Source organism: Nitrincola alkalisediminis (genome assembly GCF_009821115.1).
GTDB classification, from domain to species: domain Bacteria; phylum Pseudomonadota; class Gammaproteobacteria; order Pseudomonadales; family Balneatricaceae; genus Nitrincola; species Nitrincola alkalisediminis.
Map to the genome: position 1 here is coordinate 230,687 of NZ_VYTY01000001.1, position 57,671 is coordinate 288,357.

The window sequence follows — 57,671 nt, forward strand, 5'->3', positions numbered from 1 at the left end:
TCCCAATAGTCTGCGCCAGCAACGGGTCGTGTTTTTTGTCTAATGTGTGCAGGAAGGGTTGCCCAAAGCAGTACAAAATCACCATGACTGGTGTGGTTTGCATAATAAAGGGTGGGCTTGGAGTGTTGTTCAAATGAAAATTCTCCGTGCGCTCGGGCACCTGTAATAAACTTCGCTAACCCGAGAATCAAACAGCGTAATAAAGTGGCAAGCATGTTTTAGCAACCTCGTTATTCTGATTTGTTAGCGTCTTCAATGCCTTTGCGGATGCGGTTGAACAGTGTGAGTAGCAACAGAAGCAGTGTTATTAATAAAACTAGATTGATAAATCCTGCGGAAAAAAAGCCCAAGGCATACCCCAATCCTAAGCAGCCGAAAACAAATGCGCGATCACTTTTGCCCATTGGGCCATCGTAGCGACGTGTTCCGCCAATCATAGGGCCGAGAACACCTGCATATTCACTGAGTAGCGCCATAAAAATGATCGCCAGTACCAGTTCAGAGTGAACGCCCAGCAATAAGGCAAAGGGTAGGTAAAGCGCTGCATCAGAGATGAGATCGGCCAGTTCATTGAGGTAGGCACCTAGATGGCTCGCTTGCTTGAATTCGCGTGCTAGCATGCCATCAATGGCATTTAAGCCCATGCGAAAGAGCATGAGCAGGGGTAGGAATGCAAAAAGCAAGGGAGTGTCGATGTTGAAAAAAAGCAGGGTGCCAAAAGCAACAGATATAAGCGCAGCCAATAGAGTGACTTGATTTGCCGTCACACCCCGCTCATACAGGAGGCTGACAGTAGGCCTCAGAAGGTCTTGGAAACGGGATTTTAACTGATAAATTGAAAATGCCATTATGCGTCCTTGTCATTTTTCGACTTAATGAATCCTACCATGGTGTAATGATTTAAGGATAGAAAAAGATTCTGGACCTGAAGGCTTTAATGGGGTTTAGAATATGGAGTGCATCTTGCGGTGAGTCTTCTTAAAAGTCGATGACTTGCACTGGCCTGAAGCCAATCTGTCGATAGGTTTAGCTTGCGGCCTTGTTCTTCAAGAGCTGCTCGCCAAGGTTGGTCATAGCCTTCCAAAAATATTTGCACCGCACCTGGGGCGCGTTCTCCTTCACCAAGGCAAAGACCGTAGAGGCGACAAGCCTCAGCTGAAAGCCAGTGTTGGTCCATTTCTAATATAAGATCCTTTTCTGTCCTCGCTTGGAAGGCGGGAGTGGGTTGTGCCTGTAACCAACAGTCTATGACGTATGCCAATAGATAGCTTTTATCCTGAAAGTGATTATAGACAGTGGGTTTGGACACACCTGATGCTTTGACCACCATATCGACAGAGGTCCCTTTGATGCCATGCTCAAGGAACAAAGGCAGGGCCGCTTGCGCTATTTGATCTTTTTTTGAGTTTTGTGCCATGGTTAGGACTTGAATTCTCTGATTAATTGATTGAAACTATACTAAACCGTTTAGTTAAAGTCTAGGTCTCTCAGACCTCTGGGCTTCTACCGAGTTGACCCGTTTGAAATTCAAGAGAGGTATCTATGATACGCAGTGAAAATGGCTATTTTGGCGAGTTTGGGGGACGTTATGTTCCTGAGATTTTGCTTCCAGCATTAACTGAGCTGGAAAACATGTTTAATGAGCTGCGTGATGATCCAACCTTTTGGCAGGAGTACGTCAGCCTCTGCCAAGAATTCAGCGGTCGTCCAACACCGCTTACGCCTCTGCGTCGCTTGTCGCAAGAGTTAGGTGGCGCTCAAATTTGGTTAAAACGCGAAGACCTAAATCACTCAGGCGCCCACAAGGTGAATAATGCGCTGGGGCAAGGGCTGTTGGTCAAGCGTATGGGTAAAAAGCGTATTATTGCAGAAACGGGCGCGGGTCAGCATGGCTTGGCGACGGCGATCGTTGCTGCACGTATGGGACTACAGGCGACCATCTACATGGGTGCCGATGACATCGAGCGGCAGTATTCCAATGTATTCTGGATGCGCCAGTTAGGTGCCGAAGTGGTTGGTGTCGAAACAGGTGCGCGCACCTTGAAAGAAGCGCTTGATGAGGCCCTGCGTGATTGGGCTGCAACCGTTGAAACGACCCATTATGTGCTGGGTACTGCTTGCGGTCCGGCGCCTTTCCCAGAGCTTGTAACCTATTTCCAAAGCGTGATTTCGCAAGAGATGCGGGAGCAGGCCTTAAAGCAGATTGGTCGATTACCAGATGAAGTCGTGGCCTGCGTTGGTGGCGGCTCAAATGCACTGGGTGCATTCTCTGCCTTTTTTGATGATAAAGACGTCGCGTTGGTGGGTGTAGAAGCGGGCGGGATAAGCTTTGAAAAGGGTGAGCATTCAATTCGCATGCTCCCTGATACAGCTGAGCCCGGTATTGCTCAGGGCTACAAAACCTTATTCCTTCAAGATGAAGATGGCCAGTTGGGGGATACACACTCTATAGCCGCAGGGCTTGATTATGTGGGTGTTTCGCCTATTCTGGCGCACCTGTCGCAAACAGGTCGTGTGATTCCTGAAAGTGCGACGGACAAAGAAGTTACAGACGCCTTTAGTCTTCTGATGAAGACCGAAGGCATCATTCCCGCTCTAGAAAGTTCACATGCATTAGCGGGTGGATTTAAGCGCGCTAAGTCGATGAGACCTGATCAACACTTGGTCATCAACCTCAGCGGTCGTGGTGATAAGGATATTTTTAATATTGCTCGAGCCTTTCCTCAGCCGGAGTGGCCGGAGTTTCTAAAACGCGAAGCTGCTCGTTGTCAGAAGCAGGTTGATGCTGCGAAGGAGAGTAACTGATGTTTCCGAAACAGAATGACAGACTTCAAGTGATGTCTCACGCTGTGGTGGGGTTCCCGACACTCGATGAAAATGAAAAAGCCATTGCTGGCTTGGTCGCCAGTGGAGTGAACCTAATCGAACTTCAGGTTCCTTTTAGTGATCCGGTGGCAGATGGGCATACACTGGTGAATGCCTGTTACCATGCGCTAAAAAACGGAGGCTCAGTGCGTGCGACCTTGGACTTATGCGCGAAGGTCTCTAAGCAGCATCCCGACGCCAGCTTTATTCTGATGAGTTATCTGAACCCGCTTTATCGTTATGGACTTGAGCGGTTATTTCGTGATGCCGCGGCGGCTGGTTTTAAAGGGATGATTATCCCTGATATGCCAGTGGAGCAGTTTGAACCACACATGCCGCTGCTTGATGAGCTGGGCTTGGCTCCGATCTTGATGGTGACGCCGAATACTCCAGACGAGCGTGTTGCTCGTATTGCTCAGAGTGCACGCGGCATGGTGTACGTGGTTTCACGCATGGGAGTGACGGGCAAGCAGACACATTGGGATGATGACTTCCGTGCCTATGTTGCGCGTATCCGTCGGTATACCGATCTGCCCTTAGCCATCGGCTTTGGTATTCGTTCAGCCGATGATTTGAAAGCTTTAACGGGGACTGCTGAAGTGGCTGCCTTCTGCTCAAAATACATCGAATGGCAGCGAGATGATGGCAGTGAGGTTGCCGCTCAAAAGATGAAAACCTTGCTGACCGAAGCTGAATTGGTGTAAATCATTTGGTTTGATCACTTACCGCAGCGCACGCCTGCGGTGAGTGGTGTGTATTCGGTTTACGCGCAGGAGTAACCGCTTACAGAGTCTTCGATGTTCATTTCTTAACGGCTGGAAACCCTCGTTGTGGCTCATAATAGGGTAACCAGTACCAATGCTCTAAATTCTCCGAAACCCAGGAATTTATGGTTTCATCAAGTTTATCAGCGATCTTCTTTGCTTTTTCTTCCTTTGACCCTTCAAACGTTGACGGTTGAATGAGTGGCTCAACAATTGCTCGGTAGTGGCCTTTGCCGTTAGGTAAAATATAGGCGGGTAAAATATCCAGCTCATGTTTGATAGCGAGCCTCGCTGCAAACCATCGATTGCCGGCATACGGAATGTTTCGTCCTAGGCTGGGTGCTGAAACATAACCGTCACGCATTTCGTCGATAAAGAGCACTGAATTGCTGCCATTACTGAGTGCTTTGCTAATTTGGCGCATGCAGGATGGAGACGTTGGAACGAGTTCAAGAGGTATTGGCCATTTATGGCGTGCTTTTAAAGCCAAATGCTCTCTAACTGGGTTATCGGGCGGTAAGTAAAGATCACAGCAAGGACGTTGAAGTAAGGCGGCAACATGACCAATAAGTTCCCAGTTTGATAAATGGCAGCTCACCACGATCACGGGTTTATCGATTGAGTCTAGGATCTCCCCTCCCGATATTTCGATTTGATTCTTTTTAATAATCTTTTGTTGCACCATGAATTCGGCATAGATACGACCTATTCGCGAAATAAATGCGATAAGGTGTCGTTCACGTTCTTCGGCATCTTGAATGTCACACAAGTGCTCTAAGTTTTTCCTTAATCGATCTATCCACAAACGTTTTGCTTTAATGGCTTTTTGGGCTTCTTTATTACCCAAGTAGGCCCCAATGTCAGATGTCCAATTCACTGGCAGAAGGGCTAGGCACTTTGCCATGAGGTATTCGGCTTTTTGCGCGGTGGTCCAGTGTCTAAATGCCTGCATGTTTATCTCCGTGTTAACTGCATAGGCAGCCCGCCCTTCGGGCGAAGCGTTAAGCGGCACTCAATCTTAACCTCGTGGTTAGGCTTTACGTGTGCTTGAAACGCTTGAGCAAGTGTTGCGATGCATAGAATGCCCTCCGTTAAGCCAAAGCGCATCCCCAAGCAGACACGGCGACCCACGCTAAAGGGAAGATAAATGAATTTATCCGGTCGAGGGTTGCCTGGTAAAAATCGCTCTGGGATGAAGTGATTGGGTGCTTCCCAAAAGTCGACATGACGATGCAGTAGCCAGGGAATAACCAGAATAATCGAGTTTTTCTCAATGGGTCGTCGCCTGATTTGGTCTTCAGCCCGTGCTTGTCGGCTTAATAAAGGAACGGGAGGATATAAACGCATGGTTTCTTCAAAAACGGCGCGTGTGTACGGTAAGTTGGGAACATCATCGAGGGTTGGAGTACGACCACCTAAAACGCTGTCTAATTCAGCATGAAGTTTTGCCGCCACCCGAGGGTTGTGATCCAGTAAATACCAAGTCCAAGCCAGTACATTGGCTGTGGTTTCATGTCCAGCCATAAACATAACAATTGCTTCATTACGAGCCGCGAGACGACTTAGCGGGCAACCTTGTACAGTGCCATCGCGCCCTTTGTGTCCATCGACAAACAGCGAAATTAAGGAGAATTTTTTAGAGGAGGTTTGGGCTTCTTGTCGGGCAATAATTGTGTCAATGACCTCATGAACACGTTTGCCTGAAGTTTTGCAGTGATAACGTTTGATTGGATTGGTAAGCTTGCGTAAAAAGGGCAGGCCAAAGGTATCGGCTAGGCCCAATTGTTCAATATTGTGTTGATACTCAGAAAAGCCTTGGACAACTTGGGCGGCTTCCTCATCGCTGGTTTCATCACCAAATACGGTTCGACCAATGATGCGTGCGGTAAGTCGCGCCATTTCATTGAGCATGTCCACTTCAGTGTTGGGCGGGAGGCTTGACCAGCGCTCAGACACTTCTTTACAACATTCGGTCATGATGTTGGCATAATAGGGGAGTAATTCATTTTCAAATGCTGGGCTGCAATAGGCGCGTCGTTCTTTCCAAAGATCACCATCGCTTACAAATAAGCCATCACCCAGTAAGGGCTCCAGCGCGCTGCGCATTTGCGGGCCTTTTTGATCATAGTTATCGTGCTGATCGAGAAATACCTGACGAACGGTGTCAGGGCTATTGCAGACAAAATAATGTTGGCGTAATAAGCGTGCCGTAAAGATTTTCATTTGATACGCGCTATCTGGCCACATGGATAAAAGATTGGTGCGGCCAGCGAGAACCATCCAGATGTAATGTCCCCAATTGCGCTGAGTGCTGACTTTTACCGGTTCAGGCTCATCAATCCATTGGGCTTTTTCAGGTAAATCAGGGAGCGTATGCATTAAGGTCATTGTGGGTACTCAATTGATTCTAGTGGACAATTCTTATGTCCGAGATCAAAGGTTTGTTAAGGGGATAACGTGGCTTCTACTGTAGCATGGCTTTGTTTTTAGCTCAAAACTAACTCGAAGTTACGCTTTATTTACTTGAGCTATCTCAATTTACTGGAGTGAGTGGAGCTGTACTTGAAGAAAGTTATAAAGAGTGTTTTTTGCCAAAATTCGATAACTCCTGCCTAGGCTTTTTTCTCACAATGGGGTCATTAAGATACTCAGTAGGCGTTAGAAACAAGACTTTGTATTTATGAGTCAAGACGTCTAGGGTTTTAGTTGTAAATAACAAAGGTAAAAATATGTATCGCTTTCGTCAGGTGGTCGGATCTAACACCTATGGTTTTAAGAGTCTTGGGGAGTTGATGGCTAAAGCAACGCCTGCACGCTCGGGCGATTACCTAGCAGGGGTCGCCGCACAATCGGCTGAAGAGCGTGCCATTGCCCAAATGACATTGGCTGATGTGCCTCTAAAAATGTTTTTAGAGGATCTGTTGATTCCATATGAAGAGGATGAAATCACACGATTAATTGTCGACAGTCATGATTTAGAGGCATTCCAGCCAATATCACACCTAACCGTAGGTGGCTTCCGTGAATGGCTCCTAAGTGATTACGCAACATCAGAACGGCTTGAGCAAGTGCGCTTAGGGATTACTCCCGAAATGGCCGCCGCTGTCAGTAAGATCATGCGCAATCAAGATTTGATACTGGTGTCTAAAAAGTGCCAAGTGAGCACTGGTTTTCGAAATACCTTGGGGCTGCCAGGGCGTTTGTCCACACGTTTACAGCCCAATCATCCAACCGATGATTTAACGGGAATTGCCGCCAGTATTTTGGATGGCCTGATGTACGGCAGTGGTGATGCGGTTATTGGGATTAACCCCGCCACCGATAATGTCGCACAAGCCTGCCGGTTGATGCGCATGATGGATGAGGTGATTCAGCACTATGAAATTCCGACCCAGTCCTGTGTTTTGACGCATGTGACCAATACGATAGAGGCAATTGAACAGGGCGCTCCGGTTGATTTGGTCTTTCAATCTATAGGAGGTACTCAAGCCACCAACGATAGTTTTGGGTTTAATCTCGCAACCTTGGCTGAAGCACAGGCCGCGGCTTTATCCTTGCAGCGAGGCAATGTTGGCAACAATGTTATGTACTTTGAGACGGGGCAAGGCAGTGCTTTGTCCGCCAATGCCCACTTTCAATTGGATCAGCAAACCTGCGAGGCAAGAGCTTATGCCGTTGCTCGATGCTTTAGCCCGCTTTTAGTCAACACGGTGGTCGGCTTTATTGGTCCAGAGTATTTGTTTGATGGTAAGCAAATTATTCGAGCGGGGTTGGAAGATCATTTTTGTGGAAAACTGTTGGGTTTGCCTATGGGGTGCGATATTTGTTACACCAACCATGCGCAAGCCGATCAAAATGATATGGATAATTTGTTAACCCTGCTGTCCGTTGCAGGCTGTACCTTTGTGATGGGGATTCCAGGGTCGGACGATATTATGCTGAATTATCAAACCACGTCTTTCCATGATGCACTGTATATCCGTCAAGTGTTGGGGCTGAAACCTGCGCCTGAATATGATGCGTGGCTTAAGCGGGTGGACATTGTCGATGCGCAAACGGGCCGTTTAAGCTCGCAGATGCCAAGTGCTTTCCGTTCTTCTCTTGGTCGATTGTTAGGACATTAACTTAATGAAACGAACTATGAATCACATGCTTGCTTCTGTTGACCAAGGTGCAGATGAACTCTTGGTGTCGAATCCTTGGCGAGATTTGCGTCGTTTTACCGACGCTAGAATCGGTCTTGGGCGTGCAGGGGTGAGTATTCCCACTCAAGAATTATTGGCTTTTCAGTTAGCGCATGCCAAAGCACAAGATGCGGTGCACACTCCATTGAATATTGGCCAGCTGATCAAGGATTTAAGCGCAATAAAGAGTGACTGTGCTCAGCCACCTCTATCGTTACGAAGCCGTGCAGAGAGTCGAAGTGTGTATTTACAGCGTCCTGATTATGGGCGTTTACTCCACCCTGACTCTGAACAGGTCTTATTGGATTATCGAAACACGACATCTCAGTCCTATGATTTAGTGGTTGTGTTGGCAGATGGATTGTCAGCTTTAGCTATTCAAGAAAATGCGACTCCTTTTCTACAGCTCTTGTTGCCGCAATTGGCGCGAGGACCTATACCTTGGCGTATTGGGCCTGTGTGTATTGTTGAGCAGGGGCGGGTGGCCGTTGGTGATCCTGTCGGTGAAATACTGCGCGCTAAGTGCGTGATGCTGTTAGTGGGCGAGCGCCCAGGTTTGAGCTCGCCAGACAGTATGGGGTTATATCTCACTTGGTCTCCAAAGGCGGGATTAACCGATGCCTACCGAAACTGTATTTCCAATATCCGAGAGGCGGGGCTGAGTTATGAAGAGGCGAATCGAAAGGCGTTGTATTTGCTCAACGAAGCGCGCAGGCAAGGTTTATCCGGCGTGCAGTTAAAAGATAGAACGGAAGATTTGGTGCTGACGAGTGATGAGGTTCGAGGAAATTTCTTAGTTTCAACAAAGGGTTAGTCGGTCTTCATTTAGGTGTGTTTTTTTAGGTTTTCTTGTCGTAATTGGTATTTATTTAAGAGTATTTTTCTATTATATAAGTGGTGCTGGACAATATCTCGTTAATTAAGAGTGTTTAAGAAAAGTAGGTGTTTCTATATATCTGTTTTTTAAGTATTAAATGTCCTTTCTATAGAAGAAAATAGTCTTATAGTCTTAAGTTTATAGCGCCTTTGTCGACTATAAAGCATCCACTATGAGGCCTATAATGGCCAACCATTCGGGGGAGCGCCCCACAACTTTTTCCTTTCCAAAAATAAACTTAAAGTGGTCTATTATGACTCAACTACGTCTTAAACAAGCGCTCATTCTTGTTATTGCTTTATGCCTAAGCGGAGGCGTTTACGCTGCTGCTGGGCCATTAGATCTTACCGCGACTCGCGCGGGTATCTTTACGTTAGTGATTTTTTTCTTGGCCTATGCCGTGGTCATGTGCGAAGAAAAAATCCACATGCGTAAATCTAAACCAGTATTAATTGCAGCCGGTATTATTTGGGCGGTGATTGGTTGGGTATATCTGAAAGAGGGCCTAGTGGGTGTTCCTGAGGATGCTTTTCGCCATACGTTATTAGAGTTTTCGGAGTTGATGCTCTTTTTATTGGTGGCGATGACCTATATTAATGCCCTTGAAGAGCGAAGAGTATTTGATGCTTTGCGTTCTTGGATGGTGCGTAAAGGGTTCAGTTTTAGAACTTTATTCTGGTTAACAGGATTTTTGTCGTTTTTTATCTCACCAATTGCGGACAACTTAACCACAGCATTGCTGATGTGTGCCGTTGTAATGAAAGTGGCGGAAGGACACAACCGATTTATTAACTTATGTTGTATCAATATCGTGGTGGCGGCCAATGCTGGTGGCGCATTTAGTCCTTTTGGCGATATTACAACCTTGATGGTATGGCAAGCAGGGCTTGTTAAGTTCAGCGAGTTTTTTGCCTTGTTCTTACCCTCTATGGTTAACTTTTTAATTCCTGCGGTCATCATGAGCTTGTTTGTTGAGAGCCAAAAGCCTACGGCGTCTGATGAAGAAGTGGAGCTTAAGCGTGGAGCAAGGCGGATACTGGCGCTATTCTTACTTACAATTGCCACGGCTGTTAGCTGTCACACATTGCTGCACCTTCCGCCAGTACTGGGGATGATGGTAGGTCTTGGTTACTTGCAATTCTTTGGCTATTTCTTGCGTATGACGCTGCCGAGTTCTTTAGCCAAAAAACGTTTGTTGGCGGAGCACGCAGGTGATAAAAAGCGTCTTGAGCGTTTAGGCAGCGTGGTGCCATTTGATGTCTTTAGTCGTGTAGCGCGAGCTGAATGGGATACCTTGTTATTCTTCTACGGCATTATTATGTGCGTTGGTGGGTTAGGTTTTATGGGGTATTTAGCGATGATGTCCGATATTCTCTACCTCCAATGGGATGCAACCTATGCCAACATTGCTTTGGGCGTCATTTCAGCCGTGATTGATAACATTCCGGTAATGTTTGCTGTTATTACTATGCAGCCAGATATGTCTCATGGACATTGGTTACTCATTACCCTAACGGCAGGTGTTGGTGGCAGTTTGCTGTCAGTCGGTTCTGCGGCAGGGGTGGCTTTAATGGGGCAGGCTCGCGGTATTTATACCTTTATGGGACATTTACGCTGGATGCCCGTCATTCTGCTGGGTTATGTGGCCAGCATACTTGTGCATCTTTGGTTAAATAAAGAACTGTTCAGCGTGTTCTAATGCATCAAGCGGAGGTCAATCTCCGCTGAAGTAAGACTTGGGTGGAGGAGCATGGTAGTATATCACCTTGATTCAGGTGACTTGCGAGAGTGTAAATCCACACAATGAGCTATCAGGTACTGGCACGCAAATGGCGGCCAAAACAATTCAAAGAAATGGTGGGGCAAGAGCATGTTCTTAAGGCATTAATCAATGCGTTGGACAATGATCGGCTCCACCATGCCTATCTTTTCACAGGGACCCGTGGGGTTGGTAAAACGTCGATTGCTCGTTTATTCGCAAAAGCGCTGAATTGTGAGCAGGGGGTGTCTTCTGAGCCATGTGGAGTGTGTACATCCTGTCGAGAAATAGCAGAAGGGCGCTTCGTCGATTTGATAGAGGTTGATGCAGCTTCACGAACGAAGGTTGAAGACACGCGCGAATTGCTGGAAAACGTACAATACGCCCCTAGTCATGGTCGCTTTAAAGTGTATCTCATCGACGAGGTGCACATGTTGTCGAATAGCTCGTTCAATGCGCTTTTAAAAACGCTTGAAGAGCCACCGGAGCATGTTAAGTTCCTGTTAGCGACGACAGACCCGCAAAAGTTACCGGTCACGGTGCTGTCGCGTTGTTTGCAATTTAATTTAAAAAACCTCAGTCCTCAACGTATTGTTGAACATCTGAACTACGTCCTAAATCAAGAGTCCATAAGCTTCGATGAAACGGCCTTGTGGTTGCTTGCGCGCAGTGCCGAAGGGTCGATGCGTGATGCTCTGAGCTTAACGGATCAGGCGATTGCATTTGGTTCTGGGGTGGTAGGCGAGGCAGATGTCAGGTCGATGCTTGGTACGATTGATCATCGCTTGGTCTATCAACTTTTAGCATTTATCGCGCAACAAGATGTGCGCCAAGTGATCGGTACTTTGCAGTCGTTGTCGCAGTTTACACCGGACTATTTCACCTTATTGGGGGACTTAGTCAGCTTGTTGCATCGAGTTGCGTTGGCACAGATGCTGCCAGATGCGATTGACAACAGTTTGGGTGATCAACAGCAAGTGCTGGAATTAGCTCAGTTGATGAGCGCAGAAGATGTTCAGCTTTTTTATCAGATCGGCTTAATGGGGCGTAAAGACATGCCCTATGCTCCAGATTTGAAAGAAGGTTTAGAAATGGTCTTGTTGCGAATGCTGGCATTCAGGCCTGCGAGTGTGGCTGCAAGACCTGTGACACTGGCTGCTCAGCCACTGGGCACGGTTGATAAGGGGCGGTCAGATGGAGTGGCGATGAATGAGGCCTCTCCGGTTTCCGCAGCCTCAAGTCCGGCGCCCCTGCCAAGTGTTCAGGCTCAGCCAGATCAGGTCGCAGTGAGCCGTGTGGTGCCTGAACTTAACAGGCCCATGCAAGAGGATGTACCGCCTTGGGAAGATGTTCCCGAGATCGCATCGTCTGAGTCCAATGCAGAGTACGAGGTTGAGTCCACTCAAAAAAAGTCTGAACCCTTAGCTCAAGATAGGCCAGCCGCGCCCCAAGAGGATGAGCGCATATTGGTGAGTCAGCCATTGGAGAGCGCCGTTCGAGCTGAGGGACGTCCTAGTGTGGAAGAGCAAGAGCAAGAGGCTGCTCCTATAGAAGAGGCTGCACCGCAGCCAATGGGGCAGACGTATACACTTGCAGAATTGCGTCCCAATGACTGGGTGCACGTGTGTGCATCCATTGGTTTGACGGGGATGACTGAAAGTATTTGCCGAAATTTATCCCTAGAGCGGGTTGAAAATGATCAGCTTTGCTTTCATTATCCGCCGGAACAGGCTGCATTGTTAAATCCAACGCAGCAAGGGCGTATTACAGATGCCCTTGCTGCGTATTTTGGAACAGGGGTGGGCGTGCAGTTTGTTCAGGCTGCGCAAACCTTAGAAACCCCTGCACAATACCGTTTACGCAAGCGCGCTGAGCGTCAAGCATTAGCCGTCAAATCATTACAAGACGACCCTATGGTCAAAACAATTTTACAGCAATTTTCGGCTTACCTAGATGAATCATCGGTGGTGCCGATCGAGCCAAACGAGTGAGGAAAAAAGCATGATGAAGAATATGGGGAACCTGATGAAGCAGGCCCAAAAAATGCAAGAAGAAATGCAGCGAGCTCAGGAAGAAATTGCAAAAGCTGAGGTCAAAGGTGAGTCAGGGGCAGGTCTTGTAAGTATTGTCATGAATGGCCGTCACGATGTTAAAAGCGTGAGCATTGATGATAGTTTGATGGAAGAAGACAAAGAAATACTGGAAGACCTGATCGCAGCGGCGGTGAATGATGCCGTCAGAAAAGTTGAACAGAGCACGCAGGAGCGTATGGCGAAAGTCACAGGTGGTATGGGAATTCCACCTGGATTTAAAATGCCGTTCTAAATATGTCGTTTAGTCCCTTATTACAGCAGTTGATCACGGCATTGCGATGCTTGCCTGGGGTTGGGCCAAAATCGGCCCAGCGCATGGCCTTGCACTTGTTAGAGCGTGAAAGAGACAGTGCGCGTCATTTGGCAAATGCATTGCATGAAGCCGTTGAAAAAATAGGTGAGTGTCAAGTCTGTCACACCCTATCTGAAACGCCTGTGTGCGATATTTGCGCGGATGATACGCGTGATAAACAAGTTATGTGCGTTCTTGAATCGCCTGTCGATTTGATTGCAATTGAGCAAACAGGTGGCTTCCGAGGCATCTACTTTGTCCTGAAAGGCCATTTGTCGCCTATTGATGGCATAGGACCTGATGACTTAGGTATTGGGCATTTGTTGGAGCGAGTGGCCAATGAAGGGGTTAAGGAATTAATCTTGGCAACCAATCCCAATGTTGAGGGAGAGGCAACGGCACACTTTATTGCTGCCCAAATACGTGATGCAAATGTCAGAGTGAGCCGTATTGCTCACGGTGTTCCTGTGGGCGGCGAGTTAGAATTTGTGGATGGCGGAACACTGGCGCATGCATTAGCAGGGCGACGTACATTACAACGAGATATTAAATGACAATAGAACCTGTCGAACAGCCGTATCCTTTGCTTGATGCTGGCGCTGCTCAGCCTATTTGGGTTACAGATCAGCGAGCATTGGTTGAGCTTTGTGAACAGTGGTCACAAGAACCTTTGTTGACAATCGATACAGAGTTTATTCGTTTTGATACGTTTTACCCTGTACCGGGCCTGATTCAATTGGCCGATCGTCAGCATTGCTATTTGATTGATCCTTTAGCAATCGACGATATGAGTGCCTTGATTGCATTGCTGGTGAATCCCGCTGTGTTGAAGGTTTTTCATGCCTGCAGCGAGGACTTAGAGCTCTTTCGCAACAGTTACGGTGTTGTTCCTGCGCCTTTATTTGATACGCAAATTGCGGCAGCATTTGCGAATTGGGGATTTAGTATGGGGCTGCAGCGTTTGGTTAAGCATGCTCTCAACATTGACTTGGGTAAAGCGCAAACAACCTCGGATTGGTTGCAGCGTCCCTTAACGCCGGAGCAGGTGCATTATGCGGCCTTAGATGTTGCTTACTTGGGCAATATTGCAGTCCGTTTAATGCATGAGTTACAGCAGTTGGGGCGTTTGGATTGGGTGCTCGAAGAGAGCGCGTTGTTAGCGGACTCTTCTCGTGATGCAGACCCATCGGGTCAGGAGTATTACCGACGCTTTACACAACTGAACGTTAACTCGGACGAAGCCTTGGCCGCTTGTCGTGATCTTGCTGCCTGGCGTGAGCAGGCTTGCCGAGCACGTAACCTTTGTCGGCCAAAAGTTCTGCGTAATGAGGTCATCTTGGACATTATCCAGCAATGGCCATCGACATTGGAGGAGTTGAGTGCAATTAAGGATATGCGCAGAAGTGCCGTGCAAGAAGATGGTCAGGCTATTTTGGCGATTTTGAAAGACGCAAAGGTTTCGGCTGAAGCAAATCCACCGAAGCCAATCCATTTGCCAGCTCATGTATATCGAAGCAAAGAGCTAAAGAAGTTGTTGAGTCTTGCGCGCGAAGTGGCAAAGCGCGAAAACATTCTGCCGGAGCTCATCGCTCGGCGTAAAGATGTAGAAAAATTAATTAATTCGCAGAGTGAAGAGGGGGCGTATCGATTGCCCCGCACTTTGGTGGGTTGGCGTAAAGCACTCGTCGGTGATTTGATGCTAAGTCGTCTGCAAAGTTTTGATAATGAGAGTGATTGAAAATGTTGATCTGTTCGATCTACCGTAGTTCGCGTAAAGATGAAATGTATTTGTATGTGGACAAGCGCGATGGTTTAAAAAAAGTACCTGAAGTGCTGCTGGATAAGTTTGGAAAAGCCCAGCATGTGATGGATATGCCGATGACAACTCAGCGTCAGCTGGCTAGGGTAGATGTTAACGATGTTTTAAGCTCGATTCAGGACAAAGGGTTTTTCTTGCAAATGCCTCCTCCTAAAGAGGATTACCTGCTGGATTTGTTTCCGGACCGCCCTGAAACAGGGGTTAGATAAGCGTGGCGCAAGAGGTATTTTGGCGCCGTAAGACGCTGGCTGAGATGAGTCCGACTGAGTGGGAATCCTTATGCGATGGGTGTGCCTTGTGCTGTTTGCATAAGGTTGAAGATGAAGACACCGATGAGGTGTTTTACACCACAGTCGTGTGCCATTTGTTGAATGATGAAACCTGTCAGTGCACCCGCTATGCTGAACGGACGCAATTGGTTCCGATTTGTGTGCAATTAAAACCAGAAGACGTTGAAGCTTTTCATTGGTTACCACCCACATGTTCATATCGTTTGATTCATGAGGGTAAGGATTTACCTCATTGGCATCCATTGTTAACGGGCTCTCCAGACAGTGTGATCGACGCACATGCTTCCGTTTTAAGTGTGTATGAAGTCAAAGATAATGAGATCGATGAGGATGATTTGGTTGATTATGTGATTGAAGAGGCCGTTTTCTTCCGCAGTCGATAAGTGCATCTGAGTCTTTATTGTATTGAGCATTAAAAACAAAAAAGGAGCCGAATGGCTCCTTTTTATTGATCCAGAGGGATCGGATGTTAAAGATTAGCTGTTTTGGTTAGCTAATTGTTGCTTGATCAAATCACCGATAGTGGTTGGACCTGCAACGTCAACTTCTTGATTGCGAACAGCGCTGATCGCAGCTTTCTCTTCAGCTTGGTCTTTCGCTTTGATTGACAAGCTGATTGCGCGGTTGCGACGATCGATGTTGATGATTTTAGCTTCAACTTTGTCGCCTTCTTTCAGAGCTGTTGTCGCATCTTCGATGCGGTCAGATGAAATTTCAGACACTTTTAGTTGAGCTTCAACGCCTTCGAGTAATTCGATAACAGCGGCTTTAGCGTCAACGCTCTTCACAACACCGTTAACAATCGCACCTTTCTCATGGCTTGCAACGAATTCAGCGAATGGATCGCTTTCTAGTTGCTTAACGCCTAAAGAAATGCGCTCTTTCTCAGCATCGATAGACAGGATAACGGCTTCAACTTCATCGCCTTTCTTGAATTGACGCAGAGCTGTTTCAGCATCGGCTTCCCAAGAAATGTCAGACATGTGAACCAGACCGTCAAGATCGTTGTCTAGACCCACGAAGATACCGAAGTCAGTGATTGTCTTGATGGTTCCACGAACCTTGTCACCTGCAGCGTACTGCTCAGAGAAGGTCACCCATGGATTTGCTGTGCACTGCTTGATACCTAAGGAGATACGGCGACGCTCTTCATCAACATCAAGGATCATCACTTCAACTTCATCACCGATCTGAACGATCTTAGATGGGTGAATGTTTTTGTTTGTCCAAGACATTTCAGACACGTGAACCAAACCTTCTACACCGTCTTCGATAGATGCGAAGCAGCCGTAATCAGTCAGATTGGTAACACGAGCAGCGGTTTTGCTGCCAGCAGGGTAACGGTTTTTGATCGCTTCCCATGGATCTTCAGACAGTTGCTTCAGACCTAAAGAGATGCGGCCAGAATCTTTGTCAAACTTGATGATGCGAACAGAGATTTCATCACCTGGGTTCAGCATTTCGCTTGGGTGAGAAATGCGCTTCCACGCCATGTCTGTGATGTGCAATAGACCGTCAACACCACCTAAGTCGATGAACGCACCGTAGTTAGTCAGGTTCTTAACAAAACCTTTAACCACTTGGCCTTCATCCAGAGTTGCAAGCAACTCATCGCGTTGAGCACTGTTAGCTTCTTGCATAACGGCACGACGAGAAACAACGATGTTGTTACGCTTTGGATCAAGCTTGATGAGTTTGAATTCAAGCTCTTTTCCTTCAAGGTGATCAACGTCGCGAACAGGGCGAACATCAACCAATGAACCTGGTAAGAAACCTTGAATGTTATTGATGCTAACCGTAAAGCCACCTTTGACTTTGCCAGAGATGTAACCTTTAACGGTTTCTTCAGCGTCAAATTTGCTCTGCAGAACTTCCCACGCCTCTGAACGCTTAGCTTTTTCACGAGAAAGACGCGTTTCACCAAAGCCATCTTCAACGGCTTCGAGTGCGACTTTAACGGTATCGCCAATTTTGATTTCCAGTTCATTGTTGTCGTTCAGGAACTGTGAACGAGGAATGATGGCTTCAGATTTTAAACCCGCGTTAACGGTAACCCAGTCGCTGTCGATATCAACGACTTCGCCCATCACCAAGGTGCCTGGAGTCATATCCAGAGAAAGTAGGGATTCTTCAAACAGATCAGCAAAGCTTTCGCTCATGAAATTGTCCTATAGTTCGCTGCAGAATTGCAGCTTCCAGCCTGTAACGCCAGTTATACAGGGTCGGTTATCGTTAATATGAACAACAGGCACCTATGCTGGCGATGATACCTGCTTTCAAAAAAGAGAACGAATTATACAGCGACTGAAGGCCGCTGAACAGTATTTGAGCAATATATCTGCCGTGAGTCTAACGTAGATTGGGGAGCTCATTTTGAAATTGTGTGCGAAGCTCTTGCTGGCAAGGTGGAAGTACGGTTTCTAAATCCTCCTGTAGCTCCTCTGGCAGGAGTGTTGTGTCGGGAGCATTAAAATAGGCGCGAATCAATTGCTCCTCACGCATGTTGTTCGCAGCAAGCTGCACCGCATCACCTACACAAAACATATAAGCAGGCAGATATTCCAATACTAAACGTGTGCGCTGAGCGGAATCCAGCATCAGATGATTGGTCTCAACAAAACGTTTGTACTCCATAAGACCCGCAGCGGCCATGGTTTCTTGTCTGAATGGACTGAAGCGGGCAACATCGGGAGACTGTTGCAAGTAAATTTGCAACATGCTGCCAACTCTCGAAAGCTCTTGGTTGAAGCTTTCAGGCGCGAAGTGCTCGTTAATTTTGAGTGATTCTTCAAGCCGAGCCACTTGTGCTTTTAGCGCTTCGATTTCTTTTTGCAAAACCTGATTTTCAGTAATCATCAAGTTTCGATCCCTAACCAACCCGTGCACAACACGCTCCCCAGGTGTTAGCTGTCCCGAGCCAAAGGTGGAGGGCAGTTGGGTTACGCCCAACGTACCGACAGAGACTTCGTCGGTCCTTGGGGCGCCTGTTAAATCAAAACCGAATTTTTCAAGATCAACGGTGTTGCGTTCGTGTTGTGACATCATTGTTAGATAAATGAAGAAACCCACGCCACCGAGCACAAGTAATAATACAACGCCTATAATTGCTGTGTTTTTAGCTGACATGCTTGTTACTGCCTAGGGTTACTAACACGACCATTGTTTTGCGCTGTGTGGCGTAAATTTAAATCAATAAAGTCAATAGTGATCTCGGCTGATTCAATTAATGCAGACTCTGATTCAGGATTTATGATCCGGCCCTGACTGTCTTTCGGTAGCAGGTCGTCAAGCTCCGACAACACTTTGATGGGTGGTTCACCTTTCGCCATGCGACGCTGATTTTCAGTCGTAATCTGCCATTGCTCAATTTCATCTCGCTGCTCTCTTACACGTGAAATGTTAAGAGGGACTTTTGTTTGATCACGCTGCTCTTTGCTGCGTTCAACATGACGACGCATGAAGATGAAATCTGGATTGAGCTCTGATCTGACAAGATGCAAATGGCTCAATTCACTGATGTAGGGTGTCAAACTGGGAAAACGACCGTATCTCACCGGGTTGACGGTGTCCCAAGGCAACGCTCCTTCAAGAGCACTTTCACCGATTTGGCTTTCGTCAAAGAGGGTAGGGAACTCAATATCTGGAACAACCCCTTTGTTTTGTGTGCTCTCGCCTGAAATTCGATAGAATTTTGCATGCGTTAACTTAAGTTGGCCGTGATCAAGCGGCAGCAGGGTTTGAACCGTGCCTTTACCAAAGGTACGACCTCCGACAATGATGCCTCGGTTGTAATCTTGAATGGCTCCGGCAAAGATTTCAGACGCAGAGGCGCTCAATCGATTCACCATGACCGTTAACGGACCACTCCATGCTACTTTAGGATCAAAGTCACCTAGAATATCCACTCGCCCATTTGCATCTCGAATTTGCACAGTGGGGCCGCGAGTTATAAACAATCCTGTTAGCTCGTTCGCCTCTCTAAGAGAGCCACCACCATTGTTGCGGAGATCGATGATTAACGCATCGATGTCGTCTTCTTGTTTAAGTTGTGCGATCAGGCGTTCAACATCACGGGTCGTACTTTTGTACTCAGGGTCACCGGCTTGCATCGCGGCAAAGTCAATGTAAAAAGCGGGTATTTCGATAACCCCGACCTTAAATGTCTGATTATTGCGATCTATTTCAAGCACTTTTTTCTGAGCGGCTTGTTCTTCGAGGCGAACCTTGTCGCGAATAATGGTGACGACTCGGCGTGCGGTACGATCGATGGAATCAGCGGGTATGATTTGCAAACGAACCGTGCTCGATTGAGGGCCACGAATAAGTTTAACAACATCGTCCAAACGCCAGCCTACAACATCCTCAATGGGGCCTTCTTCGCCTTGGCCAACCCCTACGATCAAATCAGAAGGGCGAAGTTGCCCACTCTTATCAGCAGGTCCAGCTGGCACCAAACGAACAATTTTGGTGTATTCATCTTCACCCTGTAGCACAGCACCTATGCCTTCAAGCGACAGACTCATATTGATCTGGAAATTCTCTTGATTTCTAGGCGAAAGGTACTGGCTATGTGGATCAAATTCATGGGCAATGGCGTTTGCAAAACGCTCAAACACATCTTCATGATTGGTTTGTTCAAGTCTTGCTCTTTGGCTTTCATAACGCTTGATTAGGGTTTGCTTTGCTTCACCCAATGTTTGATCAGAAAGTTTTAGACTGATCAAGGCATTTTTTAAGCGCTTATACCATAAGGCGTTCATGGCTTCGCTTGAGTTAATCCAAGGTGCTTCGCTTCGATCCGTTTCAAGTTCATGATCATTGTTAAAATCAAAAATATGCTGATCATCGGATAATAAAGACAGTAAGAAATCAATTCGGTCTAAGTTACGTTTATGAAAAACGTTGTAAATATCGAAGCCTGTTTGGCTCTTACCTTCATAAATTTCTAAACCGAGCGTGTATCGAACGGGCTCAAAGTTGGCAATGTCTTCTTCGTAGAAGTAGATTCGAGAGGGATCCAGATCTTTAAAAAAACGATCAAAGATATTGGATGACAACTCGGGATCAAGCTGTTTTCCACTGTAATGATTTTGCTGGAGTGCTGAAATTACATCCCGTAGCGCCTGCTCATGTTCAGGTTGAGGATTGAATCGAGCATGAGCAGTATTGATCAGCAACAACAGCCCAAATAAAAGGCTGAGCAGTATCGGGTGTTTCAATCTTCTGGTCATATCAAACGTATTCCTGACTTTATCGTCTTAAGCATGAGACTTGATAACCTATACGCAAGTTCCTTAAAAACAGAGCGCTAAGCATACAATTCTGCAGAATCCTATGTAGTGTTCAACAATGCTAATGTAAAATATTCTCTATGTCGTGTCTTGGAGAGAAAAGTGTCGTATAGATTGTGCTTTAGATTCGCTTTGATTGCTACCTTCATTTGCATTTGTCTGATGACTCAGGGCTGCTCTGAAGATGCAGACAGGGATGCTTTTCGTCAGACCTTAATCGATAAGGCGTTAAATGATGAAACTCGGCAACAGGGTGATGCGTTTTTAGCACAAAATCGCCAAAATGAAGGCGTTGTGGTGTTGAACAGTGGTGTTCAGTTTCGCCAGTTACAAGTCGCTGATGACCCCCAAGCGAGCCCGCCGGGAAGAAGGGATCGCGTGACGGTGCACTATGAAGGGCGTCGTATTGACGGTCATGTCTTTGACAGTAGCTATGCAAGAGGAGCGCCCTCTACCTTTCCTGTAGATGCTTTGATTCCCGGATGGTCCGAAATTCTAGTGCAAATGCGTCCAGGTGAGATTCGAGAGGTCTATATTCCTGCAGACTTAGCCTATGGGGCACGTAGCCCATCACCGGATATTCCTGCAAATTCGGCTTTGATTTTTATTGTTGAGCTGCTCCAATCGGAGTCCATCTCTCATCCCGCTTCCCACTAAGGAGTTTTCATGCAACCGTCAGTGTTTATTCATGATTTAAAACTGTTTTTGGATGCATCACCGACCCCCTTCCATGCTGTTCAGCAACTCAAACATCGTTTTGAAACTGCGGGCTTTGTCGAGCTGTCTGAGTCTGCTTCCTGGGTGTTAACGCCGGGGCAAGGGTATTTCACACTTAAAAATGGGTCCTCTATCCTAGCGTGGCGTCAACCCACTGAGTCGGTTGGCTTTGCCGCAGGGATGCGCATGACGGGAGCGCACACCGATTCGCCCTGTTTGCGTGTGAAGCCGCAACCGGAAATGCATCGGCATGGATACAGTCAGTTGGGTGTCGAGGTCTATGGTGGCGCGTTATTGAATCCTTGGTTTGATCGCGACCTTTCTCTGGCGGGGCGTGTGACCTTTCGTACATCGACAGGGGCGTTAAACAGCCAATTGATCGATTTTAAAAAACCGATTGCGGTGATTCCAAGCTTGGCGATACATTTGGATCGTGAGGCCAATGCGTCACGCAGTATCAATGCTCAGACCTATTTGCCGCCTATTCTCGGTCAAACACAAGAAAAAACGGATTTTCGTGAATTTTTAAAAACCTATATCGAGTCCAATGCATCTGTATCAATCGATAAGGTATTGGATTATGAGCTGTCGTTCTACGATGTAAATCCCGCAAATACCGTTGGATTGTCCGATGAGTTCATTACATCTGCTCGACTGGATAATCTTTTGAGTTGTTTTATTGGTATGCAGGCCTTGATTGAAGCAGCGCCCGGCCCCTGTCAGTTATTGATTTGTAATGATCATGAAGAGGTTGGAAGTGCCAGTGCTTGTGGCGCTCAAGGGCCGATGCTAAGTCAATGGTTAGAGCGCGTGCTGCCGAAAACGGACGAGCGTTGGTCTATTTTGGCTCGGTCTTTGTTTGTCTCTGCTGATAATGCACATGGCATACATCCGAACTTTGCCGACCGACACGATGAGAATCATGGGCCGAAATTAAATGCGGGTCCTGTGGTGAAAATCAATTCAAATCAACGCTATGCGACCAACAGTGAGACCAGTGCTATTTTTCGTAACTTAGCTGAATCCATTCAGGTACCTGTGCAATGCTTTGTGGTACGCAGCGATATGGCATGTGGCAGTACCATCGGACCCATCACCGCGACGGAAACAGGCATTGCCACTGTTGATGTTGGCGTGCCTCAGTTTGCCATGCACTCCATCCGCGAAATGGCTGGGGTGAAGGATGCTTTCTACCTGTATCAGATCTTACAGAGCTTCAATGCAAGGAAGGCTCTGTAAGACACCGGAAAAGAGAGTTGCGACTGAGTGAATAGATCACTTAGTCGCTTTTTTGTTTAATGCGGATGCGGGGTTTTAAATCGAGGTTTTGTCGATAAATCTCAAGCTCTTCTTCGGTCTCCAAGCCGCTGAGCAGTCGGTGGCTGTCTTCATCGTAACAATTCACCAATTCATCTTTGATGGTTCGATCCCAAACGGGGATGCCAACAAAATACCCCGCACGACCAATGGCATGAGCTGCAATTGGGGCCGTAATTAAAATGAAAATGATAACAGCAAGCCCTTTGGCAGATACCACGGCATCAAAAAAATGGAACATTGCTGCGACCATCATCAATGCGATCCCTAAAGCACCAGCCTTGGTTGTGGCGTGCATTCGAGTGAGCAGGTCGGGTAATCGAATAATGCCAATTGCCGCCAGTAAGGTAAAAATCGCGCTCGATAGCATCAGTAGTTTTATAATCCAATCAATCATTACGCGGACCTCCTCGTTCTAAAAAGCGGGCGAAGCCAATGGCCGCTAAAAATGCGGTTAAAGCGGCAACAATGGCAACATCAATGAAGCTCGACGTGTCCGTATAAATCGCATACGCCCCGATCATCCCAACAATAATAGATGCCAATAATTCCAGAGCCACCACTCGGTCAGGCAGGGTAGGTCCAATAATTAATCGAATAAACACCAATACCATCGAAATACTAAAGATGATAAATGTTAAGTAAATGACAAATTGCACAATAACCTCCTGCGCCTAGCGTAAAATTTCTAAAGCCCGACGTTCCATCTCTTTTAAGCTGGCTCTAAGCGCAGGCTCATCATCGAGAAACATGGCGTGGATAAACAAAACACGACGATCATCCGAAACGTCTAGGCTAAGAGTGCCAGGGGTTAATGAAATAAGATTGGCCACCATGGTTATCTCCATGTCTGTTTTTGCATCCAGAGGCATCGCGATAACGCCAGGTTTCATATGCCAGATAGGTGTGACGATATCAAAGCCAACTTTTAAGTTGGCCATGATCAGCTCTTTAATAAAAAAGCAGATGAATCGAAACAGTCTGGGGAGGCGGCTTGTATATCCCCTAAGAACTGGGATTTGGCGTTGCATTAATCCCAAGACTAAGTAGCCAACGATCATGCCTGCAAGCAGGTTGTAGCCACTGAGATCGCCTGTCAAAACGACCCAAATCAGAGCTAAGAGTAGATTCCACATAAATGCAATCATGGTGTTTCTCCCAAAACCGCTTCAATGTACAACGCCGGATTTAGCAGTTGTTTGGCGGATGCCTCTGCTATCTCATAGATGGGTTGACCGTTAAGACCTATAAACAAGGTGCATGCACCCAGCAAAACCACCGGAATGTAGAGAAACGCAAGGCTTGAAGGCGTAGCCGATGGGCTGCTATCGACGCTAGAGTGATTCTCTGGTAAGGGCTTCCAAAAGACCTCAGCCCAGATTTTGATCATCGAGTAGAGCGTGAGTAAGCCGACAATTAATGCAATGGCTGTGACGACCCAAGCTTCCGCTTCAATACCTGCACGTATGATAATGAACTTGGCAAAAAAGCCAGACAGAGGGGGTAGACCTGCCAGTGAGAGTGCAGGAATTAAAAATAATATACTGAGATAGGGCCTATCCTTGTATACACCGCCTAATTTCTTTAAATCATAGGTTCCCAATAATCGGTGAACGATACCGCTGATAAGGAACAGATTGGTCTTCACAATGATGTGATGCATGATGTAGAACACACCACCTACCAGAGCTAATGGCGTAAACAAGGCCAAACCTAGCAGCATATAGCCAATCTGGCTGACAATGTGAAACGACAAAATTCGCCTAAACTCAAACTGTGCGGCGGCACCTAATACGCCCGTCAGCATGGTAAAGGCTGCACCCCAAAGCAATAGTTGATGTGTAAACTCAGGGCTTTGGTTGAAGATCAAGGTAAACACTCTGAACAGTGCATACACGCCGACTTTGGTTAAAAGCCCTGCGAACAGCGCGGACACAGCGACCGGTCCTGTGTGGTAAGAGGCTGGTAGCCAAAAGAAGAGTGGGAAGGCAGCCGCTTTAATGCCAAAGGCGATCATAAACATCACCGCAATGACATCCACAAGTCCTGTGTGTTCGGTTTGCGAGAGTTTTACCGCAATGTCCGCCATGTTCAGTGTGCCGACCAAGCCGTAGAGCAAGCCAATCGCACTTAAGAAAATGGCGGAGGATAATAGGTTGAGCGTGACATACTTGATTGCTCCCTCCATTTGCGCACGTTCACCACCCAGAATTAACAAGGCAAATGAGGCAATGAGCATGACTTCAAACCAGACGTACAGGTTAAAAATATCGCCTGTTAAAAACGACCCAGCAACACCGGCCAGCAGCAAGTGCATGAGTGGGTAGTAGCCGAACTTTTCATGGCTTGGAGAGGCTGACGAGAGAGAGTAAATCGCGATAGCGACGGCCATCATCCCCGTTAAAACCACCATGATGGCACTGAGCAAGTCGGCCACCAGCGTGATGCCGTAGGGCGCCATCCAGCCACCCATATGCATAACAACATGCCCATGATCCAGAACACTGATGAGCAGCCAGATACTGCAAATCAGCAGGGTCACCGAACCAATAATGCCGAGTACGCGTTGCATTAGATTTGAACGCCACGCAATCAGCGACAAAGCTCCAAACAATAAAGGAACTAAAATGGGTAACGCAACTTCAGCTCTCACGTGTCGGTATCCTTCATTTCATCGAGGTTGTCAGTATGAATGATGTTATAGGCACGATGGATTAAAACAACCGCAAAGGCCAATACGCCAAAGGCAATGACAATCGCTGTCAAAATCAAGGCTTGAGGCAAAGGGTCGGCAATAATGCCATCGGGTTGCATTGCACCCAACGGAATAAGAGGTGGGGCTCCACGTGTCATACCGGCTGACGTGAAAATCAACAAGTTTGCGGCATTGGACAGTAGCATAAGTCCAATCACAAGCTTAACGATACTGCGCCGTAGCATCATGTAGATTGCAGACGCATACAGGCAACCCGTAACGATGGCCATAATGGGTTCCATAGAAATCTCCTTAACGCTCTTCAGTTTCAGTGAGGGCGACCAGCATGGTCATGACTGAACCCAAAACGGTTAGATACACACCAATATCAAAAAACAAAGGGGTTGAAAGCTTAATTTCCGTGCCACCTGGCAATAAAATTGGCCACCATTGCGCGGTTAAAAAGGCCTGCCCATGAAACCAGGCCGGGAAGGCCGAAAGCATCGCAATCAATAAACCCACGCCGATGAAGTTACGAGGATCAACTCGCATGAGATCTCGTGTGACAGCGGCGCCAAAGGTGAATAAATACAAGGCGAACGCACCGGATGCGACCAATCCTGCGATAAAGCCTCCACCCGGTTCGTTGTGACCTCTCAGCAAAAGAAAAACCGAAAACACCAGTTGTAAGGGCACCAAGAAACGTGCAGCAACATGTAAAATCAGTGTACCTGGCTTCATCATATTACACGTCCTCCTGTTTGTGCTTGTTCAGCTGCGCCGATGGCGAAGAGAATTGGTCTGGATCGGTTAAGGGAGTAACGTCGTCGTTCTCTGATGTAAAGGTGTTCTTTGGTGGCAGGATTAAGGTGCCTGCATAATGATTTGCACCGGGAGCGGTATCAGGACGGAATTTGATCATGGCATAAACGCCCATGGCTGCCAGCGCCAGTACAAAAATTTCACCCAGTGTATCCAGTGCTCGATAGTCCACCAAGATGACATTCACGATATTGCGTCCATAAGCCAAGGGTTGGCTATTTTCGATCATGTAGTCTGAAATGGGTGGGAAGAGTTGAATGTCAATCGTGACCATAATCAGCAATGTAATGAGTATCCCCGTTAAAATGGCGACGGCGGCATCACGCCCACGTTCGGCTGTGGTGGAAATATTGCCAAATCCGGGCAGTCTGAATAGCACCAACACCAATAGAATAACTGTTAAGGTTTCAACCAATATCTGTGTAATGGCGAGATCGGGTGCGCTGAAAAGTGTGAAGAACAGTGCAACAGCATAACCAACGACGCCCATTGCCGCTACGGCGCCCAAACGTGAGTGGGTAATGCACGCTGTGACGGCCGCCGTGACCAGCAGCAGAGCGACAATGATTTCATGCAAATACACGCTGACATCCCAGTTCCAATGTAGCTGATAGCGTTGGGTGAGGGTGTAACCCGTGAGTAGCACAAAGGTGAGAATGATGGTTCTAAGGTAACTGCGCATAGAGCCATTTTGTAAGAGGGAGGTTTGCCATTGCGCAATGTAGACAATGCCATCCATAAAGCGGAAATAGCCTGCTTCTGGGCCGCGTTGTATCAGCGGATTCAGTAAGCTGAGAATTGAACGTACCGACTCCCAACGCTTAAAGACCAAGATACCGAGTCCCAAGCTGATGAAGGAAATCAAAAGCGCCCAATTAAAACCATGCCATAAGGACAGATAGCCATCAATGGGTTGAGACCACACGCTAGCCGCCGCAGGTAGTACGAACCATTGACCCGCCAAACCGGGCATTAATCCCATGAGCAATGATAAAGACGTCAATACAACTGGCCCTGCCAAGAGTTCAAGTGGGGCTTCATGCGCTTTCTTAGGCGTGCTTTGCAAGGTTCCAAAGAAGGGTTTGATCGCAATAATCGCGGCAACGGCCACAACTAACACAGATGAGGCAATGACCAATAACAGTATCCACTTGCTAAGGCTTGATTGAACCAGCGCATCCAGCATAAGTTCCTTTGCAACAAAGCCAAATAAAGGCGGTAGGCCTGCCAGGGAAAAGGCCGCGACGAGAGTACAGATGGCGGTGATGGGCATCAGGTAGCGAAGTCCGCCGAGTTGGGTAACGTCACGTGTTCCTGTTTCGTGATCGACAATCCCAGCTAACATGAACAACGCACCCTTATACAGGGAGTGGCCCACTAAATAGGCGGCAAAGGCCATCATGGCCAGTTCGGTGCCTATGCCAAGAAGAAGGGTCAGGGTTCCCAGTGCCATGACCGTTGAATAGGCCAGCAGTTTCTTTAGATCGGTGCTGCGAATGGCTAAAAAAGCACCCGTAAACATCGTGAAGGCACCAAAACTTGTCAGTAGCGTCATCCACAATGCTGTGCCTCCAAGCTCCGGTTGAAGTCTCGCCATCAAATAAATACCCGCTTTCACCATCGTGGCTGAGTGAAGATACGCACTGACTGGCGTGGGGGCTGCCATGGCATTGGGCAACCAAAAATGGAAGGGAAATTGTGCGGACTTGGTGAACGCACCGAGCAAAAGGCAAATGAGCATGCCTGCATAAAGGGGGTGCTCTGTCAGCACTTGATTGCTGTTGAATATTTCTTGAAGCGAGTAACTGCCTGATACATAAGCCAGCATGACTAAGCCAGCCAGTAAGGCTAAGCCACCAGCAACGGTCACGATCAACCCTTGTAAGGCGGCTTTACGCACATCCGCTTGGTGGTGATTAAAACCGATTAGTAAATAGGAGGTGATGCTGGTCAGCTCCCAGAATACGAAGAGTGTAATCAAATTGTCGGAGAGCACGAGACCCAGCATAGAGCCCATAAACGACATTAAAATCACTAAGAATCGAGGTAAAGAAGGATGCCCTTTAAGGTAGTTGCCCGCATATATCAGTATGAATGTACCAATAAAGCAAATCAGCAACGCGAACATCAGCGACAGCCCATCCAGCATCATGGTGAAGGAAATGTCGAGCCCCGGAATCCAAGCATGTTCATGGATGATGGTGTTCCCAGATGCAATCTCGGGAATAAATTGTGCAAACCAAAGTGTTAACCCTGCCGGTAACAAGGCCAAGAGTTTGCTTGTGCGGTCCTTATGTTTGCCGTATAGCCAAGGCACACAGGCGGCAAGTATAAAGATGAGTAAGACGGCTAATTGCATAGTCTCTTCACTACCTTCTAGTTGATTTATAAGGGCATATCCTTCGCAACATTCAGAATAGGGACTCATTGTTTACGACAATAGTTCAATCATTTTAGTAATTTTTTCTAAAAGTTACAGGGTGGTGTTCATTTTAACAGTATGGTATGGGGGGGTAGTTTCGGTCATTCACTGAGTTGTGTTTAGGGCGTGTAATTTATTAATTTGTATTGCATTGCAAAATAAATAGCGTTTTGTGTTATTCTGTAAATGATCACAAAGAGTACTTTAATTTCATCGATTTGTCGTAATTAGATAGATATGAGTCTTTTTCTCGATAGTTCTGGTCATGGTCAGCTGTTAATTTGATGATGCAAATCAAAGTATTTTTTGTGTGTATGCTGTGGCTAGGTCAGAGTTGTGGCGATAGCTAACCATTTATTGAACTAAACACTTCAGGGAGTGTGTGCCCAGATGAGCGAACACAATAAAGTGAATGATCCCATGTCTCCAGATGGAGAGGTGAACCCAATCGATACCGACTACCAGATCGGTCAAGATAACATTGCTGTTAAAATTGGTCCTTTTGGTTTGGACATCCACAACCGCGTTTTCCTGATCTCAGGGATATCGGTCATTGCATTTGTCGTGCTAACGCTGGCATTTCAAAACCAAGTCGGCCCCATGTTTGGAAGTATGAGAGGCTGGTTAACATCAAATCTGGACTGGTTTTTTATCAGTGCCGGTAATATTTTCGTTCTCATTTGCCTTTACCTGATTTTTTCGCCCCTAGGGCGTGTACGCCTTGGCGGTACGGAAGCCAAGCCGGATTTTAGTTACATCGGTTGGTTTTCCATGCTATTTGCCGCGGGTATGGGGATTGGCTTAATGTTTTACGGTGTTTCGGAACCCTTATCGCATTTTGCCTCGTCCATGGGCGGTACATCAGGAGATGTTGGCGCTCGAACCGATTGGGCACCATTGGGTGCCGCAGCTGGGGATGCCTCTTCGGCAGAGCGCTTAGCCATGGCGGCCACTATTTATCACTGGGCCCTGCACCCCTGGGCCATTTATGCCGTGTTGGCACTGGGCTTGGCGTTATTTTCATTTAATAAGGGCTTGCCTCTGACAATTCGATCAGTTTTTTACCCGCTTTTAGGGGAGAGAATCTGGGGCTGGCCGGGTCATATTATTGATATTCTTGCGGTGTTTGCGACGCTTTTTGGATTGGCAACGTCCTTGGGGTTGGGTGCCTCACAAGCGGCGGCAGGCCTTAATTACCTATTTGGTATTCCAGATGGAACAACCACACAAGTGCTGTTGGTGTTCGGCATTACATTGATTGCGTTGGTGTCGGTAGTCGCGGGTTTAGAAGCCGGTGTGAAGCGTCTGTCTGAAATCAACATGACACTGGCTGTATTGTTAATGCTTTTTGTCATTGTTGTTGGGCCAACCTTGGCCATTATTACGGGCTTTTTCTCTAATTTAGCGGCGTATTTGCAGTATTTACCTGCCTTATCGAATCCAATAGGTCGAGAAGATACTAACTTTGCATCAGGGTGGACGGCCTTTTACTGGGCATGGTGGATTTCCTGGTCGCCATTTGTGGGGATGTTCATCGCGCGAGTTTCTAGAGGACGTACCGTGCGCGAATTTATGATCTCTGTTTTACTGATTCCGTCAGCGGCTTGCGTACTGTGGATGACAGTGTTTGGCAGTACGGCCATTCATCAATATTTGTCAGGTTATGCCGCGGCGGCCGAGGCAGCCTTACCCCTGCAGCTGTTTAGTATGTTGGATATTTTGCCTTTCGCGCAGATAACCTCGTTTATCGCTATTATTCTGGTTGTGGTGTTTTTTGTGACATCATCCGATTCGGGATCGCTCGTAATTGATACCATTGCGGCGGGAGGTAAGGTGAATGCGCCAACACCACAACGTGTGTTTTGGTGCACATTCGAGGGGTTAATCGCGGTGGCTCTGTTGCTAGGGGGCGGTCTAGTAGCCTTGCAGGCGATGGCGGTTTCAACGGGGTTTCCATTTACCTTAGTTTTATTGGCTTCGTGTATTGCCTTGTTTAAAGGTTTAGCCACTGAGCCTAAAGCGGTTTAAGTCTTAAAAAGAAGGGTTCGGGACATGAGTAGTATGCAATGAAAGCCGAGTTGATTGAGGTTCAGAATTTTTTAAAGCGTTATCCGCCGTTTAGTACCTTGCCTGATGACACCCTGCATTGGGTGGCCGACAATATTGAAGTGGGGTACTTTAAAGCAGGAACGCAGATTTTGGAGTTTGGTCAAGAGATTGACGCATTGCATGTAGTCAGAAGCGGGGCGGTGGAAGTCTTTCGCCGCAACGGTGATCTGTACAATCGAATGAGTGAGGGCGGTATTTTTGGCGAGTACGGTTTGCTGAGAAATCGGCAAATTCGTTTTCCAGCCAAAGCACTTGAAGACTCGTTAATCTACTTTATTCCCGAGCCTATCTTTGCTGAGTTGTTTGAGTCATTTGAATCCTTCGCAGACTTTGTTGAGATCGAAGACAGTGCGCGTTTGCGCAATGCGGTTTCAAGACATGAACAAGCGAATCAATTGATGGCCTCGGAGGTCAAAAATTTAATTACGCGACCACCTGTCTGCATTGAAGCGCAGGCCAGTGTTAAAGATGCCGCCATTTTAATGTCGGCCGAATCGATTTCATCCTTATTAATCATGCAGTCACCTGTGTCGGATACGGATTATGGGTTACCGAAGATGGTGGGTATTATTACTGATCGAGACCTGCGTACACGATTAGTCGCGAAGGGCTTGGATTACACAACCCCAGTTGCGGACATCATGTCGACGGATGTGATCACCATTGAGTCAAGCCAGTATGTGTTTGAAGCGATGATGACTATGTTGCGCTATAACCTGCATCATTTACCTGTTGTCTCTTATCACCGTCCTGTGGGCGTGATTGCGATCTCCGATATTATTCGCTATGAATCACGAAACAGCCTCTATTTGGTGGGCAGCATCTTCCGTCAGAACAGTGTTGAAGAGCTCAGCGCTTTATTGCCAGAGGTGAAAGCCTGCTTTATCCGAATGGTTAACGAAGATGCAAATTCGCGCATGATTGGCAGTGCGATGGCCGTTATAGGCCGTAGTTTTAAGCAACGTTTATTGGAATTGGGCGAAGCTAAATTAGGTCCCCCACCTGTTCCCTATTGTTTCTTAGCCTTGGGCTCAATGGCACGAGATGAGCAATTGATCATCACCGATCAAGACAATGCCATGATTCTGGACAATCGTTTTGACCCAGAAATACATGATGGTTATTTTAAAGCGTTGGCTGAGTTTGTCTGTGACGGTTTAGCGGCTTGTGGTTATACCCACTGTAAGGGCGATATTATGGCGACCAATTCACGTTGGCGTCAGCCGTTGGAGGTATGGGAAGGGTATTTCAAAGAGTGGATCGACAACCCAACGCCAGAGTCCTTATTGAACAGCTCGATTTTTTTCGACCTGGACGGTGTTTGGGGCGAGTTAAAGTGGGCTACGCAGTTGAACCAATTGATTGCACGACGTGCGAAGAAGAGCCCGTTATTTTTAGCCTGTATGGCACGAAACGCGTTGAATCGGACACCGCCTTTGGGTTTTTTCAAAGACTTTGTTATGGAGCAGGATGGCCGACAAAACAACACCATCAATATGAAGCGCAGAGGCACAGCTCCCTTGGCCGATTTAATTCGAGTGCATGCACTGGCCATTGGCTCACAGGCGCGTAACTCATTTGATCGGTTGCGCGATATTTTGGAGACAGACATTCTGCCGCGCGGGCGAGGACAAGATCTACGTGATGCATTAGAATTAATCGCCTTGGTGAGAATTCGTCATCAAGCCTTGGCTTTGGAAAAGGGTGAAGAACCCAACAACAATATAGCGCCTGAACATCTATCGGATTTTGAGCGAAAAAATTTAAAAGATGCCTTTCAGATTTTAAGCAATGCCCAGAAGTATTTGAAATTCTGTTATCAGTCTAACCGCTAGTCGAGTGCAGACATATGCTGTATTTAGGTAAGTCGAATACATCCTCCAGCCAACGTGAGGATACGGCCGTTGACTGGCCCCAGTTTTATGACGACTCGGCGCTATCGGCGAAAGATGTCCGTTTAAAAGCCTTTTATTCTGAGTCTTTGCCCCATGGAAAGACACCCTTAGAGCGTATCGATTTTGTGGCGCTCGACTTTGAAACAACTGGCTTTGACCCTAAACGAAACGGAATTTTGAGCATAGGGTTGGTGCCTTTTACATTGCGACGTATTCACTGTGCTAGCGCTAAGTATTGGGTGGTTCGCCCTAGGGCGCAACTGGATCATGCTTCGGTCGCAATTCACGGCATCACCCATTCCGATGTTCAATCAGCGCCTGATTTTATGCGCATTGTCGATCACCTCTTGGCTGCGTTGGCAGGGAAGGTAGTGGTCGTGCATCACCGTGGCATCGAGCGTCCTTTTTTAGATGCAGCGTTGCGTAAGCGAATTCACGAAGGAATCGCGTTTCCCGTGATCGACACTATGGAATTAGAGGCACGCCTTCACCGCGCCAAGCCTATGAATCTAATGGATAAGCTATTAAATAAAGAGCCCGCTTCTATTCGTTTGGTGGACAGCCGAGCGCGTTACAATCTCCCGTATTATCAGCAGCATCATGCCCTAACCGATGCCTTGGCCACAGCCGAGTTATTGTTGGCGCAAATAGCGCATCGATTCAGCCCAGATACGCCTATCGATGCACTTTGGCTTTAACGCAGGTGTTCAGTCTATTTCGTGCTGAGAATGCGCAAAGTTAACTCTTTATCTTGCAAACGAATCAATAAAGGCTTGGGTAGGCCCACTTTGATTTTGCCCTCGACAACTGGCGCTGTGTATTGGCAGTAACACTCGCCTTGCTTATCGAACAGAGCCCATTGTGCAACTGTCGCTGAGGCCGGGGAGACGGCAGATTCAAAAAAACCTGCTACGAGGTTACTGCCTAGATGTGGCTCATCCGCTTGGCGAGCGACAGGGAAGGGTTGTGAGCCGGGTGTGTGGAACAGTGAATCATGGTGCAGGTTTGAGCGCCTTGCGTAGGGCCAGATTTTATGGCGTAGAAACATCTGATCAGCAAAGTGCATTCGGCCTTGGTAGGTGTCTAAAAACTCAGTGATCATTGTTTTCATGTTGGGCAGTGCGCCACTTTTTACCCCCCACATACCCGCTAACATCAGCTCAGTGTGTGAACCCCAGTCTCGCATGATGTGAAAGGGTTTGTCTTCTTGAATCCAAGCCTTGACCGCTTCAGCCTCGTATTGGCTGATTAAGGAGTCAGCGTCCCGAAACACAATCCATTCTGCGTTGGGGTCATCTGCTGCCAGAAAACGCCAGAAGGTGCCATACCAATTCACTTCCGGTGCCTCAACGTCGATGACTTCAGCGCCAGCTGAAGCAAGGCGTTGTTTCACACCCTCAGGCACACTTGCGTCCACGTAAAAACGGCATTGCCAGTCGGGGAAGAATTGCGGTTGCGCCAAGGCATTTAAATAGGCTGTTTCGCAGTACTTGGGGGAGTCACCAAATAACGAGAAGGCAATGATCCGGCGTTGCCCAGAAGGGCCGACGGATATGTGCTGTTGATCTGTACCGAGTTCGGGGATCGATGCATCTCTTATTGCAATGGCTTTGGCTCCGTAGGGCGCAGCCCGCTCAAACTCATGTAAGGCTGACCAAGCGTGTGAGGCGGCGTCCAAGGCAGGGATATCATTTGGGTCGAGCGTTAAGCACTTGTCGGCATAGGCGATGGCGTCCTGCCAACGTGTCATATACACGCAACAAACCGCCGCATCCGATAGGGGTTTCGGATGCTTAGGCACCAGTTTATGCGCTGAGAGCGCCTGCCCTAGGGCTTTATTAAACTGGCCTTGGGCATAATAGCGTTTAAACTGCTCTTTAAAGTGCGTAAGCTTTTGATTGAGTCCTTTTGCTTTTGACGCCATGAACGCTTCCTACTTATTTTAAAAAGTGATTGAGCGTGATGCTTCCCGCTCAATCATCACTCTGCATGTTTTGAATGTAGCCATCACACTATTGTGTTAAATCCCTAAGAATATCGCAAATCCAAACACTCACAATCCACTCACCCGATAGACTCTCGCCTTAACCGCATTATTCAAAATATGGTTAGAGCGATCAATCAACGTGAATTGACGCTTAGCCCGCGTGATCCCTGTATAGATTAACTCTCGGGTGAGAATCGGATTGTCATAAGCGGGCAACATGAGTGCGGTATGCGTGAATTCGGACCCTTGCGACTTGTGGACCGTCATGGCAAAAACTGTTTCATGTGCTTGAAGTCGGCTTGGTAAGATCCATCGAATCTGTTGGCTACCGTCCCCGGATAAAAACGCAACTCGCAGGCCGAGACGAGCCTGCCCATCTTCTCGGTAGTGATAGGGCAAGGTCACGCCAATATCCCCATTCATGAGGTTTAAACTATAGTCATTTTGGGTAATCATAACTGGTCGACCCGCGTACCAGGTGCCTGTTTCTTTGATCAAGCCCTGTTTGAACAGCAATTGCTCAATATACGCGTTCATTGCGTCGACGCCCTGTTCGCCTTTGCGAAGCGCACATAAGAGTTGGAACTGGCTGTGCTCTTCCAAAATACCCAATGCCCAATGGTCTCGTGCGCTTGCTGTCATGGGCTCGGTCATGGGGGTTGCATGCAAAGCATTGAGATACGCACCATAGCCAGTGCATAACAATTGGTTCAACGCGGGGGTGTCGGTTGAGTTTAGCAGGATGCGTTGGATGTCAGGGAATTGATCAAATAAAGAATGGATCGGTGAACTCGTATTCGGTTGCTCTGCTTGATTGACACGACGGGCCAACTGACCGATTCCCGAGGTGTCACCAAAGCGATAACTGTGCCTTAACATGGTGATCGCTTGGTCTTTTCTAGTGCCGTTGGCGTCTAAGAATGCATCGGGCAAGGTTTGTTGAGTGACGTTGGCTAGCCAAGCTTGAGTGTCGGGTGTGTAGTGTCCAGCCTCCGCCCGATGGCATAGGTTCCCCAGAACAGCACCTGCCTCCACCGAAGCCAACTGGTCTTTATCCCCCAGTAAAATTAAGCGTGCCTCTGCGGGAAGGGCGTCTAACAGTTGTGCCATGAGTTCAACATCAATCATTGAGGCCTCATCCACGACCACCAAGTCGACGCGCAGGGGGTTGCCACGATGATGCCGAAAAAAGCGACTGTTACGTAAAGGCCCAAGCAATCGATGCAGTGTTGTAACCTCCGTTGGAATGTCTTGACGAATTTGGGCTTCGTTCGTAAAGCTGGATAAGTCCAGTCCTTTCACTTGGCTAGCAATCGAGGCGTTTAGCCGTGCTGCGGCTTTGCCCGTCGGTGCGGCCAAACGAATGCTCAGTGGTCGCCCTTGTTGCGTTAAGGATACCTGTTGCAACAAGGCCAACAACTTAACAACCGTTGTTGTTTTACCTGTTCCAGGGCCGCCTGTAATGATAGAGAAACCTTGGCGTGCAGCGAGGGCGCAGGCAATTTTCTGCCAGTCAGGGTTAACATCTGCCTGAGGGAATAATCGGTTCAAACTGTCACTGAGCAGCGATATTGGCAGATCATACTGTGTCGATAAACGTGACTCTATCGCTTGCTTGATGGACTGCTCGTGCTGCCAAAAGCGTCGTAAATAGAGTAGCGGGCGCGCTTGTGTTCCGCCCAATACCAAGGGTGAGTTGCCCGATCCTTCGCTGACAAGTCTGGGATGTTGAAGGGCCGAAAACCATTGATCTAATGAAATATGGGCAAACAGTGTTTGGGGTAGATACTGCGGTGTGCTTTGCGCGTTTTCAGGGGGAAGCAGCAAGGCACTCTCTGGAGCATCAAGCGCATGTTTAAGATCAAAGCACACATGTCCTCGGCCATTTTGATGACTGGTTAACGCAATGGCGAGTATCAACAAAGGCGAGGCATCCTCCGTCATTTCCTGAAAAAAACGTGCCACTTCAACATCCAGCCAGCGCAGCCACCCGGCCTCAGCCCAGCTTTCCAGCAGTTGAATGAGGAAGGTTGAGTCCTGCAATGCATCAATTGATTTCATGGCAAGGTCCTTGTGTTTGTCGGTTGGGCCGCGTCTCTACAAGCGCGTTTTGAAAAAAGTGCAATCAACAACATGATGGATTCCCAAAAGCTCCCTTAAACAGACCGAAATAATGCATCGAGCGCTTCAATAAACGCCAGCGGCGGTCGGTCGGCTATCAATCCGCGTGTTTCAGGATGTTGGTTGCCCCGCAGGAAAAAATACAAAGCCCCGCCAACATCGCGTGTGTATTGGTACTCAGGGATTCGCTTACGTAAATGCCGGTGGAGTGCCAGTAAGTATAAGGCGTATTGTACGTCATAGCGTTTTTCAAGCAGCGCCTTTTCTAACGCCGGTAAGGCATAATCCGCATCTTGGTCACCCAGATAATTCGATTTCCAGTCGGCAATATAATAGTGGCCCTCAAATTCAAACACCAAATCGATAAACCCTTTGAGCATGCCATTGAGTTCAATCGGTTGAAGTCTGGGTCGTGCTTGACCTGGCATCAAATAGGTTTGGCAAAGAGTGTCCAAGGCATGGGTGTCGACTCTGTGCGCGGCAAACATAAACTCCATCTCAGCTTGATAGCGTTGCAGTTGATGCAGCGCGAGAACCGATGTGTTGGGTAGTTGAAATTGTGTGCTTAAGAAACTGTGCAACCAATGATCCAAAATATCGACCCAGTCCGTCCAGCCACGAATTTGGCAGCGTTTTTCCAGCATCCCACGACGTGCATCGGTGGCTTGAAAAGCGGATTCAAAGCCCTGCTCGGCTGCCCATTCCAACAGTCCGTGTAAAAAGGTACCGGCATTGGGGCCACGTATAAATCGGTGCAACTCATGGAATTCGGCGCTCGGTAAGTGGCGCGTCGCTTGATCCATTTCTGGCACCTGTTCTTCGGATTGTGTTTCCTCAAGCGCGGAGTCGGGCGCTGCATCCAGCCAAGCCTTGTCAGTATCCTGCTGCCTATCTCCCGTTTTTAAGGCAGAGTAACTGGCAATCCACCAGTATTCCTTCGGGCTTCTCAGGGACGTTTCAGCGGCGCGGAACTGAAATGTCTGTGCCGATGTGTACTGTGAAGACTCGATAGCGGGCGCATTAAGCACACGAATGTTTTGATCGCTATTCTGTAATGCATTCAGTGATTGCGTAAGATTTCCAGGGGTTAGCGTTTCTTGATCGACTAAAAGATAGCCCAATGCACTTTTATGCATCTTAGACTGCTTAGCGGTTCCTGATTTTAACGCGGCAATACCCAACCATAATGCATGACGCGCACGTGTTAAGGCCACGTACAACAAACGCATGTCTTCAGCATGCCGTTCGGCGTCGGCCTGCTCCCAAGCCTCGGGAAAATGCTTGGAGCCTGCAATTTCAAGAGAGCGAGAGTCATCGGAGGATAGGCTGACCGAAGTTTGTAAATGATTCACCTCTTTCCAACTGCTGATAAAGGGAAGAAGTACCAGCGGGTATTCCAGTCCTTTGGACTTGTGAATGGTAATGACTCGAATTAAGTCAGCATCGCTCTCAAGACGCAAAATTTGCTCTTCACTTGGATCGTCAATTTGCTCAGCAAAGTGACGAATCAATCCCTGTTCACCTTCAAACTGCGCGCTGGCCTGTTGCAGCCACTCGGCGAGATGCAGCACGTTGGTGAGGATGCGTTCTCCTTCGTTTTGGTACAGCACGCGTTTGGCCAACTCATAGCGCTGCATGAACTCACGCAGCATAGGTAAAACGCCCTGACGACTCCATAAGCTATGAAAGTATCGGAAGTGTTCGGTTTCTTGCTCCCAGAGCAACTCATCACGATACAATGCCTCTAGGCGCGCAAGGTTAACGTTGAGTGTGGGTGTTGCAAGCGCTGCACGTATTTTGCGATCGTTGCGAGGATCGGCACAGGCCTGCAACCACATGAGCAGATCGCGTGCTTCTGACGATTGAAATACGGACTCTCTATCCGATAAGTAAACACTGCTTAAACCTCGGTTTCTCAGTTCTGTACGAATTAAATCCGCCTCGGTTCGGCTGCGCACGAGAATGGCGATGTCATTGGGTTTAAGGGGCGTCCAAGCGTCTTGAGTGAAGAAGCCAGAGGTTTCCGGCGTGCTGAGCCAGCGCACGATCTGGCTGGCACAGCCTTTTGCCATGTGTTCCCGAAATGCACCAATAGAGATAAGTGCATCAGGGGATTCGCCATCTGACTCTTCATCTGAGTTGCTATCTGAATTGCTTTCTGTGCCAGTAGAAGGAAGGCCTTTGAGATACCATATATTCATGGCAGGCGTGACTTCACCTTCAAGTTGCAACTGCTCAGGCCGTCCCTGGGCTTCAACTTTAAGGAAGGGCACGGGATTGTCATCCGACTCCTTAAAATGAAATGCTCCTTTACTCAGCCGCTCGCCTTGAGCAAATAACGTGTTCACCGCCGACACCACGTTTTGTGTGGATCGATAGTTTTTGCGTAAGTGGTAATGACGTGAATGCGTGGCGTACCGAGCTTTTAAATAGGTGTGTATGTCGGCTCCGCGGAAGGAGTAAATCGCCTGTTTTGGATCGCCAATCATAATAATCGCCGTGCTGGGCGAGTTCGCTTCGATGTCGTAAATACGATCAAAAATTCGGTACTGCAAGGGATCTGTATCTTGGAACTCATCAATCATCGCGACTGGGTATTGCGTCTTGATGGTCTGTCGCAATGCATCGCCTTGCTGGCCTTGAAGCGCTGTGTCCAGTTGCACGAGTAAATCATCAAAGCCTAACTCCGCTCGCTCTAATAAGAGTTGCTTCAACTCTGAGCGCACCCAGTAGGTTGCGTGAGCAAGCATGTGGGCTTTTAACGCGAGGGCTGAGTCATCACCGCTTTCGAGCGCTTGCCAGGTTTTAATGGCAGCAAAGGCAGGGTGCATGGGTTGTGCGGGTGCCTTTTTACCACCCGTGAGTGGGATCTCACCTTCTTGTAAATAGTGTAAGCCTTTGGGAGCTGGTTGGCCTGCTGCCCAAGCATCGGCATTCGACAAAAAAAGCAGGAGGTCTTCTTCGCTCTTAATACCGAACTTAGCCTTGTGTAAATTGGGCTGCAAGTCCCTTAAAAGAGCCGCAAGATCATCACGAGACTCGGCCCAACGCAAGCGTGCTTGATTCTCGGCTGTCTTTTTTTGAATGTTCTGTTGTGCAATGCTCGTCAAGTGTTGCCGAATCTGATGTTCAAACGCAATGGCTTGACCTTGAAAACTGATTGGAGTGTCATGCTTTGGGATTAAAAAGCGGATATCCTTGTAAAGATGCTCAGGGCTTTTCAATAAGTCTTTGACTATTTCGGCTTCGTGAGGGTCCATGCCGTAGAAATGGATGCGCCAATAATCGTTTACCAACTCATGAATCAGATGTTTTTGGTCTGAAATTAAGGTCTGATTAAAGAGGCTGCCACTGTCAAAGGCGTGCTCTTTCAGCATGCGATAGCACCAGCCGTGAATGGTCGAAATGGCCGCTTGGTCCATGGATTCAGCTGCGATCAATAAACGACGTTGGCAGAGAAGCCATGCCTCTTTAGGAATGCTGCTGCGCAATTGTATCAGGGGGTCACTGCTCACCAGGTCTGCGGCATCATCCGTGCGCCCGAAGCATTCTGCTGCTTCGACCAGGCGCTGGCGGATACGCTCTTTCAGCTCTTGAGTGGCCGCATCGGTAAAGGTCACAACCAGGATTTGCTCAGGGGTTAGTGCTTGTGAAAAAGCGGCTTCACCTCCCTGTTGTAGGATTAAGCGTGTATACAACAATGCGAGGGTAAAGGTTTTCCCAGTACCCGCACTCGCTTCAATTAATTGGCTCCCGTATAAGGGGAATGATCCTATCTCTAACTCTTGACTGCTCATGGCACGACCTTGGTGACTAGGCGCTTTCTCGCTCAATCAGCCTAAACCCCAAATCCATCACGGGTGTGGGCGTTGGCTGTCCTTTTAAGCGGTTCAGCATCATTTCTGCGGCGGTTTTGCCAATAGAATACAGGGGAATGGCTATGGATGTCAGTGATGGATTGATACAGGCGGATTGTTCTAGGTCATTAAATCCGGCAATGGCAATCTGTTGTGGAATTCTCAGGTGTCGTCGTTGACACTCATAAATAGCGCCATAAGCCAAATCGTCGTTACAGCAAAAGATGGCATCTGTATCTGGAAATTGCGCTAAGAGTTCCGAAAAAAGCGCTCCCCCTAAGTGCACAGAAGAGGGGCGGGGATCGGCGATGACTCGATCCGGTTGAGTCGGCGCATGCTCGCGAACACAGGAAAGAAATCCTTGGACACGATTGCGCGTTCGTTGGTCAAGCTGAGAGGCGATGACACCAATGCGCTGATAGCCTTTTCGAATAAAGTACTCAGCCATTTCTCGACCTGCGGCAAGATGCGAAATGCCTACGCACATATCAATGGGTTCGCGTGTGCCAGTTTCCATCATTTGCACAACTGGGATGCCGCTTTGCTCTAACCGTTGACGAGTATCATCGCTCATATCCAGGCCAGTGGTGATAAACCCATCAGGCATGTGCGTCAAAAACTTCTCAATTAAATTGCTTTCTTGTTTGAGTGAGTAGTAGGTGTTGCCAATAATCATCTCGTAATTAAGCGGCGTACACACATCATAAATGCCTTTAATCACATTGCTGAACACGGCATTTGAGACCGACGGAATAATGACCGCCAGTGTCTTGCTCGCATTGCTGGCTAAGGATCTGGCAGCTCGATTGGGTACATAGCCGGTTTCTAACACAGCCTGCTGAATACGCTCTTTTAGCGCCTCGGATACTTTATCGGGGTTGTTGAGTGCGCGCGAAACAGTGATCGCACTGACCCCAACTCTACGGGCGACATCGTCTAGCGTAATGCGACCCTTGCCTCGGTGGCCCGATTTTCCCGCAGACTTCATTGTGTAAACTCTCTTTCAATGCGTTTAGAACAGTATTTATATTTCAGTTACTTAGCAAATTCAATCCAGAGGCTTTATTTGGGTTCAATTTTCGCAGCTGACAAGTGCTCCAAAACCTGCGCCAAGAGCTGATCAGGGTGTTCTTGGATGGATAATGTCAGTGCGGCCTCATCAGCACTCGGGACTTCTAAGTCCTTTAGCTGACTTTGCAATAAACTGGAGCGCATATAATGACCTTGCCTTGCTGAAAGTCGAGCAGTGAGCAGGTCTGCTGATCCGTCTAAATAGACAAAAAACAACTCTCCCCCTTGTTCACGCAGTACGTCGCGGTAGCGTCGCTTTAAGCTTGAACAGGCCAGAACAACCGCTCCAGAATGCGCGTGTTGGCGAATTTCAGTGCCGAGGCTTACGAGCCAAGGATGTCTATCGGCATCGGTCAGTGGAATGCCTGAGCTCATTTTGGCAATATTTTCGGGGGTGTGGAAGGCATCACCCTCTAAAAACGTGCCATTCAGTTGCTCGGCAAGACGCTTAGCGAGGGTGCTTTTGCCGCAACCGCACACACCCATCACAACAATTTTGTATGGTTTCATCTATTACGTGTTCCGAAAAAAGACCCTGAAATGGAATTCAGGGCCAAACATGGTGTGAAAAAACAGAGAACAGAGCTACGGATTTGAGCGGAGTTCACTCAGCGCGGCTTGAAGCTCATCCCAGAGGTCTTGCCCAACGCCTTGTGCAATGGTTTGATTGACGTCCACCAGTCTTGAACGCATGCGCTCAACTTCTTCTAGACTAAGTTCATTGACCTTCATGCCTTTTTCTTGCAGTTCCGCAAGTGCCATTGCAGCCTCTTTGCGTGTATCTTCACGCTCAAAATCGCGAGCGGTTTTTGCGGCTTCAAGAAGAATGTCGCGTTCAGTTGCCGAGAGTCGATCCCAAAAACGCTTGCTGACCAGAACAATCCATGGGCTGTAAACATGGTTGGTTACGGTCAAATACTCTTGAACCTCGTAGAATTTGCTCGACAAAATCGTGTTGAAGGGGTTTTCTTGACCATCAACTGTTTTGGTTTCAAGCGCTGTAAACAGCTCAGAAAAAGCCATGGGCACGGCATTGGCCCCTAGATTTCTAAAACTATCCAAAAACACGTTGTTTTGCATCACGCGTAAACGTATGCCGTCTAGATCTTCCAACGATTCGACAGGGCGACGGCTGTTGGTGAGGTTACGAAAGCCATTTTCCCAATAGACTAAACCGATCAGTCCTTTTTCTTCGAGCTTATCCATCACTTTTTGGCCAACGGGGCCATCCAGAATCACATCGGCTTCTTCAGCGCTGTTGAATAAGAAAGGAGTGTCCCAAATGGCCATTTCTGACGCAATGCCGACAAGTGTTGCGGTGGAGCCGACCATCATCTCTTGAGCACCGCCTAAGAGGGCTTGTTGCATCTGAATGTCAGACCCCAGTGTTGCGCCACCAAAAGCACGAATCCGTAATTTTCCATCCGAAAGGCGTGACACTTCATCGGCAAACACTTTGGTGGCACGGCCTTGGTTTGAGTTTTCATTCAAACCATACCCAAAGCGAATCTGCCGTGTTTGGACATCGGCAACAGCATGGGAGACGATGGAGGCCCCAATCAGGCATGAGAGTAATAACGTTTTTATTTTCATTGGTCTATCCTCATTTACGATTATGTAAGGCTGGTTTAAAGCCTAGAGCAAAAACATCATGACAGCCATTTAAGAGGCCAGGTCACAATTTGTGGAAACAGAATCAACACGCCGAGTAAAAGGATGTACGCGGTAATAAAGGGCAACACACCTTTGACCACCGATTCCATCGGCATTTTTCCGACCCCCGACACTACGTTGAGAACCGTGCCAACTGGAGGCGTAATCAGCCCGATACAACCCGCCATGATGAACATTAAACCGAAGTAAACAGGGTCCACGCCCGCTGCGGCAGCCATCGGTGCCAAGACCGGTGCCAGAATCAAAATGGAGGGCGTTAAGTCCATCACCATGCCGATAATCAATAGGAAGAGAACGGCGGCCAACATGAACAGCATCGGCTTATCCAATATAGGTGCGAAGAGCTCGATTAACTGGTTGGGTAGATCAGCGAGGGTGATCATATAAGAAGACGCCATCGCAGCTCCTGCTAAAAACATCACAACCGATGTAGTTTTAGACGCTCTCACTAGCACTTGATAGAGTGCAGCTAAATTGAGCTCACGGTACACCAAGGTCGTGATGATTAAGGCGTAGACCGCCGCCACCACAGCGGCTTCGGTGGGCGTGAAGATCCCCCCACGCAAGCCACCAATAATGATGATGGGTAATAGCAAGGCCCAAATGCTGCGTCTTAGCACCTGTAAACGTGTGCCCCAAGACTCTTTTTCGGCAACAGGTAAATCCTTACCTTTTGCGACCCAACCCCAAGCGATTGCAATCGCAACGGCCATGAGAATGCCCGGTACAATACCCGCAATAAACAGCTGGCTGATGGACGTGTTGGTGGTAACGCCATAGATAATAAATGGCATAGAGGGTGGAATAATTGGACCGATAATACCGCCAGAAGCGATGAGTCCAGCACTGCTGCCATGTGGATAGCCTTGGCGTTTCATCATCGGCAGCAATAAGGTTGCTAAAGCCGCGGTATCGGCAATTGCAGAGCCACTCATCGAGGCTAGAAGAACGGATGCGCCGATGGCAACGTACCCTAAACCACCACGGACATGCCCAAAGAAGGCGCGCGCCAAGTCAACGATTCGTTGAGACAAGCCGCCGGCTGTCATCAACTCTCCTGCTAGCACGAAAAAGGGGACAGCCAATAAAGGGAAATTATCAAAGCCGGCTTGGACATTTTGTGCCAATAACTGGGCATTAAAAAAGTCCAAGTGATACATTAACGCAACCGCGGTTAACATCAAGGCATAGGCGATTGGGACACCTATGCTCATGGCGCTGAACAGGACCACTAAAAAAATTGCAATTGCCATTCGATGATACCTTATTCAGAAGGGTGGGATGTTGGAGAAGTGGGTGCAATCCCACGTAGATCCTTCCAACATTCAACAATCAGTAATATCAGCATGCAGGCTGCCATGAGCAGAATCGCAGCGGCTGTTAAGCCCAGCGGATAGCCCAGCACGGGGCTGCGACTGTAGATGCCAACTTGAATTTGTTCCCAAGCACCTAGGATCAAGAGGACTAGAATCCATGCAATCAAGCCACGGCCTATCCAGCGACAGATATATTGAAGTTTACGGGGTAAGCGGTTGATCAGTAGATCAAACACCAAATGCTCACGATCGACTGTGGCTAATATTGAACCGACGCAGACCAACCAAACAAAAAGTAAGCGTGCGATTTCTTCATAGCCGGAAATGCCCGTGTTGAACAGGTATCGAAGCACTACGTTTAAGAAGACAGCACAGACCATACCGAACATGCTGAGGGCTAACATCCCTTCCGCTGCATGGCGAAGGAGAGAAGCGCGGGGCTTCTCAGGCGTGATTTTAGTCATTGAACACAACTCATTTATTTTTATTGATAGCGCTAACATTTAGAGGTTTAAGATTAGCGTTGGACTATGTTGGTAAAGTTATCGCTTTAGTTTGGCGTCGTCAATAGGTTTTCTATAAAAATGTTAGCGCTAACATTTGTTGGGTCATGTTGTTGGTTGTCCTCTCGGAGGAAAAATCCCTTATGCTGTATGTTTATAAAATACAGTAAGGATCGTGTTTATGTTCAAGCCCGTGATACAGGAAGAAGTCTCAGGATGTGGAATTGCGTCGGCTGCCAATATTCTGGGAAAGACGTATCAAGAGATGAAAGCCATAGCAAACGCAATGGATATTTATGCTGAGGATGAATTGCTCTGGTCTGATACCCGATATGTGAGACGGCTGCTCGGCCATGCAGGCGTTGAGACTTCGGTAGATGAAACACCCTTTGAGTCTTGGAGCGCTCTGCCTGATTTAGCGTTGTTAGCCATCAAACACCATCAAGAAAACGGCAAAGACTTTTGGCACTGGGTTGTATTTAAGCGCTTAGAAGGGAAGGCGTTTGTTTTAGACTCAGCCAGTTATCTGCCTTCTAATATTCGAACAGACTTTGATGAAATGCAGCCTAGATGGTTTATTGAGGTTAAGGGTGTTTGATTTAGTGGGTAAATTTGAAGCTCGACTGCATCCTTAAATGCTATTGTGCCTAACGTTGACCACGACTGAGGTATTCCATCGTTGAAGCGTGAGCTATTGGAAAAGTATCAAGTGATTGTCTATTTGATAGCCATTGTGTGTGGTCTGGCACTTGGCGCTTTTTTGCCAACCCAAGTGGGTGTTTTGGAGCTGTTGCTTTGGCCTGTTCTAGGGGTATTACTGTACACAACCTTTACTCAAGTTCCACTGGCTCATATTCGCCAGGCATTTGCTGATCCTCGATTTATTGTTGCCGCTGTGATGGGTAACTTCATTCTATTCCTGAAGAGATTATCCGATGGTCGCCTTTGAGCTTTCTTTCGGGCTCTGGCAAGGAAAATCATGGTCCGTGTTACTTGAAGCTTACACATTTAAGGGCGGGAATATTTGGCCTATCGTTCTCGCAGCAACGCTCTTTGCGCCTTACATTGGGGCCAAGCTAAGGTGAAAAGCGGCTCAATAATGAGTCGTTTTACCTCGATTAGCCATACATTGGAGATGATATGACATTCGAAGATTTGCGATCTGAAGTCCATGAAACATACATGAAATACTACGTTGCAGGATTTAAAGAAAACGACGTTTCACTGATCGATAAAATGGTCCAGTATCCTATCGCATACATTAAAAATGGTTCAGTTACCCTGTGTGATTCGTACCCCATAGATCCGAAAAGTCTCAAGGAAGAAAAAGGATGGGATCACTCTATTGATTGGAGATTTGAGGTAACAGCTGCCAATAATCTTGAAGCACATGCAGTAGCTTCGGCTGTCAGATGCAGAGCAGATGGCTCAAAAATTGAGAGCGTGCATGGGTTCTATGCTTTTACAAAGACAGACGATGGCTGGAAAATGTATGCTGTTGCAGATGCAACCTTTTAACTATAACCCGTCGAAGCACTTCGTCACCATTGGCGGCTGGTGACGTCCAGTATTGGCCGCTCATGTGCTTAGGCGTTAGCGAGGAAATTGAATTTGAGCAATGTGATTACCACGTATCTAGAAATGAATTCACCAAGCGAGTTCATTGAAAAACCTGACTCAAAGGAATTGACGATAGTGGAGGTTGAGATTAAAGATTTTAGATTTAATCGCTACCTCTATGGTCTGGTCGGTGAGCTATGGCATTGGACCGACAAACTCGCTTTAAGTGATGCTGAGTGGGAAGAGTACGCAGAGTCAGACAATCTACGTACTTGGGTTGCCTATTACAGAGGCTCCATAGTAGGGTATTTTGAACTCAATTCCGATTCAGAATTTAATGTTGAAATTGCCTATTTTGGTTTGGCCCCCAAGTTTATCGGAAAAGGTTACGGTGGCTATCTACTTTCAAGGGCAATTAAGTCTGCATGGCAAGATTGTGGTGCAAAAAGAGTGTGGGTTCATACATGTACCCTAGATCATCCCAATGCGTTAAGGAATTATCAGGCTTGCGGTTTAAAGGTTTATCTTGTCGAATAATGTAGCAAATAGAATGAAGGCTATAAGTTTGGGATAGTCCTCAACCTTGCCGAGGTGGTAAGTGAAAGTAGTGAGAAGCAAAGAGTTTAAAGCTGATCATACTTGGTGTGCACCTAGAGGTGCTGTAAGAGTGCTAGTTGTTGAAACTGATGGTAGTGTCTGAATATTGCAAGGAATCACAGCCAAGGTGGGCCAATGGAATCAAGATTGATAAGCCTTTTTGCATCTTTATTTTTCTCTGTCCCCACAGCGGCTTTCATTTGGCTTGGTGTCAACAAAGGGTTGGCATATTGGGGCGGATTTCTCAGCAGTACTTACTTGTTCGCCTGTATTATCATCTTTGCCATAATGGCATTACTGTTTCCGCAACTATTTCCATCTATTCTTGGAGGGCTTTGGCGCGGTATTCTTAAGGTTGGACATTGGTGGGGCGGGTAGATTTGTTAACTAAGTTTGTTATTAAAGAGTACGAAGAAAACGGATATCTCGTTTTTAGAGGTTTTTTTAGCGAGAGCGAGCTTCATAAGCTCCGGGAAGTGATCGCCCAATTTCATCAGTCGTGGATGTTAGAAAATGCGCAGTTCTACGCTGATAAAGCGATAAACTCAGCATATTTGACAGCTAAAAAACATCTGAAAAATACTGAAAGACAATCGTTATTTACGTTTATCGGATCTGCTAAGCTCATGGAGGTTGTGACTTCTGTTATTGGTGCTCGTCCGGCATTTATGAATACCCAGTTGTTCTTCGACCCCGTGAATGAGGGACAGAAAAACTACTGGCACAGAGATCCACAGTACCATATGACCATAGATGAGCAGAAACAGGCACTGTTGGGTCCAAATGTTGTTCACTTTCGCATTCCTCTGGTTGATGAGCCTGGTATGGAACTAATACCAGGGAGCCATCGGCGCTGGGATAGTGACGATGAACTGGATGTGCGTTTGGAGAGAAATGGACGTAAGAATTATGAAGATCTGGCGACAGGTGCACGCGTTACGCTAAATGCTGGAGACCTGCTGGTGTTTAGTGCGAACATGATTCATCGAGGAGTGTATGGTATGAATCGTCAGTCTCTCGACATACTGTTTTGCGATCCAGCTCCAGAGATAATGCGCTTTGTCGATGAAAGTTGTTTACCAGATTCAGACATGCTGGAGAGGCTCGAAAATGCCGATGCTTTTAAAAAATCGATTGAGATGAAAGCGATAAGGTAGTGCTGCAGCGACTTCGATTAGAATAATGCTGTATGAAGCGGACAGTCGTCCATTCAGGATTGATGTCCCTGCATATCTAGGTGATTACAGCTCCCCACGGGATAAAGCCTAAATAGGAGAGAGGCTGACATGGCCACGATTGGAGTCAAAGGTTCACAAGAATTGGCGCGTTTACGTTGTTTAGCTTTGGTTGCTCAAGGGTTGATGCACGCTCAGCCCTTTGGACGTGATTGTCGGGAGCACGGAAAGCGATTAACCATCTCGGTTATGTGCAAGTCGATACTATTTAGATCAGCAATTGCGCTGTCATGGCGTTTTTTCGCTCAAGGGCGTGACCTATCAACGCCGCAATGCTGAGCTACGAAGAGCCGTCAAAACCTTGGTGAACGATAAACTGGCACAGGGTAGTTTAGAGCAGATCAAACTGACCAGAGGCGAAGTTTTTATCGTGAAAGCGGGGGCGCTCGAACACCCGCTGCCTCGGCTGAATAATCGTATGGTTATCTTGTCTCCATTTGACAACAGTGTTATTCAACGAGAAAGACTCAAAGTCCTTTTTGATTATGATTATCAAATAGAGTGTTATGTGCCCGCAGCCAGGCGTCAATACGGCTATTTTTGCTTACCACTGCTTTACAGAGATGCATTTGTTGGGCGCATGGATTGCAAGGCGCATAGGAAGGACAGGAGGCTCAAAATTAAGTCACTGTATTTTGAGCAACAGGGCTTAGATGAGGATCAGATAGTGAAAGCATTTATCGATGCTATCAAAGGGTTTTGTCTGTTTCAGGAGTGTGATTCGGTCTTTTTGCAAGCGGTGTATCCAATACGTTTGGGCCAAGGTTTATGCAGTGCGTTAACACTTTCAATTGGTGACACGCCATAAAAAATAGTATATAAACACCCCTCAATTAATAACTGCAGTAGTAGGCCAAGCATTTTAGATTGTTGACGATTTAAGGTTTTAAGCAGGTAAGCTTATTTATAAGGATGTATAAATGACCAATATTATTTTATGTAATCAATCTTTACGTGGTGATATTTTAAGCAACACTTGTGGGATTGAAAGCAACCTTCTCTACGCTAGACAGGGCACTCAGCCTGAAACTCTTGCACGTTTTACTCCCTATGCGGCTTGTGAAGATTTTACCCCACAAGATCAGCATATCCTCTCATGTCTGTCCGCGCCGAATGTATCAAGAGAGTTAACAAACCTTAGTTTGTCCTATGGTGAAAAGAACATACTGGCGATTGCCGATGTTTCGAATAGGCTAAATGAATACAATATTGGTTTGATTGGTGCTTCAACAAATGTTTACGTGAGTCGAATGGGTGAGTTTGGTCAAGCCGTCAAAGAGTATCAGGACGCCCTGTTAACGTATCGTGATACTATGCGCTCAGGTGCAACCCCTCTGTCCAAAATGACTGCAAAACATCGTGCCGAACGTAGCTTTGATCGGATGCAGGTTAGCTACCGCCATGAGCTCAGTAAGGTCAATTCACGTTCCCGAGCAAGCCGGCGAAGTACGCCGTTAACGAGTTCAACACGTGGAACGAATATTGCGCGAAGCAGCCGCAATGTCGCAAGTCTTAATTTGAACTCACGAATTGAGGCGGATAACTTAGTTCGATTTACTCAGTATGCCAAGTTTCTTGGAAATGGACTGACTGTCATCGACTTTACCAGTAGGGTTGGTCATATACACAACAGTTACGAAGCAGGTGGTGAGTGGGAGCGTGATCTTTTTATTGAGTCGAGTAGTTTTGCTGCAAGTGCAGTCGTTGGGACTGGTATTGCAAAAGCAGGTCTCGCAGGTCTTGCGTTTCTTATGGTTGCGACTCCCGTTGGTTGGGTTGGATTAATTGTTGGCGGGGCTGCAGTGGCTGGTACCGCAGCTGGTGCTTCACTGGGCATGAATTATTTGGTTAAAAACAATGCTGGGCGTTTTTATGATTCTATTTTGAATACGTTAAGGATCAGATGATGCTTGAAGAAATTGTTTTCGGAGTTGCATTTTCGATTATGTTTGTCGGATTGATTCTATTTGTAATCTTCGGTCAAGTTACAGTACGTAAGCTCAGAAAAAACCCTGATACAAAGCGTGCACTTGGAATGGAGTTATATAGCGGCTATGACATTTTTAATGTGGCGGGTGTGTTTTCAACTCCAAAATGGATAAGAACTCGCTTAGAGGCCTCACCTCTGAGCAGTTTATATGCAAACCATGACTTACTGTTTAAACACACAACCCGCTTTGATCGTGTGTTTGCTCGTATGGTGTGGATTTGTACCATGGGTCCCGCGTTTATATTATTGATTTTAGTCGTACTAAGCGCTCTCGGTATTACCGAATAACCTCTGCTTGGGTGTTCTGTAATAGGCTAGAAGCCATATTCTGTATAGCTCCTTGCATAAATGCTTGAACAGATGCAGTCGGTAGAGTTATCACTGGAGCCATACGATGGCTCCTTAATTCAAAGGAATTTTTTCGATGGCTTTTGAACATGTTTATTTAGTAACGAGTCGCTTGAATACTGTGACGCCTGAACAAGTCGCGAGTGCCGAGGATACGCTCGGCTTCAAGTTTCCCGATGGTTACTCTGATTTCGTTACACGATTGGGCGAGGGAAGCTATTCGAATTTCGTTCGCGTTTATTTGCCTTCTCGGATTGTTGAGGAGCATCGTGAATTCCAAGATCGTTGGAAGCAGTATTTCTTTTGGGACAAGGGACATGAGGTTCTTACTAAGGAACAGATTGTCGAGTCATTCATTGTCGCCGATACAGTGCAGGGTGATGAATTGATTTTCCATCCGGCACAACCCAATTGCTTGTTTGTTTTGCCGCGTTATCATGACACTGTCTTTGTGGCGGGAAAGGGTTTTCCTGCTGCTGTGGACTGGCTTTGTAAATCGGGTCAATTAACTGATCCCATCACATTCGATAGCTTTGAATCATGGCAACAACGCCGAAGTCTTAAGTTTGTAGGTCCCGGGCAGTTCGAAACGGTAGCAAAAGCGCTAGAAGACCTTGGTATTCATGATCACATACAAACCGACGAAGAATACCCATTGCTTGAGATCTTTGTTTCTGATTTTCAAGGCAAGGTTGTTCTTACAGCGTATGATTCGCATGCGACAGCTTGGCTGACGCTTGATGCTGATGCGAACACCAAAACGATGCAAAGAGCGATTGCTTGCCTTGAAAGCTTGGGATTGGTTTGTCAGTAAGGATACAAATGAATAATGATAAACAACACCTGGTTACGTATTTATGCAGGGTGTATCAGTCAAAAAGCGTTGGATTATCAGTAAAAATACCGTCCACACCCATTTCAAACAGACACTTGGCGGCGTTCGGATCATTCACTGTGTACACATATAGATCATAGCCCGCTTGTTTAATGGCTCTGGCCTGATCGGTGGTCAATTGGCTGTAATCCAAATGGATGCTGACAGCACCAAGCGATTCAGCAATGGATTGCCAATTATCCGGTAACGCTTCCCAGAGTTGTCCTAGTGGCCACTCGGGCTTGCGCTGCTGTATCAATTGCAGAATTTCCGTATCAAAACTTGAGATAATCAGTCGATCAAATGCCTGCCAATTCTGCTCCAACGCTCTAATACTTGGCTCAACGATCTGCTCGGCGCTGAAATGTTCGTAACGTTTGATTTCGAGATTCAATCCGAATTGATGTTGTGATAAAAATACCAGCATTTCGTCCAAGGTCGGAATCCGTTCAGCGCTGTATTCGGCTGAAAAATGACTGCCCACATCCACATGCGCCAGATCAGCATAGGTTAGAGACATTAACCGGCCCTGGTCTTTGCTCAGTCGCGATAGCTCGTCATCGTGAAAAATCACCACGGTTCCGTCACCCACCAGATTGGCATCAATCTCGACCCAATCAATTCCCAAACGTTGAGTAAGGCGCATGGCACCTAAGGTGTTCTCTGGTGCCAGCTGTGCGCAGCCTCTGTGTGCAATCAAACGGTTTGCGATCATTGTTTACCTGCTATCGATTCTGAATCAGTTTCTGGGTTGATCTGAGCTTGTCGCGCTTCATGTCGACGCTTTACTTCATAAGCGGCGGCAAACAGAATCGTGATCAAGATTAATATTAGCCCCAGTGCATTCACCGCCGGTGTTAGTCCTGTGCGCACTTTTGAGGCAATATAAATAGTCAATGTAGTGTCATGCCCCTTCACAAACAACGTGGTATTGTAGTTTTCGAAGGATTGCAGAAATGCAATCACAGCCGCTGACAGGATGGCGGGCATCAAGTAGGGCAGGAGTATACGACGGAAGACCTGAAAGTGCGAAGCACCTAGGCTGAAGGCGGCATTTTCCAGAGTCCGGTCAAAACGTTGCAGACGGGCCAGTATCATCAGCATGACGTAGGCGGCAATAAACGTTGTCTGGGCAATCATGGTCAAATAAATCCCACCACTCACACCGAGGCTGCGCCAAAAAATCAGTGTGGAAATCCCAATAATGACTCCGGGTGTCAGCAAAGGAGACAGCATTAGCCCGTAGAGGAAGTTTTTGCCGTTGCCACGGTACGTCGAAAGAAAGAGCGCACAAGCTACGCCAATTGGCACGGCGATCAACAACACACCCGCAGCGATAATGGCACTGTTCCCTAACGCTTGCCACATGCCAGAGTCTTGCCATAGCTCCTCAAACCACTTGAGTGTGGTGCCGCGCCAAGGGGATATGGTTGGAAAACGGCTGTCGTTGAAGGTTGCAGCTGACATGATAATCAGTGGGGTAAACAGATACAAAAAGAACAATGTAATGTAAAAGCGTATGCCCCATTTCAAGATGCTGTGTGAACTCATCTGGCAATATCTCCCAGACCTACTTTAAACAGGCGCATCATCAGCACAATAAAGCCAATACAAAGCAACAGCAAAATGAAGGCATAGGCGGCACCCTGATTCCAGTCACCGCCCTCAAAAAACCAGTTATAGATGATTTGTGTAAACCAGCGACTGCCAGGTGAGCCTAGCAGGGCAGGGACGGCATAACTGCCAGCCGAGAGCATGAACACCATGATACAGCCGGTGGCGATGCCGGGCTTTGCATGTGGGATGATGATGCGATAGTGAGTGCGTATCCAGCCTGATCCAAGGTTGCGTGCGGCTTTTATCTGATTGCTGTCGAGGCTTTCGATGGCATTGTACAGTGGGAAAATCATGAACAGGATATAGGCGTAGACCATACCGACGATGACACCACCGTCGCCGGATAAAAAGCGAATGGGTCGATCAATAAATCCTAAGCTGAGTAACAAGGCATTGAGCGGCCCTCGGTAAGACAGGATGATAAACCATGAAAACGTGCGCAGTATCTCGTTTATCCAAAAGGGGATGATCAGCAGCAGCACGCACAGGGCGGCCTGCCGGGGAGTGGCAACTTTTGCGAGGTAATACGCCAAGGGATAGCAGACCACCAGTGTACAGACGGTAACCAGTACGCTTGACCAGATGGTTTTAAAGAAAATACTCTGATGAATGGCGTTGTTGGCCAAGGTTGCGTAGTTCTTCAGTGTGTACTGATCGTCCGGGCCACCGATTTGGCTGGGAGGCAGGTTTGGCCTCAGGGAGTAATCAATCATTAGGATTTGCGGCAGAATCACCAGCATCACCAGCCACAAAAACATCAGCAAAAAAATGCCTAGAGAGACCCAAGGGCCAAAGCGTTCGGAGAGTTGTTTAAACATCGCGAGCCCCTGACATGATCATGGCATCTTCGGCGGCGAAACCAAAAATGATCAGATTTCCGGGGGCAACATCACCTAGGTTCATATCGCTCAAAAGTTGAATTCGCAGACGGTGTTGACTCTTTAAAGGCGTTGCTTCCATCATCAGATATGCACCCTCAAAATTCAGCTCCCGAATTTGAGCTGTAAAGCAATTGTCACTCATGGACGTCCGGCGAGTCAGTAATTCGGGACGAATAAAGAGCAGAGCCTTGTCGCCGAGACGAAATGTGTCGTGTGTATGACCGCTTAGGCGACCCAGATCGCCACAATCCAAGGTGACCCGAGTGCCATCAATCGCAACGACCTGGCCCTCAATGCGATTGTTTTCGCCCACAAAAGAGGCCGCAAATGGGGTTGCAGGGGTTCGGTAAAGTGTCATCGGATCGGCAACCTGTTGTAACTTGCCTGCCGACATGACCGCCACTCGGTCCGACATAGTCAGCGCTTCACCTTGGTCATGGGTGATATAAATAAAGGTGATTCCGGTTTTGCGCTGGATGTCTTTCAGTTCTGTGCGCATATGTTGGCGCAGCTTCAGATCCAAGGCGGAGAGGGGTTCATCTAAGAGCAATACTCGAGGTTCAACTGCTAGGGCGCGAGCAATCGCAATGCGTTGTTTCTGTCCACCTGACAGGTCACTGATTCGCTTATCTCGGCACTCAGGCAGCGCTACGAGATTGAGCAAACGCTCAGAAACTTTGCGACGTTCCGCTTTGCGGACACCGCGAACTTCCAGACCAAACTCAATATTCTCGGCGACGGTCATGAGTGGAAAGAGCGCTAAATTCTGGAAAATCATTGAGGTAGGACGTTTGTTGGCAGGTACTTGGCGCATATCCTGCCCACCAATCCGGACTGTGCCCTCAGTAGGGTCAAGGAAGCCACTGATAATATTCAGCAAGGTGGTTTTGCCACATCCAGAAGGTCCCAAAAAACTGAAGAACTCGCCCGATTCTATTTTTAAATCGGTTTGTTGAACGGCAACAAAATTGTCGAACCGCATCATGACATTATCAAGATGAACACTACTATCCATAACGTCTCACATAGCGTCGGTGAAGCATGACCCTGAGATTAGGGTCATGCAGAGGGCATTCCAAACTCAATCAAGCAGATAGGTAACGGTCTTGGTATTCGTTACGCAGGGCGACATACCAAGGCTCCTGAATTGGCCACCACCAGAGGTTTTTCAGGTCATCTTCTGTATAAGAATCAATGAAGAACTGCTTGGTTTCTTCTGGTAACAGCTCTGCAGCCCCTTTAGAAGTGGAGTTATACCCCGTTGCTTTAACAAACATTGCGCCAGCTTCAGGGGTGTAATACCAGTTAATAAACTCGTACACTGCATCGACATTGTTCGCATTTTTGGGAATAACAAAGCCCTCCATCCAAGCCATCGCACCCTCTTTGGGTGCCGCGTAGGCCATGGGCTCACCGTCTTTAATCAGGTTGAAGGCTGTGCTGTCCCAGGTTTGTCCGATGATTGCACCATTGGCCAAGAATGCTCCTTGTGCTTCATTTTCAGTGGACCAGAACTGGGCGATCATGTGCTTGTGCTCGGTGGCCACTTTCAAAATGACATCAAAGTTAGCACGCATAGCCTGCTCGTTCTTGTAGGAGTCCAGCAGTGGGAAGGGTAATTTCCCTGCTTTTTCCAGCCACAGACCGATACCGACCAGAGCCGAATGGCCACGTACCGTGACACCATCTGCGTGCTCAGGAAGCCACAAGTCACCGTAGCTGAGGTTGTTACGGTCCACTTTGGCCAGCTCTTTGTTGTAGCAGATGGCTTCCGTACCCCAGTCGGAAGGGGCAAAGTAACGTTTGCCATCGACAATGCCACCCACTTCAGAGCCTTCTATCGCGCTTTCCAAGGCACCGTCCCAGTTAATGCGGCGGGTGTCCAGCGGTTGTACCAGATCAAACTCGACATAACCCGGCACACGGTCCACGGTTGGCATAATAATATCGAAACCGCTGCCGTCGGTAGCACGCAGTGAGTTCATCAGTTCATCATTGGTACCGTAGGGGGTGAAGGTGGCATTAATGCCTGTTTTTGCTTTGAAATCGGCGAGCATTTCATCCGTGATGTAGCCTGCCCAGGCATAGATCCGCAGTTCACGGCTGGAGGCCAGTGTACTGTTAATAAAAAATGGACTGACGGCAAGTGTTCCAGCCGCAGCAGCTCCTTTCAAAAATTGGCGACGTGAGACGGTCATGGCGTATTCCTGATCTTAAATAAATAACTTGGATGTTCATCAAGGTTAGACCATATTCCATAAAAGTGAAATATTTATGAAAATACGAACATAAGCGAAAAAATAAACGCACAATAGGTGCGTTTAGATGGGCTGTAGCTGCGATGGAGGGAATAACGACGGCGATGACGGCGGTGACTAAAGACAACGCCGCCGCCAATCTAGATTATGTCCGTTGAGACACACCCACTCCCACCAAGATCAACGCCAATGCAACAAAGTGATTAATCTGAAGTTGTTCACCCATAAAAACGATACCGACAATCACCGCCCACACCGGAATCATATAGTTAATTAAGGAGACAAAGCTGGGACCCGCCATGTACACCAGTTTCATGTAGATCACAGTCGCAATTCCGGTGCACATCAGCCCTAATACGGCGACAGCAATTAACACCGATTCAGACAGTTGTCCGATGGTGCTAAAAGTGGGAATACCGGGATACAGTGTGCCAGCATGGCCAAAGCCACTGGTCATACTGGCAATCGGGAAGGTCATCATCGCCCCCATGGCCAGTATAGAGGCCGACGTGGACCAAGGGTCACTAGCGGGCTTGCGTCGAGCAATAATGGTATTGCAGCCATAACAGATGGCGGCGGTCAGAACGGCAAATTGTCCGAGCAATGCTTGGCTGTTAAAGCTCAGGTGTTGCAGCGCTTGGGGACCGATCAGTACTAGAATGCCTATAAAACCCAAGCTGAAACCAACGAGTTTCGCGCGTGTGAGCGTTTCACCCTGTATAAAAAAATGCGCCAACACAATGGTAACCAAGGGCATTACCGCCATCAAAATGCCTGCTAACGCACTGTCAATGTATTGCTGCCCCCAACTAATTAATGAAAAGGGAATCAGGTTGCCGATGAGGGACATGGTTAAAATATACGCCCAAACTCGAGCACCACGAGGCATTTGACGTCGGAATAACAATGCAAGCGGAAACAACAAAGAACAGGCCAATAGGTTGCGCAAGAATACAAGGGTGGCGGGACTGAGTTCTTTCACGGCTATAGACGTAAAGGCAAATGAAACGCCCCAAATCATCGCTAATAGAACAAGTAAGCCCCAATGTGTTAAAGGACGATGCATAGTTTTATCTACTTTAATGTATTCAAAATGAGATGATCGAGTATTGGCTGAAACAAGCGGTTGCTGAGTTCCATAAAGCGGCCGTCCCGAATGAAGTCCTCGAAACGAGGCCAGAGTCGTTGCAAGGCAAGGTTCTGCTGCACTTCACCCATGAGTTGATAGTTGCCCTGGTAAGCATCCTGAGCCTCAATCAATTCGGAACCCTCTTTACTCGGTTTAATAAAGGCCCCGCTGGTTTTGGCTGAAAAAGGGAGAGGGGACTGCAAATTGTCAGACCAACTTGTCATGAGCTGCTGCAAAAGCTCAGTCGCCTTTTGAGCCTCTAAAGGCGTTAAAAAAAGCTGGGTGTCGGGCGCGAGTATTTCAGTGAAGGTTTCCCCTTTCAATTGAGCTGCCAAGTGATAAGGCCATTGGCGCACAAGGTGATGCCATTTAAGTGCCTTGCCCTGCCAAACTTGGCTGGGTAGGATCAGTAAGCGACGGCGCTCTCCCACCGAATTGATCC

General features: G+C 47.5%; 56 protein-coding genes (2 of these 56 running past the window's edge). 26 read left to right on the forward strand and 30 right to left on the reverse strand.

All coding sequences use genetic code 11. The features are described from left to right. The 3 genes from F5971_RS01055 to F5971_RS01065 form a co-directional block, all read right to left on the reverse strand. A protein-coding gene (locus tag F5971_RS01055) for a lysophospholipid acyltransferase family protein (protein WP_193493537.1) crosses the window boundary here: on the reverse strand, window positions 1-215 show its beginning. It extends 415 nt beyond the left edge of the window; the window shows 215 of its 630 coding nt (coding positions 1-215); its start codon is at window positions 213-215; its stop codon lies beyond the left edge, outside the window. 15 nt (window positions 216-230) lie between these two features. Next, window positions 231-848: a CDP-alcohol phosphatidyltransferase family protein gene (locus tag F5971_RS01060; RefSeq protein WP_193493540.1), complete on the reverse strand. Its 618-nt coding sequence runs from the start codon at window positions 846-848 to the stop codon at window positions 231-233. Window positions 849-934: 86 nt separating this feature from the next. Continuing rightward, a complete protein-coding gene (locus tag F5971_RS01065) occupies window positions 935-1,417 on the reverse strand; it encodes a TetR/AcrR family transcriptional regulator (RefSeq protein WP_193493542.1) in 483 nt (160 codons plus the stop codon). A 125-nt stretch (window positions 1,418-1,542) separates the two neighbouring features. On the opposite strand from F5971_RS01065, the gene trpB reads away from it, so the two are divergent. Both trpB and trpA read left to right on the forward strand, forming a co-directional pair. Further along, window positions 1,543-2,805 (forward strand): tryptophan synthase subunit beta, encoded by a 1,263-nt coding sequence (gene trpB / locus F5971_RS01070; protein ID WP_193493544.1) that lies wholly within the window; start codon window positions 1,543-1,545, stop codon window positions 2,803-2,805. Next, window positions 2,805-3,569 carry a tryptophan synthase subunit alpha gene (trpA, locus tag F5971_RS01075; RefSeq protein WP_193493546.1) on the forward strand — a complete coding sequence of 255 codons (765 nt, stop codon included), beginning with the start codon at window positions 2,805-2,807 and terminating at the stop codon, window positions 3,567-3,569. Before trpB ends, trpA begins: the two co-directional genes overlap by 1 nt. Before the next feature lie 97 nt (window positions 3,570-3,666). Here the strand turns inward: trpA and F5971_RS01080 are convergent, their stop codons facing one another. After that, a complete protein-coding gene (locus F5971_RS01080) occupies window positions 3,667-4,581 on the reverse strand; it encodes a lysophospholipid acyltransferase family protein (RefSeq protein WP_193493548.1) in 915 nt (304 codons plus the stop codon). Window positions 4,582-4,583: 2 nt separating this feature from the next. Continuing rightward, window positions 4,584-6,017 (reverse strand): cytochrome P450, encoded by a 1,434-nt coding sequence (locus F5971_RS01085; RefSeq protein WP_246187736.1) that lies wholly within the window; start codon window positions 6,015-6,017, stop codon window positions 4,584-4,586. Between the two features lie 341 nt (window positions 6,018-6,358). Here F5971_RS01085 and F5971_RS01090 point away from each other — a divergent pair, with 341 nt between their 5' ends. The 9 genes from F5971_RS01090 to F5971_RS01130 all read left to right on the forward strand — a co-directional run bounded on the left by F5971_RS01090 (window position 6,359) and on the right by F5971_RS01130 (window position 15,326). Next, complete coding sequence (locus F5971_RS01090; protein WP_193493550.1) at window positions 6,359-7,753, forward strand: ethanolamine ammonia-lyase subunit EutB; 1,395 nt, start codon at window positions 6,359-6,361, stop codon at window positions 7,751-7,753. Window positions 7,754-7,757: 4 nt separating this feature from the next. Next, complete coding sequence (gene eutC, locus F5971_RS01095; protein WP_193493551.1) at window positions 7,758-8,627, forward strand: ethanolamine ammonia-lyase subunit EutC; 870 nt, start codon at window positions 7,758-7,760, stop codon at window positions 8,625-8,627. 316 nt (window positions 8,628-8,943) lie between these two features. Then, entirely contained in the window at window positions 8,944-10,389 is a 1,446-nt protein-coding gene (nhaD, locus tag F5971_RS01100) for a sodium:proton antiporter NhaD (protein ID WP_081763684.1), read from the forward strand. Between the two features lie 104 nt (window positions 10,390-10,493). Further along, entirely contained in the window at window positions 10,494-12,440 is a 1,947-nt protein-coding gene (dnaX, locus tag F5971_RS01105; protein ID WP_193493552.1) for a DNA polymerase III subunit gamma/tau, read from the forward strand. Window positions 12,441-12,450: 10 nt separating this feature from the next. After that, window positions 12,451-12,774: a YbaB/EbfC family nucleoid-associated protein gene (locus F5971_RS01110; protein WP_036506582.1), complete on the forward strand. Its 324-nt coding sequence runs from the start codon at window positions 12,451-12,453 to the stop codon at window positions 12,772-12,774. A 2-nt stretch (window positions 12,775-12,776) separates the two neighbouring features. Beyond that, complete coding sequence (gene recR / locus F5971_RS01115) at window positions 12,777-13,388, forward strand: recombination mediator RecR (RefSeq protein WP_193493553.1); 612 nt, start codon at window positions 12,777-12,779, stop codon at window positions 13,386-13,388. Then, complete coding sequence (gene rnd, locus F5971_RS01120) at window positions 13,385-14,572, forward strand: ribonuclease D (RefSeq protein WP_193493554.1); 1,188 nt, start codon at window positions 13,385-13,387, stop codon at window positions 14,570-14,572. The genes recR and rnd overlap by 4 nt, the downstream gene beginning before the upstream one ends. Before the next feature lie 2 nt (window positions 14,573-14,574). Then, window positions 14,575-14,862 carry a YcgL domain-containing protein gene (locus F5971_RS01125; protein ID WP_036506588.1) on the forward strand — a complete coding sequence of 96 codons (288 nt, stop codon included), beginning with the start codon at window positions 14,575-14,577 and terminating at the stop codon, window positions 14,860-14,862. 2 nt (window positions 14,863-14,864) lie between these two features. Then, window positions 14,865-15,326 (forward strand): YcgN family cysteine cluster protein, encoded by a 462-nt coding sequence (locus F5971_RS01130; RefSeq protein WP_193364987.1) that lies wholly within the window; start codon window positions 14,865-14,867, stop codon window positions 15,324-15,326. Between the two features lie 93 nt (window positions 15,327-15,419). Here F5971_RS01130 and rpsA read toward each other — a convergent pair whose 3' ends face one another. The 3 genes from rpsA to F5971_RS01145 form a co-directional block, all read right to left on the reverse strand. Further along, window positions 15,420-17,102, reverse strand: coding sequence for a 30S ribosomal protein S1 (gene rpsA, locus F5971_RS01135; RefSeq protein WP_036506591.1), 1,683 nt, complete (start codon window positions 17,100-17,102; stop codon window positions 15,420-15,422). A gap of 190 nt (window positions 17,103-17,292) precedes the next feature. Beyond that, complete coding sequence (locus tag F5971_RS01140; protein WP_193493555.1) at window positions 17,293-18,069, reverse strand: hypothetical protein; 777 nt, start codon at window positions 18,067-18,069, stop codon at window positions 17,293-17,295. A gap of 5 nt (window positions 18,070-18,074) precedes the next feature. Continuing rightward, window positions 18,075-20,174 carry a carboxy terminal-processing peptidase gene (locus F5971_RS01145; protein ID WP_193493556.1) on the reverse strand — a complete coding sequence of 700 codons (2,100 nt, stop codon included), beginning with the start codon at window positions 20,172-20,174 and terminating at the stop codon, window positions 18,075-18,077. Window positions 20,175-20,336: 162 nt separating this feature from the next. On the opposite strand from F5971_RS01145, the gene F5971_RS01150 reads away from it, so the two are divergent. After that, entirely contained in the window at window positions 20,337-20,891 is a 555-nt protein-coding gene (locus F5971_RS01150) for an FKBP-type peptidyl-prolyl cis-trans isomerase (RefSeq protein WP_237748466.1), read from the forward strand. A gap of 9 nt (window positions 20,892-20,900) precedes the next feature. Further along, the gene (locus tag F5971_RS01155; protein WP_193493557.1) at window positions 20,901-22,190 is read left to right on the forward strand and encodes a M18 family aminopeptidase; all 1,290 of its coding nucleotides are present in this window, start codon (window positions 20,901-20,903) and stop codon (window positions 22,188-22,190) included. A gap of 40 nt (window positions 22,191-22,230) precedes the next feature. Here the strand turns inward: F5971_RS01155 and mnhG are convergent, their stop codons facing one another. From mnhG to F5971_RS01190, 7 genes are read right to left on the reverse strand one after another with little or no spacing between them, the layout of a single operon-like run. After that, on the reverse strand, window positions 22,231-22,665 hold the full coding sequence (gene mnhG / locus F5971_RS01160) for a monovalent cation/H(+) antiporter subunit G (protein ID WP_036506600.1): 435 nt from the start codon (window positions 22,663-22,665) through the stop codon (window positions 22,231-22,233). Next, on the reverse strand, window positions 22,658-22,927 hold the full coding sequence (locus F5971_RS01165) for an MrpF/PhaF family protein (protein WP_202806780.1): 270 nt from the start codon (window positions 22,925-22,927) through the stop codon (window positions 22,658-22,660). The genes mnhG and F5971_RS01165 overlap by 8 nt, the downstream gene beginning before the upstream one ends. A 15-nt stretch (window positions 22,928-22,942) precedes the next feature. Then, window positions 22,943-23,416, reverse strand: a complete 474-nt coding sequence (locus F5971_RS01170; protein WP_036506605.1) for a Na+/H+ antiporter subunit E — start codon at window positions 23,414-23,416, stop codon at window positions 22,943-22,945. Further along, entirely contained in the window at window positions 23,413-24,921 is a 1,509-nt protein-coding gene (locus F5971_RS01175; RefSeq protein WP_036506607.1) for a Na+/H+ antiporter subunit D, read from the reverse strand. Before F5971_RS01175 ends, F5971_RS01170 begins: the two co-directional genes overlap by 4 nt. Next, window positions 24,918-25,265, reverse strand: a complete 348-nt coding sequence (locus F5971_RS01180) for a Na+/H+ antiporter subunit C (protein ID WP_036506609.1) — start codon at window positions 25,263-25,265, stop codon at window positions 24,918-24,920. The genes F5971_RS01175 and F5971_RS01180 overlap by 4 nt, the downstream gene beginning before the upstream one ends. Before the next feature lie 10 nt (window positions 25,266-25,275). Beyond that, window positions 25,276-25,707, reverse strand: coding sequence for a Na+/H+ antiporter subunit B (locus F5971_RS01185; RefSeq protein ID WP_036506611.1), 432 nt, complete (start codon window positions 25,705-25,707; stop codon window positions 25,276-25,278). Between the two features lies 1 nt (window position 25,708). Next, the gene (locus tag F5971_RS01190) at window positions 25,709-28,144 is read right to left on the reverse strand and encodes a putative monovalent cation/H+ antiporter subunit A (RefSeq protein ID WP_193493558.1); all 2,436 of its coding nucleotides are present in this window, start codon (window positions 28,142-28,144) and stop codon (window positions 25,709-25,711) included. A gap of 453 nt (window positions 28,145-28,597) precedes the next feature. On the opposite strand from F5971_RS01190, the gene F5971_RS01195 reads away from it, so the two are divergent. From F5971_RS01195 to F5971_RS01205, 3 genes are read left to right on the forward strand one after another with little or no spacing between them, the layout of a single operon-like run. Continuing rightward, window positions 28,598-30,235 (forward strand): BCCT family transporter, encoded by a 1,638-nt coding sequence (locus tag F5971_RS01195; RefSeq protein WP_193493559.1) that lies wholly within the window; start codon window positions 28,598-28,600, stop codon window positions 30,233-30,235. A gap of 38 nt (window positions 30,236-30,273) precedes the next feature. Beyond that, complete coding sequence (locus F5971_RS01200) at window positions 30,274-32,151, forward strand: DUF294 nucleotidyltransferase-like domain-containing protein (protein WP_193493560.1); 1,878 nt, start codon at window positions 30,274-30,276, stop codon at window positions 32,149-32,151. 14 nt (window positions 32,152-32,165) lie between these two features. After that, window positions 32,166-32,909, forward strand: a complete 744-nt coding sequence (locus tag F5971_RS01205) for a 3'-5' exonuclease (protein WP_193493561.1) — start codon at window positions 32,166-32,168, stop codon at window positions 32,907-32,909. Window positions 32,910-32,923: 14 nt separating this feature from the next. Here the strand turns inward: F5971_RS01205 and F5971_RS01210 are convergent, their stop codons facing one another. The 8 genes from F5971_RS01210 to F5971_RS01245 form a co-directional block, all read right to left on the reverse strand. Continuing rightward, complete coding sequence (locus F5971_RS01210) at window positions 32,924-34,135, reverse strand: tetratricopeptide repeat protein (protein ID WP_193493562.1); 1,212 nt, start codon at window positions 34,133-34,135, stop codon at window positions 32,924-32,926. A 129-nt stretch (window positions 34,136-34,264) separates the two neighbouring features. After that, complete coding sequence (gene recD, locus F5971_RS01215) at window positions 34,265-36,259, reverse strand: exodeoxyribonuclease V subunit alpha (RefSeq protein ID WP_193493563.1); 1,995 nt, start codon at window positions 36,257-36,259, stop codon at window positions 34,265-34,267. A 95-nt stretch (window positions 36,260-36,354) separates the two neighbouring features. Then, window positions 36,355-40,116 carry an exodeoxyribonuclease V subunit beta gene (recB, locus tag F5971_RS01220; protein WP_193493564.1) on the reverse strand — a complete coding sequence of 1,254 codons (3,762 nt, stop codon included), beginning with the start codon at window positions 40,114-40,116 and terminating at the stop codon, window positions 36,355-36,357. A 16-nt stretch (window positions 40,117-40,132) separates the two neighbouring features. Beyond that, window positions 40,133-41,164, reverse strand: a complete 1,032-nt coding sequence (gene gntR, locus F5971_RS01225; RefSeq protein WP_036506622.1) for an HTH-type transcriptional regulator GntR — start codon at window positions 41,162-41,164, stop codon at window positions 40,133-40,135. 74 nt (window positions 41,165-41,238) lie between these two features. Next, window positions 41,239-41,757, reverse strand: coding sequence for a gluconokinase (locus F5971_RS01230; RefSeq protein ID WP_223116227.1), 519 nt, complete (start codon window positions 41,755-41,757; stop codon window positions 41,239-41,241). A 75-nt stretch (window positions 41,758-41,832) separates the two neighbouring features. Continuing rightward, on the reverse strand, window positions 41,833-42,840 hold the full coding sequence (locus F5971_RS01235) for a TRAP transporter substrate-binding protein (RefSeq protein WP_193493565.1): 1,008 nt from the start codon (window positions 42,838-42,840) through the stop codon (window positions 41,833-41,835). Window positions 42,841-42,896: 56 nt separating this feature from the next. Continuing rightward, window positions 42,897-44,174, reverse strand: coding sequence for a TRAP transporter large permease (locus F5971_RS01240; RefSeq protein ID WP_036506626.1), 1,278 nt, complete (start codon window positions 44,172-44,174; stop codon window positions 42,897-42,899). A gap of 11 nt (window positions 44,175-44,185) precedes the next feature. After that, window positions 44,186-44,701 carry a TRAP transporter small permease gene (locus F5971_RS01245; protein ID WP_193493567.1) on the reverse strand — a complete coding sequence of 172 codons (516 nt, stop codon included), beginning with the start codon at window positions 44,699-44,701 and terminating at the stop codon, window positions 44,186-44,188. Window positions 44,702-44,921: 220 nt separating this feature from the next. Between F5971_RS01245 and F5971_RS01250 the strand changes: the two genes are divergently transcribed. The 10 genes from F5971_RS01250 to F5971_RS01295 all read left to right on the forward strand — a co-directional run bounded on the left by F5971_RS01250 (window position 44,922) and on the right by F5971_RS01295 (window position 51,284). Continuing rightward, window positions 44,922-45,338, forward strand: coding sequence for a hypothetical protein (locus F5971_RS01250; RefSeq protein WP_193493569.1), 417 nt, complete (start codon window positions 44,922-44,924; stop codon window positions 45,336-45,338). A gap of 81 nt (window positions 45,339-45,419) precedes the next feature. Next, window positions 45,420-45,689: a hypothetical protein gene (locus F5971_RS01255; RefSeq protein ID WP_193493572.1), complete on the forward strand. Its 270-nt coding sequence runs from the start codon at window positions 45,420-45,422 to the stop codon at window positions 45,687-45,689. A gap of 191 nt (window positions 45,690-45,880) precedes the next feature. After that, window positions 45,881-46,258: a hypothetical protein gene (locus tag F5971_RS01260; RefSeq protein WP_193493574.1), complete on the forward strand. Its 378-nt coding sequence runs from the start codon at window positions 45,881-45,883 to the stop codon at window positions 46,256-46,258. A gap of 123 nt (window positions 46,259-46,381) precedes the next feature. Then, window positions 46,382-46,837, forward strand: a complete 456-nt coding sequence (locus F5971_RS01265; RefSeq protein WP_193494031.1) for a GNAT family N-acetyltransferase — start codon at window positions 46,382-46,384, stop codon at window positions 46,835-46,837. 440 nt (window positions 46,838-47,277) lie between these two features. Continuing rightward, the gene (locus F5971_RS01270; protein WP_193493576.1) at window positions 47,278-48,054 is read left to right on the forward strand and encodes a phytanoyl-CoA dioxygenase family protein; all 777 of its coding nucleotides are present in this window, start codon (window positions 47,278-47,280) and stop codon (window positions 48,052-48,054) included. 129 nt (window positions 48,055-48,183) lie between these two features. Next, window positions 48,184-48,411 carry a hypothetical protein gene (locus F5971_RS01275; protein ID WP_193493578.1) on the forward strand — a complete coding sequence of 76 codons (228 nt, stop codon included), beginning with the start codon at window positions 48,184-48,186 and terminating at the stop codon, window positions 48,409-48,411. Further along, window positions 48,386-48,940 carry a DNA glycosylase AlkZ-like family protein gene (locus tag F5971_RS01280; protein ID WP_246187737.1) on the forward strand — a complete coding sequence of 185 codons (555 nt, stop codon included), beginning with the start codon at window positions 48,386-48,388 and terminating at the stop codon, window positions 48,938-48,940. Before F5971_RS01275 ends, F5971_RS01280 begins: the two co-directional genes overlap by 26 nt. Window positions 48,941-49,052: 112 nt before the next feature. Continuing rightward, on the forward strand, window positions 49,053-50,039 hold the full coding sequence (locus F5971_RS01285; RefSeq protein ID WP_193493581.1) for a hypothetical protein: 987 nt from the start codon (window positions 49,053-49,055) through the stop codon (window positions 50,037-50,039). Continuing rightward, complete coding sequence (locus tag F5971_RS01290; protein WP_237748467.1) at window positions 50,039-50,410, forward strand: hypothetical protein; 372 nt, start codon at window positions 50,039-50,041, stop codon at window positions 50,408-50,410. Before F5971_RS01285 ends, F5971_RS01290 begins: the two co-directional genes overlap by 1 nt. A gap of 136 nt (window positions 50,411-50,546) precedes the next feature. Continuing rightward, window positions 50,547-51,284: an SMI1/KNR4 family protein gene (locus F5971_RS01295; protein ID WP_193493583.1), complete on the forward strand. Its 738-nt coding sequence runs from the start codon at window positions 50,547-50,549 to the stop codon at window positions 51,282-51,284. A 55-nt stretch (window positions 51,285-51,339) separates the two neighbouring features. On the opposite strand, the gene F5971_RS01300 is transcribed toward F5971_RS01295, so the two are convergent. From F5971_RS01300 to recC, 7 genes are all read right to left on the reverse strand, one after another. Further along, window positions 51,340-52,059: a glycerophosphodiester phosphodiesterase family protein gene (locus F5971_RS01300; protein ID WP_036506652.1), complete on the reverse strand. Its 720-nt coding sequence runs from the start codon at window positions 52,057-52,059 to the stop codon at window positions 51,340-51,342. Next, window positions 52,056-52,895: an ABC transporter permease gene (locus F5971_RS01305; RefSeq protein ID WP_051513840.1), complete on the reverse strand. Its 840-nt coding sequence runs from the start codon at window positions 52,893-52,895 to the stop codon at window positions 52,056-52,058. Before F5971_RS01305 ends, F5971_RS01300 begins: the two co-directional genes overlap by 4 nt. Then, a complete protein-coding gene (locus F5971_RS01310) occupies window positions 52,892-53,779 on the reverse strand; it encodes an ABC transporter permease (RefSeq protein WP_036506654.1) in 888 nt (295 codons plus the stop codon). The genes F5971_RS01305 and F5971_RS01310 overlap by 4 nt, the downstream gene beginning before the upstream one ends. After that, window positions 53,772-54,857, reverse strand: coding sequence for an ABC transporter ATP-binding protein (locus tag F5971_RS01315; protein WP_036506658.1), 1,086 nt, complete (start codon window positions 54,855-54,857; stop codon window positions 53,772-53,774). The genes F5971_RS01310 and F5971_RS01315 overlap by 8 nt, the downstream gene beginning before the upstream one ends. Window positions 54,858-54,927: 70 nt before the next feature. Next, complete coding sequence (locus F5971_RS01320) at window positions 54,928-56,040, reverse strand: substrate-binding domain-containing protein (protein WP_036506660.1); 1,113 nt, start codon at window positions 56,038-56,040, stop codon at window positions 54,928-54,930. A 205-nt stretch (window positions 56,041-56,245) separates the two neighbouring features. Beyond that, window positions 56,246-57,166, reverse strand: coding sequence for a DMT family transporter (locus F5971_RS01325; protein ID WP_193493585.1), 921 nt, complete (start codon window positions 57,164-57,166; stop codon window positions 56,246-56,248). An 8-nt stretch (window positions 57,167-57,174) separates the two neighbouring features. Next, window positions 57,175-57,671 carry the 3' end of an exodeoxyribonuclease V subunit gamma gene (gene recC / locus F5971_RS01330; RefSeq protein WP_223116228.1) on the reverse strand. 2,929 nt of this gene lie beyond the right edge of the window, so 497 of the gene's 3,426 nt are visible here — the last part of the coding sequence; its start codon lies off the right edge, out of view; the stop codon is at window positions 57,175-57,177.

Bases quoted from the DNA above. Each gene is read 5' to 3' on its own strand.
- F5971_RS01060 (WP_193493540.1), bottom strand. From the start codon at position 848: ATGGCATTTTCAATTTATCAGTTAAAATCCCGTTTCCAAGACCTTCTG.
- F5971_RS01065 (WP_193493542.1), bottom strand. From the start codon at position 1,417: ATGGCACAAAACTCAAAAAAAGATCAAATAGCGCAAGCGGCCCTGCCT.
- trpB (WP_193493544.1), top strand. From the start codon at position 1,543: ATGATACGCAGTGAAAATGGCTATTTTGGCGAGTTTGGGGGACGTTAT.
- trpA (WP_193493546.1), top strand. From the start codon at position 2,805: ATGTTTCCGAAACAGAATGACAGACTTCAAGTGATGTCTCACGCTGTG.
- F5971_RS01080 (WP_193493548.1), bottom strand. From the start codon at position 4,581: ATGCAGGCATTTAGACACTGGACCACCGCGCAAAAAGCCGAATACCTC.
- F5971_RS01085 (WP_246187736.1), bottom strand. From the start codon at position 6,017: ATGACCTTAATGCATACGCTCCCTGATTTACCTGAAAAAGCCCAATGG.
- F5971_RS01090 (WP_193493550.1), top strand. From the start codon at position 6,359: ATGTATCGCTTTCGTCAGGTGGTCGGATCTAACACCTATGGTTTTAAG.
- eutC (WP_193493551.1), top strand. From the start codon at position 7,758: ATGAAACGAACTATGAATCACATGCTTGCTTCTGTTGACCAAGGTGCA.
- nhaD (WP_081763684.1), top strand. From the start codon at position 8,944: ATGACTCAACTACGTCTTAAACAAGCGCTCATTCTTGTTATTGCTTTA.
- dnaX (WP_193493552.1), top strand. From the start codon at position 10,494: ATGAGCTATCAGGTACTGGCACGCAAATGGCGGCCAAAACAATTCAAA.
- F5971_RS01110 (WP_036506582.1), top strand. From the start codon at position 12,451: ATGATGAAGAATATGGGGAACCTGATGAAGCAGGCCCAAAAAATGCAA.
- recR (WP_193493553.1), top strand. From the start codon at position 12,777: ATGTCGTTTAGTCCCTTATTACAGCAGTTGATCACGGCATTGCGATGC.
- rnd (WP_193493554.1), top strand. From the start codon at position 13,385: ATGACAATAGAACCTGTCGAACAGCCGTATCCTTTGCTTGATGCTGGC.
- F5971_RS01125 (WP_036506588.1), top strand. From the start codon at position 14,575: ATGTTGATCTGTTCGATCTACCGTAGTTCGCGTAAAGATGAAATGTAT.
- rpsA (WP_036506591.1), bottom strand. From the start codon at position 17,102: ATGAGCGAAAGCTTTGCTGATCTGTTTGAAGAATCCCTACTTTCTCTG.
- F5971_RS01140 (WP_193493555.1), bottom strand. From the start codon at position 18,069: ATGTCAGCTAAAAACACAGCAATTATAGGCGTTGTATTATTACTTGTG.
- F5971_RS01145 (WP_193493556.1), bottom strand. From the start codon at position 20,174: ATGACCAGAAGATTGAAACACCCGATACTGCTCAGCCTTTTATTTGGG.
- F5971_RS01155 (WP_193493557.1), top strand. From the start codon at position 20,901: ATGCAACCGTCAGTGTTTATTCATGATTTAAAACTGTTTTTGGATGCA.
- mnhG (WP_036506600.1), bottom strand. From the start codon at position 22,665: ATGATTGATTGGATTATAAAACTACTGATGCTATCGAGCGCGATTTTT.
- F5971_RS01170 (WP_036506605.1), bottom strand. From the start codon at position 23,416: ATGATTGCATTTATGTGGAATCTACTCTTAGCTCTGATTTGGGTCGTT.
- F5971_RS01180 (WP_036506609.1), bottom strand. From the start codon at position 25,265: ATGGAACCCATTATGGCCATCGTTACGGGTTGCCTGTATGCGTCTGCA.
- F5971_RS01185 (WP_036506611.1), bottom strand. From the start codon at position 25,707: ATGATGAAGCCAGGTACACTGATTTTACATGTTGCTGCACGTTTCTTG.
- F5971_RS01190 (WP_193493558.1), bottom strand. From the start codon at position 28,144: ATGCAATTAGCCGTCTTACTCATCTTTATACTTGCCGCCTGTGTGCCT.
- F5971_RS01195 (WP_193493559.1), top strand. From the start codon at position 28,598: ATGAGCGAACACAATAAAGTGAATGATCCCATGTCTCCAGATGGAGAG.
- F5971_RS01200 (WP_193493560.1), top strand. From the start codon at position 30,274: ATGAAAGCCGAGTTGATTGAGGTTCAGAATTTTTTAAAGCGTTATCCG.
- F5971_RS01205 (WP_193493561.1), top strand. From the start codon at position 32,166: ATGCTGTATTTAGGTAAGTCGAATACATCCTCCAGCCAACGTGAGGAT.
- F5971_RS01210 (WP_193493562.1), bottom strand. From the start codon at position 34,135: ATGGCGTCAAAAGCAAAAGGACTCAATCAAAAGCTTACGCACTTTAAA.
- recD (WP_193493563.1), bottom strand. From the start codon at position 36,259: ATGAAATCAATTGATGCATTGCAGGACTCAACCTTCCTCATTCAACTG.
- recB (WP_193493564.1), bottom strand. From the start codon at position 40,116: ATGAGCAGTCAAGAGTTAGAGATAGGATCATTCCCCTTATACGGGAGC.
- gntR (WP_036506622.1), bottom strand. From the start codon at position 41,164: ATGAAGTCTGCGGGAAAATCGGGCCACCGAGGCAAGGGTCGCATTACG.
- F5971_RS01230 (WP_223116227.1), bottom strand. From the start codon at position 41,757: ATGAAACCATACAAAATTGTTGTGATGGGTGTGTGCGGTTGCGGCAAA.
- F5971_RS01235 (WP_193493565.1), bottom strand. From the start codon at position 42,840: ATGAAAATAAAAACGTTATTACTCTCATGCCTGATTGGGGCCTCCATC.
- F5971_RS01240 (WP_036506626.1), bottom strand. From the start codon at position 44,174: ATGGCAATTGCAATTTTTTTAGTGGTCCTGTTCAGCGCCATGAGCATA.
- F5971_RS01245 (WP_193493567.1), bottom strand. From the start codon at position 44,701: ATGACTAAAATCACGCCTGAGAAGCCCCGCGCTTCTCTCCTTCGCCAT.
- F5971_RS01250 (WP_193493569.1), top strand. From the start codon at position 44,922: ATGTTCAAGCCCGTGATACAGGAAGAAGTCTCAGGATGTGGAATTGCG.
- F5971_RS01260 (WP_193493574.1), top strand. From the start codon at position 45,881: ATGACATTCGAAGATTTGCGATCTGAAGTCCATGAAACATACATGAAA.
- F5971_RS01265 (WP_193494031.1), top strand. From the start codon at position 46,382: ATGAATTCACCAAGCGAGTTCATTGAAAAACCTGACTCAAAGGAATTG.
- F5971_RS01275 (WP_193493578.1), top strand. From the start codon at position 48,184: ATGGCCACGATTGGAGTCAAAGGTTCACAAGAATTGGCGCGTTTACGT.
- F5971_RS01285 (WP_193493581.1), top strand. From the start codon at position 49,053: ATGACCAATATTATTTTATGTAATCAATCTTTACGTGGTGATATTTTA.
- F5971_RS01290 (WP_237748467.1), top strand. From the start codon at position 50,039: ATGCTTGAAGAAATTGTTTTCGGAGTTGCATTTTCGATTATGTTTGTC.
- F5971_RS01295 (WP_193493583.1), top strand. From the start codon at position 50,547: ATGGCTTTTGAACATGTTTATTTAGTAACGAGTCGCTTGAATACTGTG.
- F5971_RS01300 (WP_036506652.1), bottom strand. From the start codon at position 52,059: ATGATCGCAAACCGTTTGATTGCACACAGAGGCTGCGCACAGCTGGCA.
- F5971_RS01305 (WP_051513840.1), bottom strand. From the start codon at position 52,895: ATGAGTTCACACAGCATCTTGAAATGGGGCATACGCTTTTACATTACA.
- F5971_RS01310 (WP_036506654.1), bottom strand. From the start codon at position 53,779: ATGTTTAAACAACTCTCCGAACGCTTTGGCCCTTGGGTCTCTCTAGGC.
- F5971_RS01315 (WP_036506658.1), bottom strand. From the start codon at position 54,857: ATGGATAGTAGTGTTCATCTTGATAATGTCATGATGCGGTTCGACAAT.
- F5971_RS01320 (WP_036506660.1), bottom strand. From the start codon at position 56,040: ATGACCGTCTCACGTCGCCAATTTTTGAAAGGAGCTGCTGCGGCTGGA.
- F5971_RS01325 (WP_193493585.1), bottom strand. From the start codon at position 57,166: ATGCATCGTCCTTTAACACATTGGGGCTTACTTGTTCTATTAGCGATG.